The sequence below is a fragment of the Kribbella capetownensis genome (genome assembly GCF_004331485.1).
Lineage (GTDB): Bacteria > Actinomycetota > Actinomycetes > Propionibacteriales > Kribbellaceae > Kribbella > Kribbella capetownensis.
This window is the reverse complement of record NZ_SJKD01000015.1, coordinates 1-55,701: the sequence shown is the minus strand read 5'-3', so window position 1 is coordinate 55,701 and position 55,701 is coordinate 1. Positions and strand designations below refer to the sequence as shown.

56 protein-coding genes, 6 pseudogenes and 1 riboswitch (1 of these 63 only partly in view) are annotated in these 55,701 nt (G+C 66.4%); of the genes and pseudogenes, 36 read left to right on the top strand and 26 right to left on the bottom strand.

Going from position 1 to position 55,701, the window contains the following annotated elements:
- The 3 genes in view from E0H75_RS40470 to E0H75_RS40460 are tightly spaced (at most 39 nt apart) and all read left to right on the top strand, a layout consistent with a single transcriptional unit that may run on beyond the window.
- Nucleotides 1–799, top strand: the 3' portion of a protein-coding gene (locus tag E0H75_RS40470) for a carbohydrate ABC transporter permease (RefSeq protein WP_238163556.1). 83 nt of this gene lie to the left of the window's left edge; the window shows 799 of its 882 coding nt (coding positions 84–882); its start codon lies beyond the left edge, outside the window; it ends in the stop codon at nt 797–799.
- A gap of 39 nt (nt 800–838) precedes the next feature.
- Nucleotides 839–2,800 carry a DUF2264 domain-containing protein gene (locus E0H75_RS40465; RefSeq protein WP_131519029.1) on the top strand — a complete coding sequence of 654 codons (1,962 nt, stop codon included), beginning with the start codon at nt 839–841 and terminating at the stop codon, nt 2,798–2,800.
- Nucleotides 2,801–2,810: 10 nt separating this feature from the next.
- Nucleotides 2,811–3,896: a LacI family DNA-binding transcriptional regulator gene (locus E0H75_RS40460; RefSeq protein WP_131519028.1), complete on the top strand. Its 1,086-nt coding sequence runs from the start codon at nt 2,811–2,813 to the stop codon at nt 3,894–3,896.
- A 27-nt stretch (nt 3,897–3,923) separates the two neighbouring features.
- Here E0H75_RS40460 and E0H75_RS40455 read toward each other — a convergent pair whose 3' ends face one another.
- Together E0H75_RS40455 and E0H75_RS44780 are read right to left on the bottom strand one after the other, a co-directional pair.
- Nucleotides 3,924–6,689, bottom strand: coding sequence for an Ig-like domain-containing protein (locus E0H75_RS40455; protein ID WP_131519027.1), 2,766 nt, complete (start codon nt 6,687–6,689; stop codon nt 3,924–3,926).
- Nucleotides 6,690–7,180: 491 nt separating this feature from the next.
- Nucleotides 7,181–7,306: a hypothetical protein gene (locus tag E0H75_RS44780; RefSeq protein WP_272948982.1), complete on the bottom strand. Its 126-nt coding sequence runs from the start codon at nt 7,304–7,306 to the stop codon at nt 7,181–7,183.
- Nucleotides 7,307–7,620: 314 nt separating this feature from the next.
- Here E0H75_RS44780 and E0H75_RS40450 point away from each other — a divergent pair, with 314 nt between their 5' ends.
- Both E0H75_RS40450 and E0H75_RS40445 read left to right on the top strand, forming a co-directional pair.
- Nucleotides 7,621–8,361, top strand: coding sequence for an ABC transporter ATP-binding protein (locus E0H75_RS40450; protein WP_238163555.1), 741 nt, complete (start codon nt 7,621–7,623; stop codon nt 8,359–8,361).
- Entirely contained in the window at nt 8,355–10,811 is a 2,457-nt protein-coding gene (locus E0H75_RS40445) for an FtsX-like permease family protein (RefSeq protein WP_131519026.1), read from the top strand. The genes E0H75_RS40450 and E0H75_RS40445 overlap by 7 nt, the downstream gene beginning before the upstream one ends.
- Here the strand turns inward: E0H75_RS40445 and pdxR are convergent.
- Nucleotides 10,808–12,139, bottom strand: coding sequence for a MocR-like pyridoxine biosynthesis transcription factor PdxR (gene pdxR, locus E0H75_RS40440; RefSeq protein WP_131519025.1), 1,332 nt, complete (start codon nt 12,137–12,139; stop codon nt 10,808–10,810). The two genes, E0H75_RS40445 and pdxR, sit on opposite strands and share 4 nt — an antisense overlap.
- Before the next feature lie 146 nt (nt 12,140–12,285).
- On the opposite strand from pdxR, the gene E0H75_RS40435 reads away from it, so the two are divergent.
- Nucleotides 12,286–12,651, top strand: a complete 366-nt coding sequence (locus tag E0H75_RS40435; RefSeq protein WP_131519024.1) for a VOC family protein — start codon at nt 12,286–12,288, stop codon at nt 12,649–12,651.
- A gap of 279 nt (nt 12,652–12,930) precedes the next feature.
- Complete coding sequence (locus E0H75_RS40425) at nt 12,931–13,479, top strand: malectin domain-containing carbohydrate-binding protein (protein ID WP_131519022.1); 549 nt, start codon at nt 12,931–12,933, stop codon at nt 13,477–13,479.
- 93 nt (nt 13,480–13,572) lie between these two features.
- Here E0H75_RS40425 and E0H75_RS40420 read toward each other — a convergent pair whose 3' ends face one another.
- Nucleotides 13,573–14,715, bottom strand: a complete 1,143-nt coding sequence (locus tag E0H75_RS40420) for an IS30 family transposase (RefSeq protein ID WP_420323318.1) — start codon at nt 14,713–14,715, stop codon at nt 13,573–13,575.
- A 920-nt stretch (nt 14,716–15,635) separates the two neighbouring features.
- Here E0H75_RS40420 and E0H75_RS44775 point away from each other — a divergent pair.
- A complete protein-coding gene (locus E0H75_RS44775) occupies nt 15,636–15,797 on the top strand; it encodes a hypothetical protein (protein ID WP_272948980.1) in 162 nt (53 codons plus the stop codon).
- On the opposite strand, the gene E0H75_RS40410 is transcribed toward E0H75_RS44775, so the two are convergent.
- Nucleotides 15,783–16,694, bottom strand: a complete 912-nt coding sequence (locus E0H75_RS40410) for a LysR family transcriptional regulator (RefSeq protein ID WP_131519020.1) — start codon at nt 16,692–16,694, stop codon at nt 15,783–15,785. The genes E0H75_RS44775 and E0H75_RS40410 overlap by 15 nt on opposite strands.
- 220 nt (nt 16,695–16,914) lie before the next feature.
- Between E0H75_RS40410 and E0H75_RS40405 the strand changes: the two genes are divergently transcribed.
- From E0H75_RS40405 to E0H75_RS40375, 7 genes are all read left to right on the top strand, one after another.
- Nucleotides 16,915–17,649 (top strand): SDR family NAD(P)-dependent oxidoreductase, encoded by a 735-nt coding sequence (locus E0H75_RS40405; RefSeq protein WP_131519019.1) that lies wholly within the window; start codon nt 16,915–16,917, stop codon nt 17,647–17,649.
- A gap of 66 nt (nt 17,650–17,715) precedes the next feature.
- Complete coding sequence (locus E0H75_RS40400; protein WP_131519018.1) at nt 17,716–18,339, top strand: NADPH-dependent F420 reductase; 624 nt, start codon at nt 17,716–17,718, stop codon at nt 18,337–18,339.
- Between the two features lie 133 nt (nt 18,340–18,472).
- Nucleotides 18,473–19,360, top strand: a complete 888-nt coding sequence (locus E0H75_RS40395) for a TIGR03619 family F420-dependent LLM class oxidoreductase (protein WP_202873421.1) — start codon at nt 18,473–18,475, stop codon at nt 19,358–19,360.
- Between the two features lie 69 nt (nt 19,361–19,429).
- Nucleotides 19,430–20,053 (top strand): NADPH-dependent F420 reductase, encoded by a 624-nt coding sequence (locus E0H75_RS40390; RefSeq protein ID WP_131519016.1) that lies wholly within the window; start codon nt 19,430–19,432, stop codon nt 20,051–20,053.
- Nucleotides 20,054–20,120: 67 nt separating this feature from the next.
- Nucleotides 20,121–21,071: an SDR family oxidoreductase gene (locus tag E0H75_RS40385; RefSeq protein WP_131519015.1), complete on the top strand. Its 951-nt coding sequence runs from the start codon at nt 20,121–20,123 to the stop codon at nt 21,069–21,071.
- Between the two features lie 70 nt (nt 21,072–21,141).
- On the top strand, nt 21,142–21,810 hold the full coding sequence (locus E0H75_RS40380; protein ID WP_202873420.1) for an NADPH-dependent F420 reductase: 669 nt from the start codon (nt 21,142–21,144) through the stop codon (nt 21,808–21,810).
- A gap of 44 nt (nt 21,811–21,854) precedes the next feature.
- A complete protein-coding gene (locus E0H75_RS40375; RefSeq protein ID WP_202873419.1) occupies nt 21,855–22,988 on the top strand; it encodes an epoxide hydrolase family protein in 1,134 nt (377 codons plus the stop codon).
- 87 nt (nt 22,989–23,075) lie between these two features.
- Here the strand turns inward: E0H75_RS40375 and E0H75_RS40370 are convergent, their stop codons facing one another.
- Together E0H75_RS40370 and E0H75_RS40365 are read right to left on the bottom strand one after the other, a co-directional pair.
- A complete protein-coding gene (locus E0H75_RS40370) occupies nt 23,076–23,732 on the bottom strand; it encodes a response regulator (RefSeq protein ID WP_131519014.1) in 657 nt (218 codons plus the stop codon).
- Nucleotides 23,729–24,016, bottom strand: coding sequence for an ATP-binding protein (locus tag E0H75_RS40365; RefSeq protein ID WP_202873418.1), 288 nt, complete (start codon nt 24,014–24,016; stop codon nt 23,729–23,731). Before E0H75_RS40365 ends, E0H75_RS40370 begins: the two co-directional genes overlap by 4 nt.
- Between E0H75_RS40365 and E0H75_RS45180 the strand changes: the two genes are divergently transcribed.
- Together E0H75_RS45180 and E0H75_RS44770 are read left to right on the top strand one after the other, a co-directional pair.
- The gene (locus tag E0H75_RS45180; RefSeq protein WP_420323317.1) at nt 23,985–24,287 is read left to right on the top strand and encodes a peptidoglycan-binding domain-containing protein; all 303 of its coding nucleotides are present in this window, start codon (nt 23,985–23,987) and stop codon (nt 24,285–24,287) included. The genes E0H75_RS40365 and E0H75_RS45180 overlap by 32 nt on opposite strands.
- 91 nt (nt 24,288–24,378) lie before the next feature.
- A complete protein-coding gene (locus E0H75_RS44770) occupies nt 24,379–24,501 on the top strand; it encodes a hypothetical protein (RefSeq protein ID WP_272948979.1) in 123 nt (40 codons plus the stop codon).
- 637 nt (nt 24,502–25,138) lie between these two features.
- Here the strand turns inward: E0H75_RS44770 and E0H75_RS40355 are convergent.
- Nucleotides 25,139–25,852 (bottom strand): carboxymuconolactone decarboxylase family protein, encoded by a 714-nt coding sequence (locus E0H75_RS40355; protein WP_131519012.1) that lies wholly within the window; start codon nt 25,850–25,852, stop codon nt 25,139–25,141.
- Nucleotides 25,853–25,926: 74 nt separating this feature from the next.
- Between E0H75_RS40355 and E0H75_RS40350 the strand changes: the two genes are divergently transcribed.
- The 3 genes from E0H75_RS40350 (at nt 25,927) to E0H75_RS40340 (ending at nt 28,328) form a co-directional block, all read left to right on the top strand.
- On the top strand, nt 25,927–26,565 hold the full coding sequence (locus tag E0H75_RS40350) for a TetR/AcrR family transcriptional regulator (protein WP_131519011.1): 639 nt from the start codon (nt 25,927–25,929) through the stop codon (nt 26,563–26,565).
- Nucleotides 26,566–27,020: 455 nt separating this feature from the next.
- Nucleotides 27,021–27,713 carry a VOC family protein gene (locus tag E0H75_RS40345; protein ID WP_131519010.1) on the top strand — a complete coding sequence of 231 codons (693 nt, stop codon included), beginning with the start codon at nt 27,021–27,023 and terminating at the stop codon, nt 27,711–27,713.
- 138 nt (nt 27,714–27,851) lie between these two features.
- Nucleotides 27,852–28,328: an ATP-binding cassette domain-containing protein gene (locus tag E0H75_RS40340; RefSeq protein ID WP_272948978.1), complete on the top strand. Its 477-nt coding sequence runs from the start codon at nt 27,852–27,854 to the stop codon at nt 28,326–28,328.
- A gap of 208 nt (nt 28,329–28,536) precedes the next feature.
- Here the strand turns inward: E0H75_RS40340 and E0H75_RS44445 are convergent, their stop codons facing one another.
- From E0H75_RS44445 to E0H75_RS40320, 5 genes and pseudogenes are all read right to left on the bottom strand, one after another.
- A complete protein-coding gene (locus tag E0H75_RS44445) occupies nt 28,537–29,265 on the bottom strand; it encodes an MDR family NADP-dependent oxidoreductase (RefSeq protein ID WP_238163554.1) in 729 nt (242 codons plus the stop codon).
- 58 nt (nt 29,266–29,323) lie between these two features.
- Nucleotides 29,324–29,584: pseudogene (locus E0H75_RS45175) on the bottom strand (NADP-dependent oxidoreductase); the annotation flags it as partial.
- Nucleotides 29,581–30,126, bottom strand: coding sequence for a RidA family protein (locus tag E0H75_RS40330; protein WP_131519009.1), 546 nt, complete (start codon nt 30,124–30,126; stop codon nt 29,581–29,583). The pseudogene E0H75_RS45175 and the gene E0H75_RS40330, both read right to left, overlap by 4 nt.
- Nucleotide 30,127: 1 nt before the next feature.
- The gene (locus tag E0H75_RS40325; protein WP_202873416.1) at nt 30,128–31,258 is read right to left on the bottom strand and encodes a trans-sulfuration enzyme family protein; all 1,131 of its coding nucleotides are present in this window, start codon (nt 31,256–31,258) and stop codon (nt 30,128–30,130) included.
- A gap of 23 nt (nt 31,259–31,281) precedes the next feature.
- Nucleotides 31,282–32,220, bottom strand: a complete 939-nt coding sequence (locus E0H75_RS40320) for a carbon-nitrogen hydrolase family protein (protein ID WP_131519007.1) — start codon at nt 32,218–32,220, stop codon at nt 31,282–31,284.
- A gap of 72 nt (nt 32,221–32,292) precedes the next feature.
- On the opposite strand from E0H75_RS40320, the pseudogene E0H75_RS45170 reads away from it, so the two are divergent.
- The 3 genes and pseudogenes from E0H75_RS45170 to E0H75_RS40310 form a co-directional block, all read left to right on the top strand.
- A pseudogene (locus tag E0H75_RS45170) lies at nt 32,293–32,682 on the top strand (LysR family transcriptional regulator); the annotation flags it as partial.
- A 47-nt stretch (nt 32,683–32,729) separates the two neighbouring features.
- Nucleotides 32,730–33,137, top strand: coding sequence for a LysR substrate-binding domain-containing protein (locus E0H75_RS43810; protein ID WP_202873415.1), 408 nt, complete (start codon nt 32,730–32,732; stop codon nt 33,135–33,137).
- 406 nt (nt 33,138–33,543) lie between these two features.
- On the top strand, nt 33,544–33,753 hold the full coding sequence (locus E0H75_RS40310) for a hypothetical protein (protein WP_131519006.1): 210 nt from the start codon (nt 33,544–33,546) through the stop codon (nt 33,751–33,753).
- A gap of 525 nt (nt 33,754–34,278) precedes the next feature.
- Here E0H75_RS40310 and E0H75_RS44440 read toward each other — a convergent pair.
- From E0H75_RS44440 to E0H75_RS40290, 5 genes are read right to left on the bottom strand one after another with little or no spacing between them, the layout of a single operon-like run.
- Nucleotides 34,279–34,593, bottom strand: coding sequence for an amidohydrolase family protein (locus E0H75_RS44440; protein WP_337589530.1), 315 nt, complete (start codon nt 34,591–34,593; stop codon nt 34,279–34,281).
- The gene (locus E0H75_RS44870; RefSeq protein WP_337589529.1) at nt 34,479–35,492 is read right to left on the bottom strand and encodes an amidohydrolase family protein; all 1,014 of its coding nucleotides are present in this window, start codon (nt 35,490–35,492) and stop codon (nt 34,479–34,481) included. The genes E0H75_RS44440 and E0H75_RS44870 overlap by 115 nt, the downstream gene beginning before the upstream one ends.
- Before the next feature lie 4 nt (nt 35,493–35,496).
- A complete protein-coding gene (locus tag E0H75_RS40300; protein ID WP_131519005.1) occupies nt 35,497–35,817 on the bottom strand; it encodes an antibiotic biosynthesis monooxygenase in 321 nt (106 codons plus the stop codon).
- The gene (locus tag E0H75_RS43805; protein ID WP_202873414.1) at nt 35,814–36,131 is read right to left on the bottom strand and encodes a hypothetical protein; all 318 of its coding nucleotides are present in this window, start codon (nt 36,129–36,131) and stop codon (nt 35,814–35,816) included. Before E0H75_RS43805 ends, E0H75_RS40300 begins: the two co-directional genes overlap by 4 nt.
- The gene (locus E0H75_RS40290) at nt 36,128–37,048 is read right to left on the bottom strand and encodes a PhzF family phenazine biosynthesis protein (RefSeq protein WP_131519004.1); all 921 of its coding nucleotides are present in this window, start codon (nt 37,046–37,048) and stop codon (nt 36,128–36,130) included. The genes E0H75_RS43805 and E0H75_RS40290 overlap by 4 nt, the downstream gene beginning before the upstream one ends.
- A 70-nt stretch (nt 37,049–37,118) precedes the next feature.
- Between E0H75_RS40290 and E0H75_RS40285 the strand changes: the two genes are divergently transcribed.
- Both E0H75_RS40285 and E0H75_RS40280 read left to right on the top strand, forming a co-directional pair.
- Nucleotides 37,119–38,000, top strand: coding sequence for a LysR substrate-binding domain-containing protein (locus E0H75_RS40285; protein WP_131519003.1), 882 nt, complete (start codon nt 37,119–37,121; stop codon nt 37,998–38,000).
- Nucleotides 38,001–38,229: 229 nt separating this feature from the next.
- The gene (locus tag E0H75_RS40280) at nt 38,230–39,021 is read left to right on the top strand and encodes an SDR family NAD(P)-dependent oxidoreductase (protein ID WP_202873413.1); all 792 of its coding nucleotides are present in this window, start codon (nt 38,230–38,232) and stop codon (nt 39,019–39,021) included.
- 17 nt (nt 39,022–39,038) lie between these two features.
- On the opposite strand, the pseudogene E0H75_RS45165 reads toward E0H75_RS40280, so the two are convergent.
- Both E0H75_RS45165 and E0H75_RS45160 read right to left on the bottom strand, forming a co-directional pair.
- A pseudogene (locus tag E0H75_RS45165) lies at nt 39,039–39,481 on the bottom strand (transposase); the annotation flags it as partial.
- A 12-nt stretch (nt 39,482–39,493) separates the two neighbouring features.
- A pseudogene (locus E0H75_RS45160) lies at nt 39,494–39,718 on the bottom strand (helix-turn-helix domain-containing protein); the annotation flags it as partial.
- A 311-nt stretch (nt 39,719–40,029) separates the two neighbouring features.
- Nucleotides 40,030–40,106: riboswitch (ZMP/ZTP riboswitch) on the top strand.
- Between the two features lie 23 nt (nt 40,107–40,129).
- Between E0H75_RS45160 and E0H75_RS40270 the strand changes: the two are divergent.
- Complete coding sequence (locus E0H75_RS40270) at nt 40,130–41,083, top strand: metallophosphoesterase (protein ID WP_131519002.1); 954 nt, start codon at nt 40,130–40,132, stop codon at nt 41,081–41,083.
- 247 nt (nt 41,084–41,330) lie between these two features.
- On the opposite strand, the pseudogene E0H75_RS40260 reads toward E0H75_RS40270, so the two are convergent.
- From E0H75_RS40260 to E0H75_RS40250, 3 genes and pseudogenes are all read right to left on the bottom strand, one after another.
- Nucleotides 41,331–41,527, bottom strand: a pseudogene (locus E0H75_RS40260) (Mu transposase domain-containing protein); the annotation flags it as partial.
- Between the two features lie 71 nt (nt 41,528–41,598).
- Nucleotides 41,599–42,339, bottom strand: coding sequence for a maleylpyruvate isomerase family mycothiol-dependent enzyme (locus tag E0H75_RS40255; RefSeq protein WP_202873409.1), 741 nt, complete (start codon nt 42,337–42,339; stop codon nt 41,599–41,601).
- 185 nt (nt 42,340–42,524) lie between these two features.
- On the bottom strand, nt 42,525–43,988 hold the full coding sequence (locus tag E0H75_RS40250) for an MFS transporter (RefSeq protein ID WP_131519001.1): 1,464 nt from the start codon (nt 43,986–43,988) through the stop codon (nt 42,525–42,527).
- A 104-nt stretch (nt 43,989–44,092) separates the two neighbouring features.
- On the opposite strand from E0H75_RS40250, the gene E0H75_RS44435 reads away from it, so the two are divergent.
- Complete coding sequence (locus tag E0H75_RS44435) at nt 44,093–44,443, top strand: ArsR/SmtB family transcription factor (RefSeq protein ID WP_131519000.1); 351 nt, start codon at nt 44,093–44,095, stop codon at nt 44,441–44,443.
- A gap of 524 nt (nt 44,444–44,967) precedes the next feature.
- Here the strand turns inward: E0H75_RS44435 and E0H75_RS45155 are convergent.
- Nucleotides 44,968–45,192, bottom strand: a pseudogene (locus E0H75_RS45155) (EamA family transporter); the annotation flags it as partial.
- Nucleotides 45,193–45,402: 210 nt separating this feature from the next.
- On the opposite strand from E0H75_RS45155, the gene E0H75_RS40235 reads away from it, so the two are divergent.
- The 8 genes from E0H75_RS40235 (at nt 45,403) to E0H75_RS40200 (ending at nt 53,361) form a co-directional block, all read left to right on the top strand.
- A complete protein-coding gene (locus tag E0H75_RS40235; protein ID WP_165554401.1) occupies nt 45,403–46,692 on the top strand; it encodes an MFS transporter in 1,290 nt (429 codons plus the stop codon).
- A gap of 27 nt (nt 46,693–46,719) precedes the next feature.
- Complete coding sequence (locus E0H75_RS40230) at nt 46,720–47,112, top strand: NUDIX hydrolase (RefSeq protein WP_131518997.1); 393 nt, start codon at nt 46,720–46,722, stop codon at nt 47,110–47,112.
- A gap of 339 nt (nt 47,113–47,451) precedes the next feature.
- Nucleotides 47,452–48,612 carry a thiolase C-terminal domain-containing protein gene (locus E0H75_RS40225; protein ID WP_131518996.1) on the top strand — a complete coding sequence of 387 codons (1,161 nt, stop codon included), beginning with the start codon at nt 47,452–47,454 and terminating at the stop codon, nt 48,610–48,612.
- A complete protein-coding gene (locus E0H75_RS40220; RefSeq protein ID WP_131518995.1) occupies nt 48,612–48,818 on the top strand; it encodes an OB-fold domain-containing protein in 207 nt (68 codons plus the stop codon). The genes E0H75_RS40225 and E0H75_RS40220 overlap by 1 nt, the downstream gene beginning before the upstream one ends.
- On the top strand, nt 48,815–50,461 hold the full coding sequence (locus E0H75_RS40215; RefSeq protein ID WP_131518994.1) for an AMP-binding protein: 1,647 nt from the start codon (nt 48,815–48,817) through the stop codon (nt 50,459–50,461). Before E0H75_RS40220 ends, E0H75_RS40215 begins: the two co-directional genes overlap by 4 nt.
- 38 nt (nt 50,462–50,499) lie before the next feature.
- Nucleotides 50,500–51,228 carry an SDR family NAD(P)-dependent oxidoreductase gene (locus E0H75_RS40210; protein ID WP_202873408.1) on the top strand — a complete coding sequence of 243 codons (729 nt, stop codon included), beginning with the start codon at nt 50,500–50,502 and terminating at the stop codon, nt 51,226–51,228.
- Nucleotides 51,229–51,376: 148 nt separating this feature from the next.
- A complete protein-coding gene (locus E0H75_RS40205; RefSeq protein WP_165554399.1) occupies nt 51,377–52,591 on the top strand; it encodes a PucR family transcriptional regulator in 1,215 nt (404 codons plus the stop codon).
- A 125-nt stretch (nt 52,592–52,716) separates the two neighbouring features.
- Nucleotides 52,717–53,361, top strand: a complete 645-nt coding sequence (locus tag E0H75_RS40200) for a maleylpyruvate isomerase N-terminal domain-containing protein (RefSeq protein WP_202873407.1) — start codon at nt 52,717–52,719, stop codon at nt 53,359–53,361.
- A 280-nt stretch (nt 53,362–53,641) separates the two neighbouring features.
- On the opposite strand, the gene E0H75_RS40195 is transcribed toward E0H75_RS40200, so the two are convergent.
- Nucleotides 53,642–54,262: a TetR/AcrR family transcriptional regulator gene (locus tag E0H75_RS40195; RefSeq protein WP_131518991.1), complete on the bottom strand. Its 621-nt coding sequence runs from the start codon at nt 54,260–54,262 to the stop codon at nt 53,642–53,644.
- 105 nt (nt 54,263–54,367) lie between these two features.
- Between E0H75_RS40195 and E0H75_RS40190 the strand changes: the two genes are divergently transcribed.
- Nucleotides 54,368–55,171 (top strand): SDR family NAD(P)-dependent oxidoreductase, encoded by an 804-nt coding sequence (locus tag E0H75_RS40190; protein WP_131518990.1) that lies wholly within the window; start codon nt 54,368–54,370, stop codon nt 55,169–55,171.
- A gap of 103 nt (nt 55,172–55,274) precedes the next feature.
- Here E0H75_RS40190 and E0H75_RS40185 read toward each other — a convergent pair whose 3' ends face one another.
- Nucleotides 55,275–55,526 carry a hypothetical protein gene (locus E0H75_RS40185; protein WP_131518989.1) on the bottom strand — a complete coding sequence of 84 codons (252 nt, stop codon included), beginning with the start codon at nt 55,524–55,526 and terminating at the stop codon, nt 55,275–55,277.
- Nucleotides 55,527–55,701: the final 175 nt, after the last annotated feature.

Genomic DNA, 55,701 nt, shown 5'->3' with positions numbered 1-55,701 from the left:
GGTCCTGCCCTTCGTGTGGATGGTGTTGACTTCGTTCAAGTCGCTGAACGAGGTCAACCACTTCTCCTGGCTGCCGCAGCGGATCGAGTGGCTCAACTACGTGAACGCCCTGAAGGCCGCGCCGTTCGCGACGTACTTCCGCAACAGCCTGATCGTGGTCGTCGGCCAGACCATTCCGGTGCTGCTGCTGTCAACGGCGGCCGGCTATGCGCTCGCTCAGCTGCCGGTCCGCGGCGCGCGTGGGATCCTCAACTACTTCATCATCCTGCTCATCGTGCCGTTCCAGGTGCTGATCGTTCCGCTGTTCCTGGTGGTACGGCGGATTCCGCTCGCCGGTGGCAATGACATCTTCGGCAACGGCGGCACTGGCTGGCTGAACACGTGGGCCGCGCTGATCGTGCCGTTCGTGTCCGCCCCGCTGTTCACTTTTCTCGCCCGCCAGTTCTTCGTCTCGCTACCGGCCGAACTCGCCGATGCGGCCCGCGTCGACGGCGTGTCCGAGATCGGCATCTTCGTCCGCATCATGGCGCCGCTGGCTGCGCCGGCTTTCGTCACGATCGCGTTGTTCAACGTGGAGTCGTCGTGGAACGGGTTCATCTGGCCGCTGGTAGCGACCAGTTCGGAGAGCCTGCGGCCGCTGCAGTTCGGCCTGGCGACGTTCGCGCAGGGACAGGGCGGCGTGCAATGGCCGTTCCTGATGGCGATGTCGGCGTTGGCGACGCTGCCGATGATCTTGTTGTTCGTCTTCGGCCAGCGATACTTCATCGCGGGCATGGCCACCTCGGGGATCAAAGGCTGATCCCGGAACCCGACCGTACTGCCAACGAATAGGTGATCGATGATTCCCGTACTGCCCCAGCTCCAGGTCGCCGGCCGGCTCGCCGCGGTGCTGCCCGACGAGGACCGCGAGCTGAGTCCGTACACCGGCCTGACCAGGCAGCACTGGATCGCGGTCGCGAACCATCTGCTGACCTCGGCGGCCGCGTATCGGTCGCCGAAGGGGGCCCGGATCAACTTCCCGGGCCGTCCGTCGCAACAGGGTCCGGCGACGGATGGTTTGGAGGGCTTCGCGCGTACGTTCCTGCTGGCGGCGTTCCTGCACGCCGGAGACGCGGACCGCAACAACCACCTGGCCGAGTACGTCGACGGCCTGATTGCCGGTACCCGCACGGTCGGTGCCGACGACAACGAGTCGTGGCCGGTCGTCGGTCACGTCGGCCGTGATGGTCAACCGCACGTGGAGGCGGCCGGGATCGCCCTGAGCCTGCACCTGACCAAGGCGGACACGTGGGGCCGACTCGCTCCGGACGAGCAGGACCGGCTCGCCGACTGGTTCCGCGCGACCATCACCCGCGAGCCGTCGCCGAACAACTGGTATCTCTTCCCGGCGACGATCGCGAGTTTCCTGGAAGGCGTGGGCCGGGCCGACGACCAGACCCGCTTCGTGATCGAGCGAGCCCTGGAGCTGATCGAGGTCTGGTATCGCGGCCAGGGCTGGTACTCCGACGGTGCCGGCGAGGCGTACGACCATTACGTCGGCTGGGCGATGCACCTGTACCCGGTGCTGCATGCCAGGTTGCATGGCCTGCCGGAACTGGACACCTTGGGTGGGCGCCTGGAGGAGTTCCTGCAGACCTTCACCCGGACCTTCGACCGGAACGGCTCTCCGCTGTACTACGGTCGGAGTATGACGTACCGCACGGCGACACTGGCGGCCGTCGCGCTGGGCGAGGCGGTCGATCGGACGCCCCTGACCTCCGGCCAGTCCAGGCGGATCCTCTCGGCCGGACTGCGGTACTTCCTCGAGCATGGCTCGATCACGGACAACGGAGTGCTCTCGCTGGGGTGGCACGGTGAACATCTGCCCACCGTGCAGCGGTACTCCGGTCCGGGATCGCCGTATTGGGCGTCGAAGGGCTTCCTCGCTCTCATGCTGCCGGCCGACCATCCGGTGTGGACGGCAACGGAGACAGAACTCCCCGGCGACACTGCGGACTACACGCGGGCACTTGATGTCGGCCTGCTGATCCAGAGCACCGCGGCGGACGGCTTGGTCCGGGTTCACAACCACGGCAGCGACCATCTGAAGACCGACGCGGCCGACAGCGGTGCGCCGGACCCGCTGTACGCCAGGTTCGGCTACTCGACCCGCACCGGTCCGACCTCGCTGCACGATCCGGCCGACAACGACATCCAGGTCGGGATCCGACGTGTGTGGAGCGCACGCCGGCGGATCCATCGCGTCGCGGCCGGGGAGAACTGGGTGGCGTCCTGGCATGCGCCGCGCTTCCCGAGGTTCTCACCCTGGGGTGCCAGCGACACCTCGGACGGAGGGCCGGTGCTGCCGTCCGCGCGCATCGAGAGCCTGACGGTGGTCCGCGGTGCGCTCGAGGTCCGGATCAATCGACTGGTCAGGATCCCGCCTGACTTACCGGTGCGGTTCTCGGGGTGGGCCGTGGCTGCGCCGCATCCGGGAGTGGTCGATGTCCGGGTCGAGCGGGCGACCGGTGTGGTCGCGACCGGTGAGCTGCGATCGGCCGTGGCCGGTTTGCACGGATGGGAGACGGCCGGTACCTCGTCTGCGTCGTACGGAACGGCGTACGGAGAGTGGGCAGTCGTGCCGGAGTTGCTGGGCACGACCTCGCCGGATCGCACTGTGTATGTTGCCATGGCGTCGTTGAGCGGCGTGCCGGTCGAGGATTCGGTCGCAGGCACGGTCGACCGGGGCGTGGTCACGGTCGAGTGGGACGACACGCGACAGGTGTTCGATCTCGATTCGATCTTTGCAGGCATCAGGTAGGAAGGACCCGATGGACGACATCGAGGCGGAGCCGACGCGGCGGAGCGCACCGACGCTGCGGGATGTGGCGCGCCGTGCAGAGGTCTCGGTTGCTACCGCCTCGCGGGCGCTGACCAGTGACTATCCGGTCGCCGAATCAACCCGGGCAAGAGTGCTGCGTGCGGTCGAGGACCTCAACTACGCCGTCACGTCCCGTCCGCCGAAGCGCAACCAGGCCGCGTCGCACATCGCCATGGTGGTTTCGGATGTCGTCTCGCCTCTGCGCAGCCACGTGGCGACCGGTGTCGCGGAGGCCGCGGGTGACGCCGGCCGGCTGTGCTCGGTGTACATCACCGGTGGTGATCTGCAGCGCGAGGAACAGGTTTTCGCTCGCCTGGAGGAGCAGGACGATCTCGATGCCGTCATCCTGGTCGGCGGTGTCGAGCTCACCGACGCTTATGAGCAACGGATGTCCGCGCATGCCCGGGCGCTGCATGCGCGAGGTGCGCAACTCGTCCTCTGCGGGCGTCCGCCGCTGCCGGCCGGAGTGCCGGCACTCGTGGTCGAATACGACAACCGAGGTGGCGCGTACGCCGCGACGAGCCACCTGCTTTCGCTGGGACACCGGCGCATCCTGACCCTGACCGGCCCCGAACGGTCGACGACGACGATCGGCCGGATGGCGGGGTACCGTTCGGCCCACGAGGACTTCGGCGTCGAGCTCGATCCGTCCTTGGTGATCCCGTGCCGCGCGGATCGCAGCGGCGGCTACCAGGGCTGCCGTCAGGCGCTGGCGGATCGTCTCGAGTTCACCGCGATCTTCACCCACAACGACGTGATGGCTTCCGGTGCGCTTGCCGCGCTGCGTGAGAGCGGACTGACTGTTCCGGGTGACATCTCGCTGGTGGGGTACGACAACATCCCGGTCGCGCAGGAGCTCTCCCCGCCGCTCACGACGGTCTACATGCCGCACGAGGAGATGGGCAAAGCCGCGGTTCGGCTCGCGCTCGAACGGCCCGAGCCAGGCTCCGGCCGGGAACGTCAACTGCTCGGCACTCACATCGTGATCCGCGCGTCGGTCCGGCCGCTGCCCGCGTCCCACCATCCTGCTCAGTAGGACGCGGGCAGGCCTTGGTTCGTCCGCTCAGCGCCGTACGTCGAGGGTGAGCACGGCGGTGCGGGAGTTGACCCAGCCGTCGTTGACCTTCCACTTCACGGTGAACTGACCAGCCCGTCCTCTGGCCGGCGTGTAAGTGAACGTCTTGTCGGGCCGGATCTCCAGGCTTCCTTGGGCCGGCTGGTTGACGACGATGACGTCGAGCGCGTCACCGTTGCCGTCCTCGGCCGGCAGCACCCCGGTGATCGGCGTGAACCGATCGGTCGAGTACGCCGTGTCGGCGGCAACTGGCGCGACGTTGTCGCTGGTCAGCCTGATCAGGTCGAGACCGATCTTCGGATTCGACGAGGCCGGGTTGGTGCCAGTGCTGACGAACTTGAACCCGTAGCGTCCGCTCACTGGGAACGTCACCCGGCCGAGATCAGCAGACCTGATCACACCGTTGCCCGGATCGTAGGCATCGATCACTCCGCCGAGTGGTGTCCCGTCGGAGTCGGCCGCCTCGGACGGGCCGAGGAGCGACGATCGGAACATTCCGCGAGCCGCCCGTGCGTCGTAGTCCAGGCCGAGGTCGTAGGTGCCCGCCTCGACCGCTGCGTAGAAGACTGCATAGTCACCGGTCTGCAGGAAGTCGACGATGCTGTAGCGCTTGTTGCTCGCCGTACTACTGGAGCCTCCGGTCTGGTTGACCTTGACGACGCCCGGCCTGCTGGTGACAACGTCTGAGGTGGCGGGATCGGCTTCGTCGTACCGGAGTAGCTCGGCCTCGATGGCCGGGTTCGGCTCGCGGTAAGCAGGAACCGTGCGTGGTGCAGGGGCCGGGGGGCCACCGGGCTTGTACTCGAGCTGCAGCCTGCTGATGACGGCGCTGCCGCTCGCTTCGAGCTTGAAGAACCTGAACCTGGACGATCCCGAGTAGGTGTACTTCGTCCTGGTGGCGTCGGCGTAGGTGGTCCGGGTGGTCGGCAGCTCGTAGTAGGCAACGCCGTCCGTCGAGCCGTACAGCGTCACCTCGGCGGGACTGTTGTAGGCGTAGACCGCGGCGCTGGTCAGGGTGCCGCCCATCGCGTACTGCACGCTGGTGGAGGTACCGTTCCTGCTCTTCAGTACGCCGAGATCCTCCTGCTGGGAAGAGTTCCCGTACGACTTCACCATCACCGCATTCGGTTCCCGATCGTACGTCTTCGAGAAATCGAAGAGATCGTCGACGATCCACTGCCGATTGACGAGCACGCGGGCCGAGATGTTCGACGGTGCGGAGGACCCGCCGCTGTTCTGCGCGATGACTCGGTAATAGTACGAACGGCCCGGCAGTGCTCCTGCGTCGTGGAAGAGACTGCTGTACGTCGGCAGGTTGTCGTACGTCACCCCCGCAGTCGTCCACGGGCCGCGTTTGGACTCGCTGCGCTGGAGGGTGTAGCTCTGGGCCCCGGTCGACCCCTGCCAGGAAATATGGCCGACGTCGGAGATCGGCAGCAGATATGGTGCCGCGGGTGCGTTCAACGCGGGTGGCGCGCTGGTGTTTCCGGCGATCTTCCACGCCTTGTCCACCAGGATCTGCTGGAGTGTGATCTCGGTCTGGATCTCTGGCAGGTAGCCCGCCGATCCGGGGAAGCCGGGCCAGTTGAGATCCTCGTATTGTGAGTCACTGTCGGAGTGTTTGTAGAACCCGCCGTCCCGGCTGTGAAAGCGAGTACCCCACCAGTTGGCACCGCTGGTTCCGTCCGCGATCGCCTCGTCCAGCAGACTGTTGAGCGTGGCCGGTGCTGTGTACATGGCGATCTCGCCAACCACCAGAGCTGTCCTGCTCTTCGTCAGCTCGCGGATGATCTTCAGGGTCGGTGTGCTCCCGATGTCGCCGGTCGTCGGGGTTCGGATGCCGGCCGGCAGCCTGCTGTCGGTCGCAGGGCCGGTGAGACCGACGTAGGTGTGGTACGAGAGCACGTCGATGTTCGGGTCGTCGAGGTATTCGCCGTAGTCGTGGACGATGCTGCCGTTGGCGAACTTGACCACGTCGTCGGGTTTGTTCCGCCCGTCGATGAACAGTTGCTCCGGAGCTGTCGTCTTGACGAACCGGGCGAGATCGTGCAGCCACGCGGCCCGTTCCGGCTCGTTGTCGATGACGATCTCGTTGCCGGACTCCCAGCCCATGATCGCCTTGTCCGCCTTGTAGGGAACGCCGGTGTAAACGTTCGTGCGGTTCAGCAGCCGACCGACCATGTCCTTGAATCGCACGTTGGTGCGGCTGCCCACGGTGAAGAAGTTCTCGCCGTACGTCGACGTACCGCCGCGCAAGGTGGCCTTGTAGTTCACCAGCGGGATGTACAGCCGGATACCTTCCTCGTTGCAGATCTGCAGGAGCTTGTCGAGCACCCGCATCGCGTTCTCGTTGAAGCTGATGTCGTCGCTGCCTGCCGGCGCGTTCACCATTGAGTACGGCGCGGTGACCGGATCGGAGCCGTCGGTCACTGTGACGACGAAGGTACGCAGTACCTGTCCGTGCATCTGCTTGACCGTTGCCACCGCGTCGCGTAGTTCGTACTCGTTCGGCAGGCGCATCGCTGAGTCCGACTCGAACTGCTTGTTCGTGATCGTCTGCAGGATGTCGGGCATGTTGGTCGAGACGAACCGGAACTCGCCCGGCCCTTCCATGAGTTTGTCCCCGGTCCTTGTGATGAAGTGCTGCAGAACACTCCGGCCGCCTGCATGCGCAGCCTGCTGGGTGATGAACAGTGGCACGACTGTCACCAGCAACGTGATCAGGCAGCCCACTCTGACCGCGATCCTCTTCACAACGATTCGTCCCTTCCCTTCCCTTCCGTGACACCGTGGATCCACATCGAGCGGTAAGCGTTTGCCGGTACAGTATGCATTTCTAGTATCGTTTCGCAATAGCCTGAGGTGTTGCTGAAGCAGATCGCTCCCATGGAGCGCAGACTGCTGCCCCGGAAGCGCTCTCAAGGTGGGCAGATGTGCGCGAGATGTGCACCTCATGCCGCTAGTAACAAACAGAAACGTATAAGTGGTGGAAGGCGACGGAGGACGGTCTGACAGGACTCGTCGAACAGCGGGTCCGGGCGCGTCGTAGTGGACGTCTGGTGATGTCTCAGCCCATCGAGGTTCGTGCTTGAGACTGGCGCTCGCACCAGAGGGAAACCACTACTGCGTAAGGGGATTTGCATGCCCGGGGAGACAGCGACCGGACCGCGGCCTGCTCGTCATCGTCCAGTGGCCGGGGTCAAGTCCGTGGAAGTGGTGTAGTGCTGCGTGATCCGCTGTCGGGGTCAGGCGGTGAGTGCGGGCATGTGGTCGGCTCCGATCTCGGGGTCGGTGGTGAGGCGGCATCGGGTGAGGATGTCGAGTCCGAGGTAGCGGCGTTCTTCGGCCCATCGACTCGTGTGGCTGTGCATTGGTTCTCGTTGATTCACGTGTGTAAACGGGTGAACCAACTCAGCCGGGTATCGACGAGTCGGCCTACCGTGACGGTGGTCCGTCAGCGTTAGCTGGCTCGGCGAAGTCGACTTCGGCGCCTGTGATTGGCGGACGCGGGGTGGGACTGTGGCCAAGTCAGGTGATCGCACGCAGTCCCTCGGGTGGGGGAGAAGGGAGCCGCTCTCGGTCGCTTGGCTGAGCCAAGAAATCCCCCGTGACGGCGATGGCGCGCAGCAGGCGGATCACCAGGATGGACGTAGGTACCCCCCTCGGCCCACCGGGAGTCGCACACGTGAACACCAAGGCCATAGTGCAGCTCCGCTCGGTCGGCAAGACGTACGCGTCGGGTGACAATCAGGTTGCCGCTCTGACGAATGTGACACTGGACTTTCTTCCCGGAACGTTCACGGCCGTCATGGGTCCTTCGGGCTCAGGCAAGTCGACCTTGTTGCATTGCGCAGGCGGCCTCGCCTGCGTCGATACCGGAGAGGTCGTGGTCGCCGGTACGGCGCTCAATGGCTTGAGCGAGAACGCGTTGACCCGTCTGCGTCGTGAACGGATCGGGTTTGTCTTCCAGTCATTCAACCTGGTGCCCTCGCTCACCGTCTGGCAGAACGTCGAGCTGCCGATCCGCCTCGCCGGACGCCGCGCTCCGCAAGCCGAGGTCACTGCGGTGCTGGCGGGTTTGGGCTTGACCGATCGAGTCCGGCATCGGCCAGATCAGCTGTCGGGCGGACAGCAGCAACGCGTCGCTATCGCTCGGGCTTTGGTGACACGACCAAAGGTGCTGTTCGCCGACGAACCCACCGGGGCATTGGATTCACGTGCTTCGCGTGACGTCCTCGTTCTGCTGAGGAATATGGCCGAACGCTCCGGGCAGACAATCATCATGGTGACGCACGACCCGGCGGCCGCTGCTTACGCCGGGCGGGTCGTCTTCCTCGGCGACGGCCGTGTGGTCGGCGAACTGCTGGATCCAACGCCCGAGGCGGTCGCCGCGCACCTGACCCAACTGGAACAGGCACCGTGCTGAGTATCGCGGTGGCAACCCTGCGAACCCGCTGGGTGAGCTTTGCCGGAGCCTTTCTTGCCCTGATGCTGGGATCAGCGGTGATCGCAGCGATGGTGACCGCTCTGGCGGCCACCTCAACCACGCCCTTCCCCGGTCCGCAACGGTTCGCGACGGCACCGATCGTAGTGATACCGCGGCAGACGGTTCGACTGACGACGGACGGTCGCCCGGTTGATCTGACGGTACGGCGACCGGGCGGTCTGACCCCAGATGTGGTGGCACCCCTTGCCAGTACAGGCAAGGTCATCGCAGACCGCACGTTTTCTGCGCAAGTAGCTGGAGGGCCGTCCGATCAGGTCGGGCACGCGTGGTCAGCGGCAGCGTTCACGCCGTATCGGCTGGTCGCAGGCCGGGCCCCGTCGACCGCCGGCGAGATCGCGGTAGGGGGCGGCGACTCTGCGCTGGTCAATCGACAGGTCCTCCTGCGGACTGATACCGGCAGGTCCGCCTACACAGTCACAGGTGTTACCGCGCCGGTGTGGTTTGAACACGCGGTCTTCTTCACCGATGAGGAGGCAGCCCGCATCTCCCCGCGGGTCGACGCGGTCGTGGCCTACGGTCCTGTCGACGTCGTCCGCACAAGCGTGAGCGGCGCGGCCCAGGTGCTGACTGGTGACGCTAGGCAGGCCGCGGAGCCTGACGCCAGCGGAGGCGCAGACCAACTGTCGGACGCCGAGGCGATGGCCGGCACCTCAACTGTTCTGGGCGTCGGTGTCGCCATCTTCGTCGTCATCGCCACTTTCACCGTTGTTACCGACCAGCGACGGCGAGAGCTGGCGTTGCTGCGCACCGTGGGGGCGACGCCGTGGCAGATGCGCCAAATGGTCATGACCGAGGCGGCCGTTGTCGGTGCAGTGGCATCGGCGTTCGGATGCGTGCTGGGCTCGCTGTTGTCGCGATCGCTCAACACCTGGATGATCGACCACGGAGTGGCGCCACCGTGGTTCACCATTGATTTCGCTGTTCTGCCGCTTCTGGTCGCTTTCGCCGTAGGGCTGACCTCGGCGCTGTTGGGTGCGTCGGTCGCCTCCTGGCGATCGGCCCGGGTGCGACCTACAGCGGCGCTCCACGATGCAGCGGTGGAGCAGCGGGTCATGACTGTTGCACGCTGGCTGCTCAGCATCGGTCTGCTCGCCGCCGGTGCGTACGCCGCCGGGACGACGATAGTCGGGGAACCCAGCCGGGCATTGAGCGTGAAGCATTACCTGCCGACGTTCGTGCTCATTGCGGGATTCGCCTTGTTGACGCCTGTCATCCTCGGACCGGTCGCCCGCCTGGCAACTTGGCCGCTGGGCCATCTGCGGGCCGGCTCCATGGTAGTGAGAGCAGCGGCGCTCACGGCCGGACGCCGTACCGCAGGGATGGTGGCGCCGATAGTGGTAGGACTCGGACTGGCCGCGTCGATCCTCGCCGTGCAGGCGACCGCGGACGATACGGTCACCGCCGAGCTGCGACGATCCACCCGCGCCGACTTCACCGTCGTACCCAGTGAAACCGCCGTGATCGATCCGCAGACCGTGGCCGCGATCCGTAGCGTTCCAGCGGCCGACGTCATGGTATGGGCCACCACGTTGATCCACCTGGCCACCGTTTCCGACACCTACATCGACACCCTCGACGCGCGAACGGTGGATCTGGCCACGTTGTCCGCGATACAGAAAGTCGCCCTCGTTGCCGGTTCGCTGTCGCAGCTTGCCGACGACTCTCTGATCATCGACCAGGGCCTGGCCCGCAGGAACAGCTTGCGTGTCGGGGATCAGGTGAAGGCCTATCTACCGGATGGCAGCGGCGTCATCCTCCGGATCGCCGCAGAAACGAAGACCGGCGTGGCGGGGGAGACCGTCTATCTGTCTGCTGTTCACGCCGTAGGCGAATCCCCCACGCGGGTCGACGTCATGGCGCATCCAGGAGCCACTCCTGCAGACGTTGGAGCCGCTCTGCGCGCCGCTGTCCGCGGTCACGACGTTCAGGTCGTACCCATTGGGGTATATCTCGACGCTGTTCGCGGCGAACAGCAGCAGGAGACCCGACAAGCCATTGCCGTCATCCTGGGTATCGCGCTCGTCTACTCCTTCATCGCGGTGGCCAACACAGTAGTGATTGCGGCTTCGGGCCGCCGGCATGAGATCGTCGCTCTCAGTCTCGCCGGTGCCACCCGCCGCCAGATAACGCGGTTCATCGCAGCCGAATCTCTCCTGGTTGTGCTGATCGGGGCGATGCTGGCCGCTGGCGCGGCAGCCACGGTGATCGCCTGCCAGCGCGCAGCCCTGTCTCGGCTCGCCGCGAATGTTCCGCTGAGCATCCCTTGGCTTCTGCTCGGCGAGATCTTCGCCGTCTGCACGGCAATCGCGACCACCGCGGCCATCCTGTCGGCGCTGCGCATGCTGCGCGGCGGTGCGACGGGGCCCTAGACTCCGGCCTTTGTCAGCAGGGATGCGAGCGCTCCTGTTGCCTCGTCGATCTTGGCCTCGGGCAGGCGGCCGTATCCGAGTACGAGTCCGCGTTCGAGGCTCGGAGCGCGCTGGAGCGGCGAGAGTGCCTTGACGCCGATGCCCACCGCTGCGGCCGCGGCGGCGATGGCGATGTCGTCGGTGCCATCGGGTAGCCGGAGCAGGATGTGCATGCCGGCTGCGGAACCCTGGATGGGCAGTTCGGGCAACGCTGTCGCGAGGGCCTGGACGAGACGGTCGCGGCGGCGACGGTAGGTCTGGCGAGCCCGCGCTATGTGCCGGTCGTAGTCGCCACTGGTCAGGAATTCGGCGAACGCGATCTGGTCGAAGGTGGGTGAGCCGGAGTCGGCCAGCCCTTTGCGGATGCGTACTTCGTCGACCAGGCCGGCGGGCAGACTCATCCATCCGAGACGAACCCCCGGCGCGAGGGTCTTGGACGCGGTACCGACGTGGACGACCCGGCCGGGGTCGAGTCCTTGGACGGCGCCGAGCGGCGTACGGTCGTAGCGGAACTCCGCGTCGTAGTCGTCCTCGAGGATCACACTGTCGTGGCTGGCAGCCCACCCCAGCAGCGCTACCCGGCGGCGGGACGACATGACCGCGCCGGTCGGGAACTGATGGGCCGGTGCCACCATGATCGCGTCGGCCCGACCTGGCGACAGGTCGTCGGAGCGCAGGCCTTCGGAGTCGACCGCGCAGCCCACCACGGTCAGACCCGACTGCTCGATCACCGCGGACAGGGCGGGATGCGTCGGGCTCTCCACTGCGACGCATCGGGCGCCGCGAGCGACCAGGACCCGGCACATCAGATCCAGGGCTTGGGTGAAGCCCTGGGTCACGACGATGCGACGCGGATCGACCCGGACTCCGCGCACCCTTGCCAGATAGGAGCTCAAAGCCGTGCGCAGTTCGATCCGCCCCCGGTGGTCGCCGTAGTCCAGCGCGGCGTCCGGAGTGTTACGCAGAGCCTTGCCGACGGCGCGGGTCCACTCCCTGCGTGGGAAGAGCCGAACGTCGGGGGTGATCGCGGTCAGATCGAACCGCCATGCCGGAACGTGCGGATCCGGAGCGGCCGGCGCGGCGGTGAGGACCGCTGCCACCACCGGTGCTGCCCGCGCCGTGACATCGAGGTAGCCCTCACTGGCCAATTGCTCGTACGCATCGGTGGTCACTCCTCGCGACACACCGAGATCGGCGGCAAGTCGCCGCGAGGACGGCAGCACCGTTCCGGCCGTCAGCCTGCCCTCCTGGATGGCGATCCGCAGCGACTCCCGGAGCGACTGACGCATGCGACCCCGCCGTAGGACGAGATCCACAAAGAGATCCCGCCCGCCGCTGGCCTCGTCGGAGGCTGATTCCGTGGCTCTGTTCACGATGCCGACCACGGTAGACCCTCGAAGTGGCGGTCAACCGCCACTTCACCCAGGAGGAGAAAATGACTGTACAGAGCGTCGCCGTGGTGTCCGTACCGGTCTCGGATCAGGACCGTGCCAAGGCCTTTTACGTCGACAAGCTGGGCCTGAAACTCGTTCGTGAGGACGACTCGATTCCCGGCCTGCGCTGGATCCAGGTCGCCCCCGACGGCGGCGGCACCGCGTTGACACTCGTCGACTGGTTCGAACAGATGCCACCGGGCAGCGTGCAAGGCCTGGTGCTCAGAACGGACGACCTGGACGCGGACTACAAGACCTTCAGCGCGAACGGCGTACCGTTCGACGGCCCACCCGAGCAACAGCCATGGGCCACCGAAGCCGTCCTGCACGACCCCGACGGCAACATGATCGTCTTGCAGCAGGCCTGACGCGGACCGCCGACGGCAGGTGACAGAGCGCGCTGGAAGACGAGACCGCTCAGATCCAAGGTCCATTACCTCCGGGCCTCAAGCGAGTTCGCCTGGCCGTGTCGTCGAGGTGGTCAGGGCTATCGCTGTGGAGCGCGGACTCTCGCCGGCGCAACTCGCTCTGGCGTGGCTGCTCGGGAAGCGCGCTCATACCTCGACAGAAGATAGATGGTTCCCTTGAGCTCGGAACCGGTATGGGGCCGTGATGGGCGTCTGTGGTGTGGACGGTGTCCGTGACTCGTGTCGTCGAACGACGGACGGAAGCCGGCTCAGCTAGTGCCGGTCACGCTGGCGGCCTCGGCCTACTGGGTGGGGGTCAACGTCGCGGGCGCGGCGTTCACCGACGCCGCAGGCTTTGCCTGGTCCGCGGATCAGCGGTCCCATGGCTCGTGGGGTTATGTCGGTGGTGCCACCAAGTCCACCAGAGCCGGCATCGCTAGCACACAGGACGACAAGCTGTTCCAGACCCAGCGGACCGGCAAGACGTTCTCGTACGTGTTCAAGAACGCACCTGCGGGAAGCTACGTCATCGGGCTCGGCTTCGCCGAGATCGACCACGTCAAGGCCGGAAAGCGCCAGTTCGATGTGCTGGTCGACGGCGCGCCGGTGCTCTACGACCACGATGTTCAGGCAGAGGTGGGCAGGCTCACCGCCGATACGCACACCGTCACGGTCCAGCACGCCGGCGGTGACCTGACGGTCAAGCTGGCCGGCAACACCGGCCAATCCGACCCGATACTCAGCACGCTGAAGGTTCTGGAGGACCCGCACCCGATCGCGAAGGGGTGAGCGGACGGCCTAGCTGACGCAGTTCGTCCTCCCGCAACGCGATCGGCCCCAACCGTGGTGGCGGTTTCAAGGGGTCGTGGCAACACAGGTGAGTTAGCTGGCGGTTGTTAGGAGTTTAGCGAGGCGCTCGGCTGGGGTTTCCCAGTCGAGCGTTTTGCGTGGTCGGCCGTTGAGGCGGGCGGCGATGGCGGCGAGGTGGTCGGCGGTGTGGATGGACAGGTCGGTGCCTTTGGGGAAGTACTGGCGCAGCAGGCCGTTGGTGTTCTCGTTGGTGCCGCGTTGCCAGGGGGAGTGGGGGTCGCAGAAGTAGACCGGGAGGTCGGCGGCCAGGGTGAACTGGTGGTGCAGGCTCATCTCTGCGCCTTGGTCCCGGGTCAGGGAGCGTTTCAGGTGGGCCGGCAAGGTGGCCATGGTGGTGGTGAGGGCATCGCGGACGGTCTCGGCGTCACGCCCGTTGGGTAGGTGGACCAGCAGCACGTAGCGGGTGGTGCGCTCGACCAGGGTGGCGATCTGGGATTTTTGGTCCTTGCCGATGATCAGGTCGCCTTCCCAGTGGCCGCCGACCGCGCGGTCGGCGGCCTCGGCCGGGCGGTCGCTGATCATCACCATCGCAGTGGTGAACCTTGACTGGCGCTGGTCGGGACGCCGGTGGGGTTTGCGATACGTGCGGCCGGTGCGCAGCGCCCGGGTGAGCTCGCGGCGCAGCTCGCCGCGGCCCTGGACGTAGAGGGCCTGGTAGATCGTCTCGTGCGACACCTGCAGCTCCGGCCGGTCGGCGTACTTGCGGCGCCGGCTACGGCTGATCTGTTCCGGGCTCCATTCCAGGCTCAGCCAGCCCTGCACCACGGCACCCAGTTCGGGGTTGTCAGCGAGTTTGGCGGTCTTCGGTCGTGGCCGCCGAGCATCCGCGCGGGCCTGGGCCGCGTGCAGACGATACTGGCCATTGACCGGATGCCGGTTGCGGCGGATCTCCCGGCCGACCGTCGACGGACTCCTGCCGAGCTCGGCAGCGATCGCCCGGACCGACGCCTTCTCCCGCAACCGGTCAGCGATCACGATCTTGTCGTCCTCGCACAGATACCGGCAAACCCCCGAGGGCGGCTCCTCCCGGTTGATGGGAGGAACCGCCCTCGGATTGCCTTTGTGAGCATGGCTGCCGTTGCGCCACTTCTTCCCGGTCCGCACATCGATACCAACGATCGCGCAGGCCTGCCGGCTGCTATACCCCCGCCGCAGGAGTTCGAAATACGCCGCCGCTCACGCGTCAGCTTCTTCGGCCCCTGCGGCCTACGGTCCTCCCGAATCTCGAAGTCCATCGCACCCCTCGAACTGAGGTGTTGCGACGACCACTAGAACCTAAGTGAGGGTGGCGGGGCCGATCGCGGCGGTCTCAGCACGCCAGGTGCCCGGCGAGCTAATCGACACCTCGGTAAGTCACCGCCGTCATCTCGATATTGAGACCGAAGGGCAGACTCCGACAGTGGTGTGCACCGGCCGCGCGTTTTCGCCGAGCACCTGGGCATACGGGGTACTGCGGCTTGGCTCGACGCTCTGCGCTTCGACGCCGACTGGGCCGAGTTCCATCGACGCGACGCCGCCCGTCCATTTGGCACCCGAATGAGCCTGCTACCAACCCGATGGAATCCGGTATGATGTACTCGGCGAGCAGCCGTTCGCCCTAGTGATTCAGGCTTCCGCCCGAATCCCACCGACTTCTCGTAGCGTTGATTTCTCGGCCGATTAGGTCCAGAGGTCGCAGATTCAAATCCTGCCCGCTACGAAATCAGGCCCGGAGATCTGCGGATCTCCGGGCCTGAGAGGTTTGTAGAACTTGAGCACCGCTACAGAAACGCAACAGATTGAATCCAGACGTGCCACTCTGACCCCAAGCCTTACCACCGTGGGTGCGGTAGCGTCGTCGCTGTCAGTTGGTCTATCTCCCAAGAAACAAAGGTAGATCCCGCCGGCTCCAGTCCTTTCCGTAGTGGGATAACTGGGGCACGTCGAGTTCCAGAAGGTTGCGTGCGGCCCTGGCCCGACGAGGCGAATACGTATCCCCGTCAGGTGTCGCCGGACATTTTGCGAGCCTTGCGGACGGTGCCACGGCACCTGTTCTGCCCGCCCGACACGCCCTTGGGAAGGCGTGCGCGAACTCTGTGGTCCGCACTCGGAGTGACGAGACCAGGCGCACCACGTCGTCGATCAGCGCGCCGTGGCTGCAAGCCAGAATGTTGCATCAGGCCAGGATCGAACAGGGCATGCGGGTACTGGAGGTCGGGTCCGGCTGTTGTCAGCCGAGCTGCTCAACCGCGCTTTGAGGCGGCGTCGTTCGCAAGCTGCCACATTTCATAGTTCCCGCACTCTGCCGTGATCTCAGCCGTCGCCCGGGCCGCGCCGAAGAAGGCGTCGGCCAGCGGCGAGGTGCGCGACGCCGCCATCGCGACGAATACCTGGCCGGGCGCTAGGTCTGGGACGGGCACGTAGCTGATGTCCGGACGCGAGTAGAACACGGTCTCCGAACGCCCCACGAACGAGATGCCCCGGCCGGCCGCGACGTGCTCGAGCTTCTCCTCCACCCCGCGCACCCGGAGCCCGGAGTCGGGGTGCGGGCGCCTGGTGGGCTGCGTGCTCGGGTCGGCATGCCAGACCAGCGGCTCACCGGCCAGGTCGGCCTCGGTGACCTCCTCCTTGCCGGCCAGCCGGTGGCCTGCGGGCAGCGCCACCATGAGCGGCTCGGTGTACAGCGGCGTCAGGCGCAGGCCGGCCTCGTCGATGGGCAGCCGCACATAGCCGACGTCGACGCGGCCGTCGAGCAGCATCGGGGCCTGGTCGTCCCATTCCATCCGCTGCACGTCCACGACCACGTCCGGGTGCTGGGCCTCGAACGCCCGCGTCGCCGGGATGACCGGGATGCCGGCCCGAAAGCCGACCACCAGCCGCTGGCCGCCGCGTTCTGCCACGGACACCCGGCGCCGGACCGCGTGCGCGGAGGCGAGCAGCGGACCGGCGTCCTCCAGCAGCTGTCGGCCCGCGTCGGTCAGCGTTACGCCGTGGCTGTCCCTGGTGAACAGCGAGGCGCCGAGATCCTGTTCCAGCGCGCGGATCTGCCGGCTGAGCGCCGGCTGCGCGATGTGCAACTCATCGGCGGCGCGGCCGAAATGCAGCCTGTCGGCGACGGCGACGAAATAGCGCAGCTTCCGCAGGTCCAGATCCATGGGGCCTCCCGGTCCGGCAATGCCTCGAGGGTATCACCACGGCTGAAACAGGTCTTGGACACCCGCTCAGGCCGGTGGCATCGTTCATGGGGCCGAGAGAACTCGGTACAAGAATTCCGGATCGGTATTTGATAGCAGGCCCAAAAACCACGATGAGCACATCAAGAATTGGGCCTCTTCCGTTCCTGTTTCGGAGACCCTCAAATTCAACGGAGTGATCGTGGGAAAGCTCGATGGCAAGGTCGCAGTGATCACCGGTGGATCCACCGGCCTGGCGCTGGCCGGCGCCAAACTGTTCGTCGAGGAAGGTGCGTATGTCTTCATCCAGGCCCGGCGGCAGGAAGCGCTGGACGACGCCGTGAAGCTGATCGGCCGCAACGTCACCGCCGTCCAGGGTGACGCGTCCGATCTGGACGACCTGGAGCGGTTGTACGACACCGTCAAGCGGGAAAGGGGTTCGATCGACGTGCTGTGGGCCAGCGCCGGGATGGGCGAACCCGGTGTCCTCGGCGAGATCACCGAGGAACAGTTCGAACGCACCTTCTCGCTCAACGCGCGCGGCACCCTGTTCACCGTGCAGAAGGCATTGCCGCTGATCAACGACAACGGCTCGATCCTCATGACCGGTTCCAACGCCTCACTCGGCGCCTTCCCGGGCTGGAGCCTCTACGCGGGAAGCAAAGCCGTCCAGCAGGCCTGGGCCCGTGTCTGGCTCAACGAGCTGCGCGACCGCAAGATCCGGGTGAACGTCCTGACCCCCGGCCAGGTCGGCACCGCCAAGCAGGAAGAGCTGTTCGACGAGGCAACAAGGGCCGCATTCGAGTCCCTCATCCCCCGCGGAACGATGGGTCGTCCCGAAGAGATCGCCACCGTCGCCCTGTTCCTCGCCTCCAACGACTCCAGCTACGTCAACGGCCTGGAACTAGTCGCCGACGGCGGCACAACCGCCATTTGAGCCACACACGAACGAGTCAGAGCGGCGCCTGAAACAGGTGCTCGAGAACAGAAAGAGGCACAACTCATGAGCAGCATCACCTTCATTGGTGCGGGGAACATGGCCCGTACCATCGGCGTGCTTGCGGTGGCGGGCGGCAACACCGTCGAGATCATGGCACGCGATCAGTCGAAGGCCGATGCCCTGGCCAAGGTTCTGGGCGGCGGCACCACGTCGGGCAAGTGGGGCGCCGTCCCGGCCGGGGACATCGTCATCACGGCCATGTTGTACGCCGGTGTCGTTTCGACCGTCGCCGAGTACGGAGAGGCCCTCGCGGGCAAGATCATCGTCGACATCAGCAACCCCTTCAACTCCACGTTCGACGGACTGGCCCACAGCGACGAGACCTCGATCGCGCAGGAGGTCGCCAAGATCGCCCCACCCAGCGCCATGGTGTTCAAGGCCTTCAACACCATCTTCCGTAGCGTCCTGGAGGAGGGCCGGCCCGACGTCTTCTTCGCTGGTGACAACCCGCAGGCCAAGGCGGACGTGGCGGCTTTCATCGAGAGCCTCGGACTGCGCCCGCTGGACGTCGGCGGCCTGAAGATGGCGCACTGGCTGGAAGGAGCGGGTGTGCTCACGGTAGGCCTCGCGGGCAACGGGATCGGCCACGGGAACTTCGCCATCGGCGTCAACGAATTTACGGACTGACCCCAGGCTTAGCAGTCGGCGAACAGAACGCCGTGCGCTCTGACGGGTTGCTGGACCACCGACTCGCAGATGTCGGAAATCAACAATGGCGAAATTTCGCCTGAGGAGGCTCATCGCAATGCAGCTCGGTTTCATGATTCCCCTTGTCGGGCCCTCCGTCAGCGACGCCTCCGCCCTGAGCGCTTTCGTCCGCGGACTCGAGGACCTTGGCTACGACGCCCTGTGGGTCGGCGATCGACTGGTCACGCCGGTTGATGTCGGCAGCAACTATCTCGCCCGAGGGCCGCAGATGGCCCGCTCCTTCGATCCGGTGCTGCTGTTGACGGTCGCCGCGGCGGCGTCCAGCCGGATGCGCCTGAACACCAGCACGCTGAGCACGTTCTACTACGAACCGCCGCACCTGGCGCGGTCGCTGACGACGCTCGACGTGCTCAGTGAGGGTCGCCTCGGCGTTGGTGTGGGGTTGGGGTGGATGAAGCAGGAGTACGACGTGGCCCGCAACGCGGACTGGCGCCGGCGCGGCAAGATGCTCGATGACATGCTGGCGTTCCTGCACGCGTGGTGGACGACCAATCCCGTGTCCTGGGACAGCGAGTTCTTCACCATGCCACCGGTCCACGCCGACCTGCGTCCGGTCCAGCCAGGCGGCCCGCCCATCTGGGTTGGCGGTGCCAGCGAGGCCGCGATGCGCCGGGTCGGCCGCAGCGGTGTCGGCTGGCTCGGGGTCGAAGGGCCCGCGCCTGCCGCGTCGGCCAGCAGCCAGGACGAGGGCGCCGGCCGTCTGTGGTCGATCGCGCGTCGAGCGGCGCAGGACGCCGGCCGGGATCCCGACGCACTGAAGACGGCCATGCGGATCAACCTCGAGCCGGGCACGTCCGTCGACTCGGTCGCGGACCAGCTGAAGCGATACGCCGAGTCCGGTGTCGACGAGGCGTACTTCGATGCCTTCGCGATGTTCACCAGCCTTGACCAGCTGCTCGACTTCGCCGGCCAGGTGATCGCGCGTACCGGCCGGTTGTGACCACCGAAGAAGCAGCCATCAAAGGCACGACCACCGAAGACACGACCACTTAGGAAGAGAGCACTCACCATGAGCAGCATCAGTTTCATCGGACTGGGTGGCATGGCCCACGCCATCGCCGCACGAGCGGTCACGGGCGGCCACTCGATCGAACTCATCGGCCGCGACCCGGCCAAGGCGAAGGGCCTGGCTGCCGAACTCGGCGTCGGGGCCACGGTGGGGACATTCGGCACCGTACCCGCCGGCGACATCGTCGTCCTGGCCGTGCCGTACGCCAGCGCGGTGCCGGTCGTCACCCAGTACGGCGATGCCCTGGCCGGCAAGGTCATCATCGACATCTCCAACACCTTCAACGCCGACGCCACCGCGCTGGTCGTGCCTGATGGCACGTCCGGTGCGCAGGAGATCGCCAAAGCGGCCCCGGCGAGCGCGCACGTCGTCAAGGCGTTCAACACCGTCTTCGGCCACGTCCTGGTCCAGGATCGTCCGCTGGACGTGTTCTTCGCCGGAGATGACCCGCAGGCCAAGGCGAGCGTGTCGGCGTTCATCGAGAGCCTCGGACTGCGTCCCCTCGATGTCGGCGACCTGGAGATGGCTCGCTGGCTGGAAGGGGTCGGGCCACTGCTGATGGGCCTGGCACGCAACGGCGCGGGGACCTTCGACGTCGCCCTCAGCGTCGACTTCCCCGGCTGAGCGCACCCCGCACCACCGCTTCTTCCGCCACATCACTCACGCCGCATCACTGACAAGGAGCAGCAACGTGCACGTCTTCGTCACTGGCGGGACCGGCCACTCCGGTTCGCACATCATCCCCGAGCTCATCGCCGCCGGGCACGAGGTCACCGGCCTGGCCCGGTCGGACACCGCTGCGGCGGCACTGTCCGCGCTCGGCGCGAAGGTACGCCGCGGCGACCTCCAGGACCTCGACGGGCTCAAGGAGGCGGCCGCGGACTCCGACGGCGTCATCCACGTCGCGCACCGGCAAGACCTGCTCCCGTCCGGCGGGATCGACGCCGTGGCCGCCGCGGAGCTCCCGATCATGCTCGCGTACGGCCAGGCGCTCGCGGGAACCGGGAAGCCGCTGGTCGCGGCGGGGAGCATCGGCTCGCCCGGGCAGTTGGGCCGGCCGGCCACCGAGGACGACCCGGCCCTTCCCGTCGGCGACGAGCACAAGGGCACTCTGCGGGCTCGCAACGTCGTGGAAACTGCCGTCATCGGGCTCGCCGAGCAGGGAGTACGGTCGTCGGTCGTACGGATTGCCAACATCGCGCACGACACGACTGATCGTGCCGGCTTCCTGCCCACACTGATCGCGCTCGCGAAGGACAAGGGCTTCGCCGGCTACCCGGGAGACGGCGCGAACCTGTGGAACGCCGTGCACGCCCGCGATGCCGCCTCGTTGTTCCGCCTGGCGCTGGAGAAGGGCCCGGCCGGCAAGTACTGGCACGCCGTGGGGGACGGGGCCATCCCGGTCCGCGAGATCGCCGAGGCCATCGGCAGCCGCCTGGGCCTGCCCGCCGTGAGCGTACCCCTGGACGAACTGATGCTGCCGGGATACTTCGGGTTCCTCACGAACGTCATCACGCAGAACTACCCGGCGTCCAACCTCATCACCCGCCGGGTCCTGGGCTGGGAGCCCGCTCAGCCCGGCCTGCTCGCCGATCTGGACAACGGTCATTACTTCCCGTCGACCGACGTCCCCGCCATCTGAGGGCAGGGACCTCATGGCAACGGGTCCCGCCTGTGCGGGACAAGGTTCTTCTGAAGGGACGGTCGAGAACATGACAACTGTGGGATTCATCGGAAGCGGAGCCATCGGCAGCACCATCGCGCGGCTCGCCGTCGAGGCCGGCCACCAGGTCGTGCTCAGCAACTCGCGCGGTCCCGAGACGCTCGCGGACACGGTCGCTGAACTGGGGCCGGCGGCGACCGCGGCGACGAGCGGAGAGGCCGCGGCGGCCGGTGACATCGTCGTGGTGACAGTGCCGGTCAAGGCCTTCCCCACCCTGCCCGCCGCGCCACTGGCGGGGAAGACGGTCATCGACACGTGCAACTACGGCCCCGATCGTGACGGGCACATCCCCGAGCTCGACGGCACATCGCTCACCTCGAGCGAGCTGCTGCTGCGGTACATCCCGGACGCCGGGCTCGTGAAGGCGTTCAACACCATCTACTTCAAGCACCTGCTGTCGCTCGGCCGCCCGGCGGGGGCGGCCGACCGCTCGTACCTGCCGATCGCCGGGGACTCTGCGTCGGCGAAGGCGGCGGTGACCGAGTTCATCGACTCCATCGGGTACGGCGTGGTGGACGCGGGACCGCTGGCCGACGGCTGGCGGCAGGCGCCGGGCACGCCGGTGTGGGGAACCCCCTACGGGCCGGCCTCGAACGAGAAGGGCCAGCCGGTCGGTCAGGACGCGATCCGCGCGGCACTGGCCACCGCAACACGGTAACCGCAAGTTGGCGCGGGCCGCGCGAGCACGACCAGGAGAGGCACATGACCGACCACCCGCCGCTGATCGCGGTGACCGATGCAGAACTCGAAGACCTGCGCGCGCGGCTACGCGCCACCCGGTGGCCCACCCGGTGGCCCGTCGATGGCTGGGAGGCGGGCGCCGACACCACTGAGGTGCGCCGCCTGGCGGAGTACTGGGCCACAGGCTATGACTGGCGCACCCACGAGGCGCGGATCAACGCCCTGCCGCACCACACGGCCGCCATCGGCGGCACGCCCGTCCATTACCTCCGGTTCGACGGTGAGCAGCCCGGCGCCCTGCCGATCGTCCTGACCCACGGCTGGCCCAGCACCTTCCTGGAGCTCACCGACCTCGCCCGGCGTCTCGCGGAGCCGTCGAAGTACGGCGGCGACGCGTCCGACGCGTTCACGGTCGTCGTGCCCTCGCTGCCCGGCTACGCGTTCTCGCCGCAACGCCTGGCCCTCCCGCCGACGCTCCAGACTCACCAGGTCTGGCACCGGCTCATGCGGGACGAGCTCGGCTTCGACCGGTACGCCGCCCACGGCGGCGACCTAGGCGCGGGGATCACGTCGCGTCTGGGTGAGGCCTATCCGGAGTCGCTGGCCGGAATCCACCTGCTCGCCGTCGCCGCACCCCCGGAGTACGACGCCGCCAGCCTCACCCTGGACGAACAGACTTACCTCGACCAGGTCGCCACCTGGAGCGCGGAGGAGGGCGGCTACCAGCACCAGCAGAACACCCGCCCGCTCACCCTGGCCCACGCTCTGTCCGACTCTCCGACCGGCCTGCTGGCCTGGATCGTCGAGAAGTACCGCGCCTGGAGCGACTCGGGCGGCGACCTGTCGGTCCGGTTCACCGACGACTTCGTCCTCACCCAGGCGTCCCTGTACTGGTTCACCGGCACGATCTCGACGTCGTTCCGGCCCTACTACGAGTACGCCCGCGGCCTGACCCGGCGCGTCGAAAAGGTCGAAGTGCCCACCGCCGTCGCCGTCTTCCCCGCCGACCTCACCCAGCCCCCGCGCTCCTGGGCCGAACGCACCTACAACATCACCCGGTACACGTCGATGCCACGCGGCGGACACTTCGCCGCCCACGAAGAGCCCGAACTGCTCGCCGCCGACATCACCGAGTTCTTCCGCCAACTGCGCTGAGACCGAGGTGGGCCAGCTCGCCGTCGTTGTCCCGTGGACGGAACTCGCGGCGGTCCTGGCCATCGCCCTCCTCGCCTTGCGCCATCCTCAGGTCACCAGTCCGCTGCGGTAGGCGTGGACCACGGCCTGCACGCGGTCCCGCAGGCCGAGCTTGGCCAGAATGTGTGAAACGTACGTCTTGACGGACTCCTGGCTGATCACCAGCGCCGCGGCGATCTCACTGTTCGACAGGCCATCGGCGATGAGGCGCAGCACCTCCAGCTCGCGCGGCGTCAGCGCGGTGTCGGCCGCGTTCTCGGCGGGGCGGATCCGCGCCGCGTACCTGCCGACGAGCTGCCGGGTCACCTCGGGAGCCAGCAGGGCTGCCCCGGTCGCGACCGTGCGGATGCCATGCAGCCGCTGGGCCGCAGGGGCGTCCTTGAGCAGAAACCCGCCGGCCCCTGCGCGCAGCGCCTCGTAAACGTACTCGTCGAGATTGAACGTCGTCACCACGAGCACCTTGACTGGGTGCGCGACCCCGACGCCGGTGAGCAGGCGGGTCGCCTCCATGCCGTCGAGCACCGGCATCCGGACGTCCATCACCACGACGTCCGGGTCCAGCCGGCGGGTGAGGTCGACGGCGGCCCGCCCGTCCCCGCACTCGCCGACCACCTCGAGGTCGGGCTGGGCGTCGATGATCGTCGCGAACCCGGTGCGGATCAGCGCCTGGTCGTCGCACACCAGGACCCGGATCGGCGCACTCATGCCCGGCTCCCGGTAGGGATGCGCGCGCGGACGACGAATCTGCCGTCGGCCTCGCGGTCCGCGTCGAACTCGCCGCCCAGGGCGTTCGCCCGTTCGCGGAGCCCGACGAGCCCCCGCCCGCTCCCGCCGGGTGAGCGAGGGCCGGCGCCGACGAGGGCCGGCTCAGGTCCGGTCCCGGCAGTGCTGATCTCCAGGGTGATCTCCCTGTCGTCGTAGCGCACGTCGACCGCCGTCGAGCTGCCGTGCGCGTGCTTGAGCGCGTTGGTCAGAGCCTCCTGCACCACCCGGTGGGCGACCAGCTCGGCGCTCCCGGCCGATGGTCAGGTCGGACGGCTTACCTGGGAGCAGCTGGTTGTACCCCTCCAACAGGGCAGTACCGGCAGCGCCGTCAGAGCCATCCAAAGCGAGCTGACCGCACACGGCATCCCCACCGCCATCGACGGCGACTTCGGCCCCGCCACCACGTCCCACGTCCGAATCTTCCAAACCCTCAACGCGCTCCCGACCACCGGCACCGTCGACACCACAAACTGGCTCTATCTAGAAGGCACGTGACGCTGACATGTCGACTCTCCGGGCTGCGGGCGTTGATTCGTTCCGGGCCGGCCGAGGACCTTCGTAGGCGCATCGCGCGGCAAAGATCACCATGGACCGGGCGCTGGATCCGGTCGAGCTGCGCGAGACTACAACGCGGTTGCGGCGGAGCAGCAGGGTGGCCGAGAAGGCGATCGCTTCGCTGCCGACTCAGGTGACCATCACCAGGGCCTAACTGAAGGTCTGGATCGATGGGCTGGACGATATCGGAGCGGCTCTGAACGGGGCGAACGCCTCGACGATACGAGTCCTCGGTGCGGTCGAACTTGGGCGGATCGTCCGGTGTCGGAGAACGCACTTAGATGTGGTCAAGGGGCCACCTGTCCTGCCGGGGGTGCGCACTTCTCAACGAGCACCGAGACGGAGACCGTCTTCATGCCGACCGGCACTGAAAGAGTGCAGCGGTGTCGTTGCTGGACTTCGTCATGCCCACATCAAGTCCTGTTGATGACGCGGTCGAAGCTGCAGCTCGCAGCTCGCAGCTCGCAGCTCGCAGCCGCGGTCTCGGAACGGTGTGCTGCGTCGTTCCGCCGCGGCACGATCCCGGATCACTGCGCTGTAGGCGACGGTCTCGCGCGGCAACTGGGCCGCGGTACCAGGATTGAAGGTCCCCACCAGATCCACCTTCGGCGGGAGGATCATCGTGTCGGTTGACACGTCCAGCCTAGTTGACGCACGATCGCCCACAGCCGCCGCCGACCCGCGGCCTCGGATGACTCGACGAGAGCCTAGCGCCGGGAGCCCTCATCGTGGGCGGGGTTGGTCCAGGCGCTTGCACAGTCGTGTGCCGGGTGCAGGCGACAGGCGTTCGTTCAGGCGTCCCTGGCTGTCTGCTTTCCCTGCAGTTCCTCGTGCTCGGTCAGCAGCGCTTCGAGGACGTTGAGGGCGCGCCAGGTCCGGGTCATCCCGTACGGTGCGGTGGCGCTGACGGCGGCGCGGGCCTCGTCGGGCGTCACTCCCGCCCTCAGCGCACGGCCGACGTGGGCACGGAAGCTCTCGTGGAGGGTCTGATACAGGATGTCCACCGTCATTGTCGCGAAGGCCCGCTCGCGGACACTGATGCGAGACATGTCGGTGCGCATCCGCGACTGCAGGTCCATGTAGTCGGCGAAACCCGGGTCGAGGGCACGCACCTCAGCTCGCATCGCCGGGGGTATGGGGCTGCCGGCGCCGTCGGCGTTCAGTTGGTGGCCTTGGCCAGTCGGCCCGGGCAGGCCGTGTTTGTGCTCGACCTCAGCCAGCCGCTCCAGGGCGGCCAGCGCCGCCGGGTAGCCGCTGTCGTAGGAGATGAAACGCAGCAACTCGCGTAGGTCGTCGGCATCGAGGCCGGTGTCGAGGGCAGCCCGGACATGGAGCTCGAACGGCATACCGAGGACCTGTTCGCACACGTCGGCAACCAGGCTCAGCAGCGTGAGCTCGCGCGGCGTGAGCTGCGTTGCGGACTCGGCGAGTTGGAAGCTTGCGGCGGCCATCTCCGCGAACACCGGGTCCAGTTCCTCGACCGCCTTCTGGGTCGGCAACGTCATGATGGCTCCCCTTAAGTGAATGCTTGTAGGGCTACTACTGTAGCCTTATGTGCGTTCTAATACAATTGCTGAGCATGGATGCGACCACTCCAGCCCGAAGCACCGCCAGCACTGCGCCGCGTGGCCGCAACCCGCGTGGCCAGGGCCAGCGGCTGCGGACCGAGATCGTTGACGCGACGCTGCGACTGCTGGACGAACTCGCCGACGACCAGGCGTTGTCGCTGCGAGCGGTCGCGCGCGAGGTAGGCATCGCCACGACGTCCATCTACATTCATTTCGCCGATCGCGACGCGTTGGTGCTGGCCGCGCTGGAGCACTGCTGTGCGGACCTGCTGCGCGCGGTGGACGACGCGGAGTCGGGCGCCGCCGACCCGGTGGCCGCGCTGCGCGCGCGAACGGTGCTGCTCGGCGTGTGGTCCCGAGAGCACCCGGGGCTGTACAAGGTGCTGCACGAGAGCACGCTCAACCGGCGCAGGGATATGTCCTTCAAGGAGGAAATGGCGAAGCGCACGACCACTGCGATCCGCCGCTGCATGGACGCCGGTCTCGCGACTCGCGGCGACGCGGAGATCGTCTCACTGGATCTGCGCACGGCCGTCCACGGTGCGGTCTCGCTGCGCGTCAACGAACCCGGACTGCCCTGGCCTCCGCTGGAGGAGCAGGTCGACCGTTTCTTGGAGAAATTGGTTGGCGTTCGCCCTACGGAGGGGTGACGCCGGTGTGACGTGCGGCGCTCAGTTTCGCGTCACGGCAGCCGATCTCGGACGGGTGGCCTCCGGACCCGGCGCAGGACTGGGTCGCGGCCTGGGCGAGATGCCGGCGTACGACGGTCGGTGTCAGGGCCAAGGATGCAGTGCGAGGTGAGGTTTCGCGGCCGGTTCGAGCAACTCCAGTGCGACACGGCCTGATCCCACACGTCAATCTCCGAGGAACGTCCGGAATCGATGACCTAGCCTCGATCCGCCGATCGGTGTGAGGGCGGCGGGTGGGTGTCATCGTCGTGGAGTCTGGGGTGACGGGTCGGTCGGCGTCCACTACCCCGTGCGAGGGCGCTGAGTTCGCAGAGGTCACCCCAGGACATGCATGTAGGCAAGGCCACCGGGTGTTGAGTTCAACCCGACTTGAAATATTAGCGTCGGTGTTTCAACACCTAGAGAGGGCGCATGCCATGAAGATCCGCGAGGTCGTGGTCACATCGCACAACCTTGACGCAGCCGCCACCTTCTATCGTGATGTGCTGAAGATGCCAGTCGAGAAGGAACCTGCTCGCGTACTGGTCACGATCGGCCGTAGCCGACTCGTCATCGCTCGCGGTGAGCAGTTTGACGGCGTCCACCACCTAGCTTTCGGTATCTCGCCACATGCCTTCGACCATGCGCATGCCTGGCTGAAGAGTCGTGTAGCTCTCATACGCGCCGGTGGCGATGATGTGATCATCGGACCGGCCGGTTGGGACTCCGAATCGGTGTATTTTCTCGGTCCGGACGACACCCTTCTGGAGTTCATCGCCCGTCAAGCCGACGCCGGAGTCCCAGCAGCAGATGGAGATGTTCCGCGGCCGGTCTCCATCAGCGAGATCGGCATCAGTGTCCCCGATACCTCGGCAGCCGTCGGCGTGGTTACTGCAGCGACGGGACTACCCACCTTCCCGCCACAAGAACGAGACTTCGCCCCCGTGGGCGATCACGACGGTCTGCTGATCATCGTCGACCAGGATCGGGTCTGGTTCCCCACTCAAGTACTCCATCCTGCACATGGCTCCCTGACGGTGAGGATCGAGACGCCGGATCAGCTAGCCGATATCGTCATAACCGAGAAGGTCACCATCTCGACCGCGCCAGCGGACTCGAGAACCCGCTGATCGCTTGAACGCCTATCGGGGAGCCAGCCACGTGGGCCGTGAGGCGCCCGGGTTGGCTCACGGTCCAGACGACTACTACGTCGTGACTGGGGCAAGAAGTACGGGTCGAGTGACAATCAGGTTGCCGCTCTGACGAATGTGACACTGGACTTTCTTCCCGGAACCTTCACTGCCGTCATGGGTCCCTCGGGCTCAGGCAAGTCGACCTTGTTGCATTGCGCGGGCGGCCTCGCCTGCGTCGATACCGGAGAGGTTGTGGTCGGCCACCAGGACCGGCTCCAGACCGGCAGCAGACGACGTACGACAAGCCTAACCAGCAGGGCGAGTAGGACGACCTGGAACAGCTGCGAGATCTGCCGCCAGGAACTGATCGAGGTTGCCCACCTGCTGGGGCTCATGCACAAACTCACGCTGGACGACGTCACCCGCACGTCGTGCGCCGCCCCCAGCTGGTTCGCGGCAGCTCATACCTCGACTAGAACATCGGTGGTTCCCTTGAGCTCGGATCCGGGATGGGGTCGTGACCTGGGCGTCTGTGTTGTGGACGGTGTCCGTGACGGCTCTGGACTCCTGTCTCCGACCGATGGTGCTGCGCCGACGAACCGATCTGCATGAGGCCATGAACAGTGGCATCGACGGCTCACGAGGAGGCCGCTTGGCCGGGCCTGAATCTGCGGACATCAAGATCTCGGTGCTGATAGCACCGTCGTCCGCCGCCATCAGCGCTCGACCGCTGCGGAACTCCACCGCTGAGCGGGCCGGACTGACGTGGGGCGGGCCTCGAGGCGTCGGTCGCGGCGGCGGTCAGGGGGTCACGACTGGGTCATGTCCCTATCGGCTCGGCGACCTTGACAAGCAGCTTGCCTGTGTTGGATCCATCGAAGAGTTGGTTGAGGGCTGCGGGTGCGCGCTCGAGGCCTTGGACGACGGTCTGGTCATACCGGAGCTTCCCGTTGGCAATGAGGGCGCCGAGGTACGCAGTTGCCTCTGGGAATCGATCCGCATGATCGAGGACAAGGAAGCTCTGGATGAGGGCGCGGCTGACCATCAGGCCTTGGCTGATGTTGCTGGACTGGTGGCTCGGGGCCGTCGAACCGAAGCCGTTGTACTCCGCGATCAGTCCGCACAACACGATGCGAGCACCGACGTTGAGCCGAGTGACGATGTGATCGAGAATCTGCCCGCCCGCGTTCTCGAAGTCGACGTCGATGCCGCCGGATGTGGCGCCGTCGAGCTCAGAGCGCCAGTTGCCGCTCTTGTAGTTGATGCAGGCATCGAAGCCGAGTTCCTCGACGACATAGCGGCACTTCTCGGCTGTTCCGGCGAGGCCGACGACTCGAGCACCGCGTGCCTTCCCGATCTGGCCTGCCACCGAACCCACGGCGCCGGCGGCTGCGGAAACGACCATGGTCTCGCCCGGTTGGGGTTTGCCGATGTCGTGGACGCCGAGGTAGGCGGTGACGCCAGTGTGGCCCAGCGCCCCCAGCAGCGCGGTGATCGGCTCTGGCGCCGACTGTACGACTGTGAACGGGGGCGTCTTCGGCGCGGACATCAGCGATGACGTACTCCGACCAGCCGGTCAGTCCCGACACCAGGTCGCCAGTCTTCAGGTCGTCGCGCCCGGACTCGATGACCTGACCAAGACCGATGCCTCGCATCACTCCGTCTACCGCGACTGGCGGCAGGTTGTAGTGGACCTCGCTCATCCATATGCGGTTGGTCGGGTCAAGCGACAGCCACAGTGTGCGGATGAGCGCCTGGCCGGACCGGAGCTCAGGGACAGGCTCCTCGACGAATTCGAGATCATCCGGCGTCACGAGTCCATCAGGACGACGCCGGAGTCGGTAGAGGTGGTTGGTCAGCTGGCTCATTGGCGGAAGCCCTCCTGGATCCGTTCCGTTGTCGGGGTTGTGCCGGCAGTGTTCACGCGACCGAGGGCGCCATGCTGTGCCGACATGGCCACCATCTCGATCTCGACCGCAACTCCACCGGGCAGCGAGGCCACGCCGACCGTGGTACGCGCATGACGTCCCCGCTCACCGAACAGTTCGACGAGGAGCTCCGAGGCGCCGTCCATGACCTCGGGCAGCGGCTCGTACCCGGGAACACAGTGAACGTAGCCATTGACCTTGACGATCCGGGTCAGCGCATCCAGATTACAGATCGCCGTTTCCAGACTCGCCAGGCAACCAAGGACCGCGAGTCGGGCGGCAGCCCGCCCGTCGGACAAGTCGAGGGTGTCGCCGACCCTGCCACGGTACTGCCGATCCCCGCCGGAGAACGGGGCGTGACCGGCGACATAGATGAGATGGTTCTCGGCAACGAACGGCAGGTACTCGTGCCTGTGCGACGGAGGCGGCAAACACAGTCCGAGCTCCGCCAGTCGGCGGCGCACCTCGGAAGTCGTGCTCATGTCACGCCCTCTGAGTAACGACGTCGAGAGCCTGGTCGAGATCCGCGATCAGGTCGTCTGGGTGCTCGAGCCCCACAGACAGCCGCAGGACGTTGTCGGGCAGGTGCCCCGAGCCGTGGGTAGGTGCGCTGGCGACGTGCTGGATCAGGCTCTCCGGCGCACCGAAACTGGTGGCATTGACGAAGTATCGAGTGCGTGCGGCGACCCTCGTCGCGATGTCCGCGCCCCCGCGGATCGTGAACGAGAGAATGCCGCCGAATCCGCTCATGACCTCCTTGGCCAGCTCGTGCTGCGGATGACTGGGGCGTCCCGGGTAGCGGACCCAGTCGATCGCAGGATGTTGCTCCAGGAAGGCGGCGACCTCGGCGGCGTGGTCGGCATGGGCGTGCATGCGGACGGGGAGGGTCTTCAGGCCGCGGGCAGTCAACCAGCAGTCGAACGGACTGGGTGTCGCGCCCTCGATCCACTGCAGGGTTCGAAGCTGGTCAAGCAGGGACGTCTCGGCAACTACCAACACACCGGCCAGTACGTCCGCATGGCCGGCCAGGTACTTCGTCGCGGAATGGAGGACGAAGTCGGCGCCAGCCCGCACCGGCTGCTGGAAGACCGGGGTGACGAACGTGTTGTCGACTGCACACAAGGCGCCATGTTCGTGAGCGATCTCGGCGACCTGCGCGATATCCGTCACCTTCAGCAGCGGGTTGGACAGACCCTCCGCCCAGACCAGCCGGGTGTCAGGCTCGAGGGCCGTGCGGACGGCTGCAGAATCAGTCATGTCCACCGTGCTGAACCGGATGCCCCACCGCGACAGGCTCAGACGCAGCAGCCTGATCGTGCCCTGGAAGACGTCGTCGGGCACGAGGACATGTCCGCCCTGGCCGGCAATGCTCAGCGCCGCCAGGACCGCAGCCGAGCCACTGGCGTAAGCGACTCCGCCGGCACCACGCTCGAGTGTGGCCACCGTCCGCTCGAGGCTGCTCTGGTTGGGATTTCCCGCCTTGCTGTAGAAGTATCCGCGGCTGTGACCGCCGTCGGGATCACGCTCGAAGGTCGTCGACATGATGATGGGCTCGACGACCGCACCAGTCTGCGGATCGACGCCCGCACCGCCATGGACCACGAGTGTCTCCACATGCGGCTCCTCGAGGTCCACGGCTACCCGGCGAATTCGGCTGCGTCGAGACGGCTCCGATCGACGGTCACCCTGAAGACGTCGGGACGACTCGAGTGACCGGTGGAGTCGAGTGCCAGGCGTTCGGCGCGGACCATGTCGAGATCGATGTCGGCGACGATGATTCGCTCCTCATCGAGCACCGGCTCGACGACCCAACTGCCGTCCGGTGCGGCGATCGCGGATCCACCGCGCCTGATAGCGGTGATCCCGGTCTCCTCGAGTGCCGGTCGCAGCGGGAAGTCCGGTGGTACGTCGTCGATCGCGAGCAACCCACATGCGGCCAGCGACCAGACCCGGCCCTCGATCGCGATGAAGCGGGCCAGATCCACGGTGTTGTTGGGATTCCCGGGCCAGACGCTGACGTGGATGTCCTCACCGTCCGCGTACAGAGCATGCCGCGCCTGCGGCATCCAGTTCTCCCAGCAGTTCAGCCCGCCGACGCGTGCGTGCCCGACCTGGTGCGTCCGCAACCCATATCCGTCGCCGTAGCCCCAGATGAGCTTCTCCTCGTACGTCGGCACCAGCTTGCGATGGCGGCCCACGACGCCCTTCCGCGGGTCGATGGCGAACAGGGAGCAATAGATCGTCCCGCGCGCCGGGCCCGACCCGCGCTCCGTCGTCCCGACATACACGAAGATGTCGAGATCGCGGGCTGCCTCAGTGATCTGCGCGATCTCAGGCCCACCGGCCTCGATCCCGGCATCCAAGTAGGCGGCGTACGCCTTCTTCTGCACAGGATCACCGAACGCGGACCCGTTGGTGAACTCCAGCCAGAACGGGTAACCAGACAGGAAGGTCTCAGGGAAGGCGATCAGGTCCACACCGTCGCGGGACGCCGTTTCCAGCCAGGCCGTCACCTTGCTGGTGGTGGCGACTGGGTCCAGCCAGACTGGCCGGGCCTGAGCAGCAGCGATTCGCATGCTGCCGACGCTATCCGCGGGTTGCCGGCTCTGGAACCGGCCGATTGCGAGGATGGGGCATAATGAATCGTTATGCCCCCAGACCTTGAGATCGCGCTGCTCCGGGCCTTCGTCGCCTCTGCCCGAGCGGGCAGCATCAGCCGTGCCGCGGCCGCACTCGGGCAGACGCAACCGGCCGTCAGCCAGAAGCTGCGACGACTGGAACGCACGATAGGTCAGCCGTTGTTGCTCCGGGCAACTTCTGGTGTCTCCCTGACGAACTCCGGTGAGGCCCTGCTTCCGTACGCCGAGCGTATTCTGTCGCTGTCCTCCGAGGCTCTTTCCGACGTCGGCAAAGACCTGTCCGGCCAGTGCGGCGTCGGACTCGCCGAGGACATCGCGGCTGCACACCTGCCACAGTTTCTCGCCCGGTTCGCGATGCTGCACCCGCACGCGAAACTCGAGGTGATGGTGGCCAGTGGCCCAGGGTTGCGGCAGGCGCTCAAGAAGAACCGGATCCAGATCGCGCTATGCGACGTCAGGTACATGCAAGAACCACCGCGCTGGTCCTGCCGTTTCCCCTGGTCTGGGCCGTCGATCCCAGCCTCGACCCTTCCACGGAGCCCCTGCCGCTCATCCTGTTCTCTCGGCCCTGCCTGTGGCGGTCGGCAATCCTCGAGACCCTCGACGCGGCTGGCCGCTCATGGCGGCTCGCCTTCGAGAGCACCAGCCTGGTCGCCGTCCAGGCCGCTTTACGCACCGGACTTGGCGTCGCACCGATGCTGCCCGCCAACGTCGACCCCGAGCTCCGCGCTCCCCGGAACCATCCCGGCCTGCCCGCCCTTCCCACCGTCGAGATCGGACTGATCCGCCGTTCCGGCACCGAGGGCGACCCCCTCCTCGACGCCGTCGACGCCGCTCTCCACCGCATAATCTGAGCCCTGCGCCTTGAAGTGACGCGAGCCGCCAGCCCCTGTAGTCCTCGCAGATGACACGCGGTTGCATACAGGCGCAGGCCGAGATAGGTGAGCGGGACAGAGTCGGGGAACCGGGATCTCATGGAAGCGAGCCGGTCGTAGAACGAGCGTGCACGTGGTGGCAGTTACCATGCCATGGTGCACAGCGTGGACAGGTTGCTCGCGCATCGTGTTGAGCAGCGGGTTCATGGGTGCCCGTCCGTGGCCCTTTCGCTGGTGTTCCGGCAGCAGATCGATGTGCAGATGGGCTGGGTAGTCGGCGATCACGGGATAGATCAGGAGCCGCTCCGGGTGTGCACCAGCCCGGTCATCTCGCCGCTCGGCGTGGCCGGCTCGGCGGGGGTGATCGGTGCCTACCGAGCCCTTCGTGAGGAGCGCAGCACGGGGTGCGCGCGTCCTCGCCGGCGTTCGGGCCACCCCGGACGGCGGGTGCGCACACCACCTACGTCTGTCGTTCGTCGCCGCGCCTGCCGACCTGGCCGTAGCCGTGAACCGATTGCAGGAAGCGTGGACCGAGTACGAGCGCAGCCTGACCACCGACCACCGCGTGCTCGACTCCGCGGTCCAGATGTTGTGACCCGAGTTTCCGCTCGCCGTTGACACACGGTCGACGAAACGTCATCGTGCAACGCGCAAGCGCGACACAGCCAGCGAGGATCGGCGCTCGGGGGAATCCTGCCTGATCACGTTCGATGGTTGCGGCGCTTGCTAACCCAGATCGTTCGTGATCTCGTCGCTCGCTGCCGTTTAGGTCTGCAGACCACCGTCCTGTGTTGATTCTGTCAGGTGGATGGGCCGGTTCGTAGGACGACCCAGCGAGACCGCAGTCGCCGCCAGGCGCACCGCAAGCGCAGTCGAGCGAGTGACAGTCGGCGGCGAGGTTGCCATCCTGCGTGCCGGATGGTTGCTTGAGGCACCAGCTCTGGACTTGCCGGGTTCGGCGGCGACGTACACGTCAATCCGCATGGCTGAAGGAACGCACGGTCCTCACTGTCGAGGTCGCCACCTGGTTCTTCGCGCGCGAGACGCCAACGGCAACTCTCGAAGTCGGTGTCGCCCCGTCACTTTCGAGATCGAAGGGGTCGCCAGAGAATCATCGCCCTCACTGAAACGGGTTAGCTGCTGTGCCGACGCGGCTCTCATTGTCATAGCGGTAGACCTCGCGACCGTTGATGAGGACGCGCAGCGCCCGGCTCATGACGTCGAGCGGGTCTCCGGACCACAGGACCAGGTCTGCGTCGAGGCCGGGCTTCAGAGTGCCCACGCGGTCGTCTACGCCGAGGATCCTGGCCGGATTGACAGTTATCGACCGCAGTGCGATCTCACGGTCAAGGCCTTCCTTGACTGCGAGGGTGACCTGATGGACCAGCAGGTGGACCGGGACGGTGGAGTGGTCCGTGGTGATTGCCAGCTCCACGCCTGCCCGCGCGAGAATGCCGGGGCTGCGCAGGTCCAGCTGTCGTGTCTCCACCTTGGAGCGGGACTGATGAGTGGGCCGCTGACAACCGGAATGCCGCGCTGTGCGATCAGATCCGCGAGCAGGTGGGCCTCGGTCCCGTGATGGATTACGAGCCGGTAGTCGAACTCCTCGGCGAGTCGTATTGCGGTGGCGATGTCGTCGGCTCGGTGGGCGTGCTGGCACCACGGAAGTTCCCCGTCGAGCACCCGGAGGAGCACCTCTTGGGTGGGGTCGCGGTCGAACGACAGGTGGGCTTCGAGCGCGGTATCGCGTTGCCTGCGGTAGTTCTGGGCTGTGACGAAGGTGTCTCTGACCACGGCGGCCGATCCGAATCGGGTGGAGGGCAGCCTGTCGCGACCGCCGTACGACCCGATCGGATTCTCGCCGAGTGCACTCTTCACGCCAGCGGGCTCACGCAACACCATGTCGTCGGCGGTGCGTCCCCAGCACTTGACCACGACGGTCTGGCCGCCGATCGGGTTGGCCGACCCCGGCATGATCGCCGCCGTGGTGACCCCGCCGGACAGCGCGTCGGTGAAGCCGGTGTCGGACGGGTTGATCCCGTCGAGCGCCCGCAATCGGGCGCCGTTCGGGTCGGTGGCCTCGTTGATCGGATCGCCGGCTTCGCCTTCCTCACCGATTCCCAGGTGTGTGTGTGCTTCGACGAAGCCGGGAAGGACCCAGCATCCGGTCGCGTCGACTGTCGCCGTGTGCGGCGGGACCGGGATGTCGGCCATAGGACCGATCGCGGCGAGCTTGCCGTCTCGGATCAGGATCGTCCCTTCATCAATGGGATCTCCGTCGACCGGAACGACATACCCGCCTGTGATGGCGACCGTGTCTGCGTGCTCGAGCATGTGATCAGGGATTCCTGGGTTCTGATGAGAAGGCGACGCGATGGTGATCGACCTTCGTAGATGGTGTGAGTTCGTCCTGCTCGTCACCGCGATAGAGCACTGCAGCGGTGATGTCCTCGCCGGCGAAGCGACGTACAGCGTCCCAGGTCCTCCAGTACGTGATGAAGACGAACTCGGTGTGATCCGCGGTGTCAGTCCAGAGGATCTGGGCCCCGACGTGTCCCGGGACGGCGGCACTCTCCGTGACTCCAGTCGACAGCAGATGCTTCTCGAAGCCGTCGGCATGGCGACGGGGGACATGACCCTTCCAGGTGCGCACGATCATCGGAGATCCTGCGCAGACGGGGGCGGTCGGCGCCCGTAGGGCGGTCCGGCGCGTAACAACCGCAAGGTGACTTCTGCGGCGGCGAGATCCTGAACGCCGAGTCCGACGAGCTTGGCCAGCGTGATCTGGTTGTCGAATGCGGACTTGACGTGTACGTCGCCATCGGATCCGGCTGGTGCGAATACGACGATCGGCGACTCACCGAGTCCCTGGCTGAAGGCCGCGAACGCTCTCTCGACGGGCTCGACAAGATCGGCGAAGCCGACCACGTCCCGAATAGCTGAGGGAGAATAGGTCTCGAATCTTTCGCTCACGAGACGTCCAGAGCTGGTGCCTCGAGCAACAATCCGACCCCGACGACGGCAACGTCCCCGCCGACGGTCACTCGCTCCACCACGTTCGTGGTGCCGTGGGCGGTGACAGCGATCACGCTGGGCCGCTTGACGAATCTGCCCTGCTTCAAGCCGAGCTCGACGCCATCGCGGGCCAGGCGGTGACGGAGCAGGTACGCGGCCACGCAGCCCGCTGCACTTCCGGTAGCCACGTCCTCGACCACGCCGTCGTTGTTCCAGTGCCTGCCCTCGAGAGCCTCGGCGTCCAGCACGTACGCGAACTGGGCACCGAGGTCTCGAAGGAACCGGTCGAAGTCCGAGTGCTGGATATGAGCGCGAGCCAAGGCGTCACCGTCACTCACGGGAACGATCAGGTAGCGCAGCCCGGTCGAGACGACCTCCAGCGGCAGCGTGGGATCGAGATCGCCGCGATCGAGGCCCAGGGCGTGCGCGATCGCGGGGGCTTGTTCAGGCGACAGCGTCCGGATGAATTCGGGGCGGCCCTGGTCCAGCAGCGCGGAAACGTGACCGTCAGGATGTTGATGCGTCTGGGCCCGGACTGTCCTCGCGGGGAGTTGGAACGTCCAGCACGTCTCTATTCCCATCGCCACGTCGGAAGCCAGGTGGAGCACAGCCGCGGCGCCGAGTAGCGGATGCCCGGCGAAATCGAGTTCGCCCTCCAGATCGAACACCCGCGCGTCGAACACACGTGCGTCCGCGGTGTGGGTGACGAAGATCGACTCGAAGTGCCGCAGCTCCTGGGTGACCCGGGACAGCTGCTTCGCGGTCAGCTCGGGCGGGTCGAGGAAGACGGCAAGGCTGTTGCCCGCGTATCCCGTTCTGGAGAAGACATCGACGTGGTGGTACCCCAAACCAGACGCCTGGGGGCTTGTGGACATGAGTTGAGCGTACGTAGGAGCCCAGCTATTGGATATGGGCATGTGGCTATGGCAGACATAAGGTTTCCCTATGGCGTCTGACTTCGACCTCACGGACCTACGCTCCTTCGCGGCGGCGGTGCGCGCCGGCAGCATCACGCGCGGAGCCGTGGCGTTGGGGCTGAGCCAGCCCGTCGTCAGTCAGCGGATCCAGCGCCTGGAACGGGCGGTGGGGGAGCGCATCCTGTTCAGAGAGCAACGCGGAGCGCGGGTTACGCCGCCGGGCGAGACGCTCTTGGCCTACGCGGAGCGGATGCTCGCTCTGCATGACGAAGCGCAGGCCGCGCTGAGCGGCCGGCGAAATCAGTTGACCGGGCAGCGCACCATCGGCCTGCTCGAGGATCTGGCCATCACTACGTTGCCTGAGGCCCTCGCCGACTTCGCGACGTTGCACCCCCAGGTCAGCCTCGAGGTCATCGTGAGCTCCGCGGCCGCACTGCGCAGACTCGCCGACCGTGGCCGCCTCGACCTCGTCTTCGGAGACCCGACAGTGATGCCGGCGGCCTCCGTGCGATGGCAGCGTCACGTTCCGATGGACTGGGCCTTCACACCGTCCTTCGATACGGCGGCCGACCCGTTGCCTCTTGTGCTGTTCTCCCATCCCTGCCGGTGGCGACAGCCGGTCATCGACGCGATCAGCCGGACCGGCCGCCGATGGACGATCGCGTTCCAGAGCACCAGCGTGCACGCCGTACAGGCTGCAATCGCCGCCGGCATCGGGCTGGGTGCCCTGCTGACGAACAACATTCCGCCGTCCGGGCGACGAGCGTCCGAGCGGGGCGGCCTTCCGCCCGCACCGGCGGTCGAGATCGCGATCGCCAGGCGAGCCGGCGCCGACGCTGATGCCGCCGTCAACAGCCTGGAACGGTTGCTGCGCCGATCGGTCGACGACATCGGTCAGAAGGTCCCGTGACCGTGCCAGCGAATTGTGTGGGCGGCAGATTCAGGCGTTCGTGAGATCGTCGAGGACGAGGGCAGGCGCCTGGTGTGGGTCGTCGGTCGCGATGTGGGGCCGATGATCTGGCGGTGGATGTGGATGATGCTGGTGTCCGCCCGCGGGGTTTCGACGCCGCCGGCAGGCGACAGACTGCCGGGCATTTCTGGGTGTCAGACGAGTTCCAATTGACCACTAGGACAAGGAGATGATCGTGCTGCTGGAGAACAAGGTTGCCGTGATCTACGGCGGTGGCGGAGCGGTGGGCGGTGCGGTGGCACGTGCGTTTGCTCGCGACGGTGCGCGGATCTTTCTCGCGGGACGTACGCTGAGTCCGTTGGAAGCCGTGGCCGGTGACGTTTCCATTGCCGGTGGATCGGTCGAGGTGGCCGGCGTTGATGTGCTGGACGCCGATGCGGTCGAGCGGCATACGGCGCGCATCGTCGAACAAGCGGGTCGGCTGGACATCTCGTTCAACTTGATCGGCTACGGCGACACCCAAGGGGCGCCGCTGGTGGAGACAGGGCGGGAGCGGTTCATCGGGCCGGTCAGTACGGCGATGGAGGCGCACTTCAACACCGCGACCGCTGCGGGGCGGCACATGATCGCGGCCGGCTCGGGGGTGCTCCTGGCGCTGACCGCGCAGGCCGGTCGTTTGCCGTACCTCAACACGGGAGGATTCGGCGTGATCTGTGCGGCGATCGAAGGCCTGTGGCGTCAGCTTGCCGCCGAGCTGGGCCCGCACGGCGTCAGAGCTGTCTGCCTGCGCTCGGCCGGTTCGCCGGACACACCCGGCGTCGAAGAATCCTGGGCCCAGCATGCCGAGAATGAGGGCGTGACGAAGCAGGAGTGGTGGGCCAGGATGACCGAGAAGACAGCCCTGCGGCGCCTGCCGATGCTGGCTGACGTGGCCAACGTCGCCGTACTACTGGCCTCCGACCATGCCGCCGCGATCACAGCAGAGATCGCGAACGTAACCTGCGGCGAACTCTACGACTGAGCCCACTGCCGATCATTCACCTTGGGGGTTTTGTGGGTGGCGTAGTTGTCGAGCACCAGGTGCAGGTCGAGGTCTTTGGGGACTGCGGCGTCGATCAGTTTCAGGAAGCGCAGGAATTCCTGGTGGCGGTGGCGGCGGTAGTGCTGGGCGATGACCGAACCGCTGGCCAGGTCGAACGCGGCGAACAGGCTGGTGGTGCCGTGCCGCACGTAGTCGTGGGTCATCCGTGCTGGGGTGGCGGGGGATCGGTCGACAGCTTCCACGTCTCGACCAAGTGCGGCTTCAGCCCGAACGCCCGCCAGATCCGCGACACCGCGCTCTGCGACATCCCCGTCGCCGAAGCCATCGATCTCGTCGACCACTGCGTATCACCCTTGGGTGGTTGGGATTCCAGCGTCTTGGTGATCACCTGCTCGACCTGTTCATCACCAATCAGCCGCGGCCGGCCCGGACGCGGCTCGTCCGACAACCCGTCCAACCGGTCGGCCAGGAACCGCGACCGCCACTTCGACACCATGTTCCGCGATGCCCCGACGTCCGCAGCGACCTCGCCGATCGTGCCGCCGACCGCACACCGCAGCACGATCCGGGACCGCAACGCCAACGCCTGCGACGTTTTCGGCCGCCGAGCCCAGCCGGCCAGCACCGACCGTTCCTCGTCGGACAACACCACCGGATCAACCTTCGGGCCCGGCATCACGCCAGACTACCAACTAACCCCGAATTAATGACTCAAGACACTAGTTGTGGTCATAGCGATTCTCCTTGTTTTCAACGTTGTTCTGCCATGTCAAGCCAGCCTCGAACAACTACTGCCTCGGATCTCCTTCGCGGATCGGACCTGAGGGTATGGATTCGATACCGGTATCTTCAACGAAACTGGTCGTACCCGTCGAGGTTCGCGGCTGGTGCTGGCAGGCCGAGGACGGCCAAATCGCCCGCGAGGCGCTCCCTGACGACCTTCGGCGCGCTCATGCGCCTGGACGGCGGGGACTCCTAGCGCGTAACCTCGCCGCACACGACTGGCGAAGGTGGGACACCACCGGGGAGTGAACGTCAGAGCATCGACCGCCTGGGTGCTCGTCACGACGACTGCCCAGGAGCGTCAATGACCCGGATCCTCCACCTGTCCGACACCCACGTGTCCGCCACCGGTCGTGACGGCGATGGCGTGGACGCCATCGCTGCGCTGGAACGCATGCTGTACGACCTGCGGCATGTCCCCGATCTCGATCTCGTCGTGGTCAGCGGCGACATCGCCGACGACGGCAGCGCTGCTGGATGTGCCGCAGTTCGCGCACGCATCGGCGAGTTCGCGGCCCGGCGGCGGATCCCGCATATCTACAGCACGGGGAATCACGACGACCGCACGGGTTTCCGTGATGCACTCGGAAGCGGCCACATCGGCGCCGACGGCACCGACATCGGCAAGCTCATCGACAACGCAGGTGACCTCCGGGCCGCAGTCACCCCGGTAGGTGGTCTGCGAGTCATCACCCTCGACAGCCTCGTTCCCGGAGAGACTCACGGAGTTGTCGACGAACGCCAGCTCCGGTGGCTGTCAGGTCTCCTCTCCTCGCCGACCGAAGTCGGCACGGTGCTGGTGTTTCACCACCCGCCCCTTCGGTTCCCGGCGATACCCAACGTCAAGCGGGTCGTCCTCCAGAACATCGACGAGCTCGAGGACGTCGTCAGCGGCACGGACGTACGTGCGATCCTCACCGGACACCTACACTTCCAGGCAAGTGGGTTCCTCGGCGGAGTGCCGCTCTGGGTGACCCCGGGTGTGGTCACCCGGATCGACACGACGGCAGAGCGCCATCTGGTGCGCGGTGTGCTAGGCGCTGGCGCCACCGTGGTCGACGTGACCGAGCCGACTGCACCGACGTTCCATCTCCTCCACGCGCGCGACCCGCGGGCCGGCGAGGAGGTCTACGTCTACGACGCCTTGACCGGTGCAGATGTCGCGGAGTCCGAGCCGGCGCCAAGTCAGGCAGCGACGGCCTCGCACAGAGGACTACACGGCAGTCCTGCGGCACATTCTCGAGGCGGATACCGATGATGAAGGCGGTCGTCTTCGACCTGGACGGCACCCTGCTCGACACCATGACCTGTGCTCCACAGGCGGACGCCGACACAATCCGGGCTCTCGGCGGGCCGCGAATCGGATGCTTGTCGCAACCGAACTGGCCGGATTCTTGCCGGAGGTTGTTGGGGGCGCGGAACCAGTCCATCAGCGCGGTGACGCCCGCTCTGGCCAGACCGCGGCGGCGGAAGGTTGGCTCGGTGATGGTGGTTCCTCTGGCTCACACGCGGGGATGTTCGGCCACAACCCGGCCCTCGCAGCGGACCGCACACGTTCGAGGTCCACGTCCACCGTCCGGCCGATCACGGTCGGGTCGACGGTGTAGTCGTTGGTGTCGAGGCGGACGTCGTAGTCGCGTCCCAGGCGGATCTTGTTGCGCCAGCCCAGGTGCAGCGGGATCGGCGGCAATGCCGGCATGGCCGCCAGGACCGTGGCGCCGCACGACCCGCCTGCGCCGCGAGGTTGTAGCGCAGTTGGCGGGTATCAACCGACTACGTGATGCGGATCGACCAGGCGGGCGGCTGTGGCCACGGCGGCGGGACCGGCAATTCGGCGGCCGAGCTGACACTCGGTGCGGCGCTGCGGCCAGCGAGCCAGCCAAGCAGTTCATGCCCGGCGGCAACGACCGCCGGTCCGCCCGGCGTGACGGTCCACGTGCGGCCGAGATCGATTGCCTCGGCCGAGCCCAGCGGGAAGCCTCGCGCCTTCATCGTGACCAGCGTGTCGTCGAGGGCCCAGGCCACGTACGAGGTGGGCCAGTCCCGCATCTGGTAGTCGCAGCACAGGTCGACGTGGTGAGCCTCCACTTCTCGTAGGCATCGCCTCAGGGTGAACCAGGCAGGGTGCGGCCACCCGGCAAGGGCTGTGACCGTGTGGCGCCAGGCATCTGCGGGCATCTCACTCATCGCCGCCGCGAAGTCTTCCAGGCTGACTCGCAAGTCGCTGGTGACCTCCAGAGCGGGGGCTGTGGCGCCGGACGGGGGAGCCGTGGTCGGCCTGCTGCCGAGTTGCGTACTGCCGCGCGCCGAACGCAGCAGCCAGCTGTAGGCATCGGCGCTCCGCGCGACGTGCACAAGTACGTGGCCGCGCGCCCAGCGCGGAAGCATCGACGCGCCGCGAATGTCGGCATCGGTCAGGCCGGCGGCCGTCGTGACGAGACGGCGGGCGGATTGCTTCACCTCGTCAATCAGGTCGCTGATCGACGGTTCATCTGGCCAGGGCGCCAAGGTCATTGAATCACCGGAGCCAGGAGCCCGCGCCGACGATCAGCGCCAGAACGCGCAGTGCCGCGGAGCGGTCAGAGTCCGGCCGATCCAGTTCCCCGAATCGTTGCTGGGTCATCAGGCAGAAGCCTCCAGAGGTGGACGAGTGATCGCCGTACCGGCGGTGTGCCGCGCGGCTGCTGGGCAATGCCGGCTCACATCTTCACACCGTCTTCACTCCTACGCGTCGACGCGTCCGAGGTGGTTGGCACCCCTGGGGTCGCCGACCCACGAAGGAACAGCACGGTGAGGCTCGCCATGATGATCACCAGCCCGAGCCCAATCCAGGTCGCGGTCTCGGCGGCATGCGCGTACTGCGAGGTCGTGGGGGCGGCGCTCAGGACGGCAAAGAAGATGGTGCCGATGACCGCGAGTCCGGCTGAACCCGCGAACTGCTGGACCGTGTTGAGGGTGCCCGACGCGATGCCCGCCTGTGTCGGTCGTATGCCGGCGAGGGTGGCGCCGATGAGTGCGGGCAGGACCAGGGTGTTGCCCAGGCCCATCAGGCCAAGTCCGATCACCAGCCACGGAACCGTGATCGAGGCACCGTGGATATGCAGCGCCAGGGCGAGGAGCACGTCGGCGACGCCGTCGATGACACAGCCGGCGAGGATCACGGTGGGCGCACCATGGGTGAGAATGAGCCGCTTACCGAACATCGGCGCGACGGTGCCCAACAGCGCCATGGGGAGGAAGCTCAGGCCCGCCTGCGAGGCAGTGAGGCCGAGGCCGTTCTGCAGCAGCATGCTGAACACGAAGATGCTGCTGGCGAAGTTCGCCATGAAGGCGATGCTGATGCACAGTCCGGAACTGAATGTCCTGCTGGCGAACAGCGCCAGGTCCAGGAGTGGATTGCCGCCACGCTGAGCCAGCCGCCGCTCGTAGCTGAGAGTCAGGAGCACCGCAGGCACGGACCCCGCGAGCAGCACCCAGGACCACAACGGCCAGCCCTCCTGCCGGCCTAGCACGAGCGGCGCTTGCGCGAGTGCGAGTGAGCCGGTGATGCCGATGAGGCCCAGCAGGTCGAGCGAGCGGTGTCGCTCGGTCGTGGTGCGGGGGAGCAGGCGTGCCGCGAACGCCAGCACGAGCAATCCGATCGGAAGGTTCAGGAAGAAGACGGCCCGCCAGCCAAGCCCGAAGACGTTGACCACCAGCAATATCCCACCAAGTACCTGACCGAACACGCCGCTGACCGCGCCGGTGATGCCGAACCAGGCCAGTGCCCGTGAGCGCTCGTCGGAGGGGAAACCAACTGTGATCAGCGACAAGATCTGCGGGACCATGCCGGCCGCCGTGAGGCCTTGGATCAATCGGGCGCCAACTAGTTGGGACGGCGTCTGAGCCAGGCCGCACAGCGTCGACGCGAGCGTGAATCCCGCCATGCCCAGCAGGAACATCGTCCGATAGCCGACGAGATCACCGAGCCGACCTCCGGTCATCAGACCGGCGGCGTAGGTGAAGGCGTAGCCACCAACGACCAGTTCGAGGGCAGCCTGGCCCGCGTGCAGGTCGTGCTGCAGTGAGGGAACGGCGACGTTGACCACATTGAGGTCGAAGCCGTACATGAACATCCCTGCCAGCACGACCGGCAGCATCGCCCAACGACGAGACTCGTACATGCTCAGAACACCCCAGTTAGTTCGACGAGCATCGATTAGATCGAAAGGTATCGAACTGTACGTCGTTTGTCGAACTATCGATCGATCTGGCCTATGCTCGACGCATGACGGTGATGGTGGACGGCCTGCACCCGGCCGCATCCGAACTTCGGCTGGTCAAGGTCCTGGCCGCACTGGCGGACCCCGCCCGCTTGGCGATGGTGCGGACACTCGCCAGGAACGGTGAGTCGCCATGCACGCAGCTCCAGGACGCTGCGGGTCTGACGATCGGAAAGTCGACGTTCTCCCATCACCAGAAGGTGCTGCGCGAGGCGGGCGTCATCCAGGCACGTATCCAGGGCCAGCAACGCATCCTCACCGTGCGCCGTGACGATCTGGATGCTTGCTTTCCCGGCCTGTTCGAGGTCGTCCTCGATGCCCCTGAGAAGTTGATCGGCACCAAGCGATCCGACTGAGCTATGCCGGGGGAGTCGGATGTTGCACCGTCTGTCCCCGGCACAGCTGCCGCCGTGGCCGTCACGAATCCATCCGGGTTGTTGAGCATGATGTTGTGCCCACAAGTTGGGCACCGTGACGCGCGTTCACGATGGGCAGTGTGTGGCCGTTCGCGACGACGAACCCGCGCTGAGGATCTCGCGGGAAGTCCAGCCGTCGCCGAAGAACTTCGGCTTGTGCCTCCCGCGAAGGCAAGAGGTGCAGGAAGGCGAGGCCTACGAAGTACTTGCTGCGGTCGGTGATGTCCAGTTCGCTGGGTTCGCTCAACCGGCGGTTGAGGTCGGCGCGGCCCGCGTCGGTGAGCTCGAAGACCTGGCGGGGTGGTCCGCTCGATCCGGGTTCGGGGCGGCGTGCAGGTACCTCCCCGGACCGGCTGGGCCGGATCGTCGAGCGGGTCAGGAGGCCAGACGTAGCGATAGATGCCAGTACCATCACCGCGGCCGCCAGCCGCATCGAGCAATACGGTGTTGTCCAACCAGCCCAGCCCTGAGCAGACGACGCCGAGAGTCGCCACCGGCAGCCAGGGACCGGCCTGCCATCGGACGCGCGCAGCGTGAGCCGCGGCGAAAGGCCAGGACACGACAGTCGCGACGCCCATCTGGACGCAGGTCAGCGTGAAGGCGTCGGCTTGACGGATCCGGCTGCGGACCAGCAGGTTCCCGCCCGCGTAACTCACCGCCGCCAAGAGGAGCGCGCCGGCGCCGTTCAACTCCTGGCCTCAGCGATCAACAGGAACGGAACGCCCAGGCTCACTGTCACCCACACCCCGGAGCAAACCACTCCGTCACTGATGAAACACAATGGTCACGCTAACTCGATTAGAGGTAGAGTGTCGATCCTGTTTCTCCTGCGAGGAACCCGCGGCGCTGGACCAGGGCATGAAGGCGCCAGCACCGGCGACCAGAGAGGACTCGATCGTGTGAGCAGCCTGTTCAACCGCGGTATGGACCGCGCTCGCAGTGGACAATGCCGGGTTCCGTCGTACCTGGCGAGTGTGCCGAGTGGGCGCCGCCTGCTGGTCATCGGAGCAATGTCCCGGCTTGGTATGGGAATGACGCCGCTCGCCTTGATCCTCTCCGTGATCAGGACCGGGAACGGGTTCGGTGCAGCCGGAGTGGCGACCGGCGTCTACGGCCTCGCCGGCGCGGGCGTGGGACCCCTGGTCGGGCGTCTGATGGACCGGCTCGGCCCGAGCCTGCTGCTGCGCATCATGGGTCCGCTCAATATGGGATTGACGAGTGGCATCTGGTTGGCATCCAGGTCCGGATTGGCCTGGACGTATGTGGCGTGTGGCCTTGCCGGTGTCACGTACCCACCTCTGACCGCGGCCCTGCGGGGCAGTTGGGCCGGCCTGTTCGGCGAGGAAAGGTCTGCGGTGCCCCTCGCCCGCCTCCGGGCGTCGGCGCTGGCGCTGGATGCCGTGACCTTCGAGTTGGTCTTCCTCCTCGGTCCGGCACTGGTGTCAGCGATCGTCTCGTTCGCTCCGCCCGGGGCAGCCTTGGTCTTCGCGGCCTTCGTCACGGGTGCAGGAAGCTTGCTCGTCGCTGTCAATCCCTTGCTGAGCTCGCGCTCGACACCCCCGAGCCAGAGGACTCATCCGCTGGGCCCGTTGCGGATGCCTGGGTTCGGCGCACTGGTCGCGACATCCGGTGCTCTCGGCATCACCTTTGGTGCCGTCACAGTGGCAGTGACTGCGTTCGCCGACCGAGTCTCAGCCAACTCCGGGACTGCAGGCTTTCTGCTGGCCCTCTGGGGCCTGGGCTCGATCATCGGAGGCGGCTTGTTCGCACGGCGCCCACCGGGGCGTGCGCTCCAGACCGTGCTCGCGGTTCTGCTCTGTCTGATCGCCGTGTCGACGTTGTTGCTGGCCGCAACGTCAGGACCGACAGCGATGGGCGTGGTCCTTGGACTCGGGGGACTTGCGGTCGCACCCGCCGTCGCTGCCTACACCACACTGGCCAACTCAGCCGTTCCCGCCGACGTCCGCGGTGAGGCGAATACATTGCTGGTCGCGATTCCCGCGGCTACGCAAGCGCTGGGTTCATGGATCGCCGGTCTCCTGGTCGCACGCTTTCATGGCCCGCAGGTGGCTTTCGTGGTCGCCGGCGCGGTCACGGCGACCTCGTTGCTCTGGCTCCGCTGGCCTCGACGCGCAGGAGTGCTCAGAAGTCGTGACTTGGAGGAAGTCCGAACGGACAACCCACGGTAAGCCCCAAGCAGCCAACGGAGGTAACTGATGAATAAGCGAGAGGCGATTGTCGCCGTAGTGCGACGATGCGAGCGGGTGCTGGTCATTCAGCGCGGCCCAGCCGCCCGGCTGCCGGGCTACTGGGCACCCCTCAGCGGCAAGCTCGATCCCGGCGAAACGCAGGCGGAAGCCCTGGTCAGGGAAGTACGCGAGGAAGTCGGCCTGAAGGTGACACCCATCGCCAAGGTCTGGGAATCACAGACTGAGGACGCCGCATTCATCCTCCACTGGTGGACCGCCGAACCCGAAGAAGGCGACCTGGTCACCCACCCCGGAGAGGTCAGCGACGCCAGATGGGTCACGGCCTGCGAGTTCTCCCAACTCCAGCCGATCTTCAGCTCCGACCGCGTGTTCTTCGAGCAGGTGCTGCCCAACCTCTGACACCCGGCTCTCGGCGGCACGAGAAGGGGCAGCTGGTACGCCGGGTTGTGCGTATCGCATGGTCGGTGCTGACCAGGATCCTGCTCTGAGGGTGGTACTGCTCATCGATCTGGTCGAGCAGTTTGTCAGCTGAACTTCGGCCTGGTCCTCCGCGTCGTGGACGGCGGTCGCGTCTCTTCGCCGAGCAACTGCACGACGGAGAGAGAAAGACCGGGGCAGGGGTTTGCAACACAGGGCGGTAGGCGCAGTGGATCGCAGCGCGAAGGATGGTTGCCAGCCTCTCCCGGCAGTCTCAGTGCGGCCGGAGCAGGGAATCAGCTCCACGACCAGGGAGTCCACGTGCGCCACACCTACGTCGCCGGCACCGCCACCACAACGTTCGGTCGCCATCCCGACAAGACCCTCATCGACCTCGCCGTGGAGGCGGGGGAGATGGCCATCGCAGATTCAGGCCTTGAGCGGTCTGAGATCGACGCTGTCTACTTCGGCAACTTCCTTGGCCGCGGAATCGACGGCCAGGGCGTCATCGCATCCCTGCTTGCGCTCAGGCTTGGGCTCGCCGGCGTTGCCACCACCAATGTGGAGGGCGCGTGCGGGTCCGCCGGCATCGCGCTTCGTCATGGCGTTCTCTCCGTGGCCGCCGGCGCAGCTACTGCCACTCTGTGCATCGGCGCCGAGCACATGACGCGTCCGGGAACGCAAGCCATCACGAAGCTCCTGACCGAAGCGGGGGAGATGGCCACCGACGGCGCGGCCGGCCTGACATTTCCCGGGTTCTTTGGCTTGGTCGCGAACGCGCACGCCGCCCGATACGGCTCCACGCGCGACGACTTGGCAGCTGTCGTCATGCAGAACCGTGCCTGCGCCGTCGCGAATCCGAACGCGATGTTCCGTGAAACTGTGAGCGCTGATCAGATCGCCTCCGGGAAACTGATCGCGGACCCGTTGCGGTTACTCGACTGCTCACCCATCAGCGACGGTGCCGCCGCGGTCGTTGTCACCGACTGGGCCCACGCAACCAGCTCGCGGAACGGTGCGGTGCGCGTGCTGGCGTGCGAGCAGACGTCCGGACCTGTGGGCATCCGGCACATGGAGACATTGACCAGCTTCCCGGCGACTGTCACCGCGGCTCAGCGTGCCTACAAGAGTGCGGGTCTCGGCCCTCGGGACATCGACGTCGTGGAGCTGCACGACTGCTTCTCCATCACCGAGCTCGTCAACGTCGCGGACCTGGGCTTCTTTGCTCACGGCGAAGCGCATACCGCGATCGCCGAGGGGCTCACCACGAACGGCAGCCCAGGGGTTGTCGTGAATCCCAGCGGTGGGCTTCTCGGGCGCGGCCACCCTGTTGGAGCAACCGGCCTCGCCCAAGTTCACGAGGTGGTTGGCCAGCTCCGCGGAACCGCGGCCAACCAGCTTCCCGCCGCGCATGTCGGGATGGCCCACAACCTCGGCGGCGCTGGTGCCACCGCCACCGTCACCATTCTTGGAGCCGCGTGATGCAGACCCTCGAGTCGTACACGGTCATCCGCGTCGGCGTTCCCGACGCCCCCTACGTCATCGGCGTGATCCGGGACGGTGCCCAACTCATCACCGGGCGGCTCGATGCTGCCGCCGACATCCCGGTACGCATCGGAACGCCTGTCTCAGCTGTGAGCCACGACGGTGACTACACGTTGTACTCCGTCGCGGGAGCAGGCCAGTGAGCGACCTCGCCATCGACAATCTGCGTCGACCGACGCCTCATACGGGGCTCAAGCCGCACCCGGACGAGTGGGTCCTGGGACACGTCTTGCGCAGCCAGGCAGCCGCGCGACCCGATGCCGTGTTCCTGTCCGACGTGACCGGCCAGACCCTCACCTACGCCCAGACGCTGACTGGTGCTGAGCGTGTCGCTGCCGGACTCCGAGCCAGCGGGGTACGGCACGGCGACCGGGTGCTGCTGCTGATGCAGAACTCTGCGGAATTCGTTCTGACCTGGTTCGCAGTCAATTTGCTCGGGGCAGTCGAGGTCCCTGTGAACGTCTCGAATCGAGGACACTCCCTGGTCCACCCGGTCAACTTGTGCCGAGCCAAGGTCGCCGTGGTCGACGCCGCCCTGATGGCACGACTCGAAGAGGTCGCCGATGACCTCAGGTCTTTGGAGACGGTGATCGTGCATGGCCAGTTCTCGGCGCCCACCCGCTGGACGAGCATCGACTTCGCTGACATCGCCGCCGCACCACGACTTGCCGAGGTTGTCCCCGTCACCCATAGCGATCTGGCCTGCATTATGTACACCTCCGGCACGACCGGGCCGGCCAAAGGCGTCCTTGCTCCTCACGGTCTGGCGTACCTCCTCGGACGCCAGGTCGCCGACCGGCTCGCCCTGACCGGCGACGACACCTACTACGTGTGCCTGCCGCTGTTCCACAGCAATGCCCAATGGGCACAGGTGTACGCCTCACTCATCGCCGGCGCCCACGTGCACCTGGCCAATCGGTTCAGCGCGTCAGCCTGGCTCAATGACATCCGTACCAGCGGCGCGACCGTCTCCAGCCTCCTCGGTGTCATGACTGAGTTCCTCGATGCGCAGCCGCCGCAAGTCAGCGACGCCGAGCACTCCCTGCGACGCGTCCTGGCAATCCCGATGCCGGCAAGACTCGCACGGACCTTTCCCCAGCGCTACGGGTTCGATTGCGTCGAGGCATACGGAATGACCGAGATCTCCTTGGTGCTCTGGCGCCCCGACGGCGACTCCGTTCGCGCCGGAAGTTCCGGCAAGCCGTACGGCGACATGTTCGAAATCGCTCTTCTCGACCCGGACACCGACCAGCCGGTGCGCCGCGGGGCGGTGGGTGAGATCGCCGTCCGGCCTCGCCACCCGTGGACAATCGCCGCCGGCTACGACGGCATGCCTGAAGTGACCGCCGAAGCATTCCGCAACCTGTGGTTCCACACCGGGGATGCGGCTCGGGTCGACGACGACGGCTACTACTACTTCGTCGACCGCATCCGAGACCGCATTCGTCGACGAGGTGAGAACATCAGCTCTTTCGAGATCGAGCTTGCCGTTGGCTCCCACCCAGCCGTCATCGAATGTGCCGCCGTCGGCGTTCCCGCAGACGAAGGTGAAGACGACATCAAGGTCGTGGTGGTCACCAACCAGCGCGTCACCGCGCAGGAACTCGTTGATCACTGTCGAGCCCACCTGCCGTACTTCGCCGTTCCGCGCTACGTCGAGTTCGCCCCGGAGCTGCCCAAGACGCCAAGCGGGAAGATCACGAAGGCCGAAATCCGCAAGCGCGGCGTCACCGGTGCCGAATGGGATCGCATCGGTGCCGGTATCCACATCGGACGGGAGTCATGACAGCCGAACCAGTGGGGTCGGCTCTGCGCGGGAACGGCGTGCTGATCTCAGGCGGCGCGTCCGGCCTCGGCGCCGAAGTCGCCGATCTGATGACCAGCTACGGAGGACAAGTCACGATCCTCGACCTGACCTCGAACGGGCATCCCTCCGCTCAGCACGTCGGCGGCGATGTCCGAGACTTCGACGCGTGTCTGGCTGCTGCCAAAACGGCCGCCCAAGCGCCCCGCGGGCTCCGCCTGGTGGTCGCCTGCGCGGGCATCGTGGGGCCTGAACGACTCCTGCCAAAGACCGGGGAGCCGCAAGCTTCGGACTCTTTCGCGCGCGTCTTGGACATCAACATGCTCGGTACCCTCAACCTCCTCCGCGCAGGCGCCGCAGTCATGGCGCTGAACAAGCCCGACATCGATGGTCACCGCGGCGTCTGCGTCCTCACCTCTTCAGTCTCGGCGACCGAAGGCCAGGTGGGACAGGTCGCCTACGCGGCATCCAAGGCCGGCGTCGCAGGTATGACGCTGGCAGCTGCCTGCGACCTCGCCGACCGGGGCATCCGAGTCGTCAGCATCGCACCAGGTGTCTTCGCAACTCCGATGTACAACGAGCAGGTGTCAGGCAAGGCGAGGGCGGGCATCGAAAGCCAACTGCTCTTCCCCAAGCGACCCGGACACCCAGCAGAGTTCGCGTCCATGGTCGCCTACACGGCAACCAACAAGATGCTCAACGGCGTCACCATCCGGCTCGACGGGGGCATCAGGATGAACGCGCGTTGAGCCAAAGCCCGGCCGGCTTCCCGGGCGCGCACAATCGCGGGGCCGGCCGTCACAATTCGCACAAGGTTGCGCGACGGCGGCAGTATGCTGAGACGCACGTGCGTTGCGCGCCAACTCCAGCCGCATGCCTGACGCGGGGATCAATCACATGACTGAGGACATCCGGCACATCGTCGACACCCTTGCCGCCGAAGTCGCACGGTCCATCGTGGTCGTGACACCTGAAATCCGCGTCATCACCCACAGCGCCCACCTCGGCGACGAAGACACCGTCCGTGTCAGAGGCATCTTGCAACGCCAGGCTGAGCCTGCTGCCATCGAGCACATCAAGGCACAGCGCGTCTCCACCTGGAGTGAGTCCGGGTTCATCCCGTCGAACGACGACATCGGTATGAAGCGCCGCTCCTGCACCCCCGTCCGCTGGCAAGGACAACTCCTCGGCTACCTCATGATGATTGACGAAGCATGCACCCTCACCACCAGGGAACTTGAGCGAGCCGAACATGCAGCCGCCGCCATCGCCGTCATTCTCAGCGGCATCGCGCAGAAACAGGCTGGACAGCAAGAAGCGAAAGAGAACTGGCTGGCCGATCTGCTGGCGCCCGAGAAGGAAACCGCACAACGAGCTGCCCGGGCAGCTCCCGACGGTGTCCCAGTTGCCGCGAGCTCTCCCGTTCAGGTCGTGGTCGTGGAAACGGTCGCCGGTCACGCCATGTCCACCCCCGAAGCAGATGCCCTCATGCGCGCCGCGCTCACCGCTGTCGCCGCCATGACTGGGTCAGCGCTCTGTGCCTACCTCAGCCGAGATGGGCAAGGCGTCATGCTGCTCGCTCTGGCACAATCCTCCACAAAAGTGGAACTCACAGCGCAACGTGTCATCGACCGACTCACAGGACATGCTGACGTCAAGCGAGCTGTCGTCGGTTACGCGCACGGCCCTGACGGCCTCACCGACGCAAGCGTCGCCTACGAGCGGGCCGTCACAGCCGCACGCGGAGCCCTGGTCCTCGAGGACCGGGCCGACATCGTGGATTGGGACGACCTCGGTGTCTACAGCGTCCTCCTCGACATGAGCGCCCGGACACTCCAGCGCCTGGTCCCCGGTGGCATACATGCGCTCAAGGCCGCCGACCCTTCCGGGGTACTGCTGCAGACCGCAGAGGTCTATCTCGACGTCGCCGCATCGCCACCCGCGGCGGCAACCACGCTGCATGTCCACCGCACGACCCTCTACTACCGCCTCGGCCGGATTCGCGAGCTGTCCGGACTGAACCTTGCCGACGGCAATGACCGGCTCACCTTCCACCTAGGGCTGCGCGCTCTGCGTGTCCTCGAGGCGTCGGTGGGCCCCACAGCTCTGTGAGGATCGAACGGCCGCTCCCAACAGGCTCTCCTCGTCCGGATGAAGCGGCTCAGCAAATAGCCCTACAAACCGTGTAAACGCTCTGGCTTGGTTGCGATTCCCAGCGATGGTGGCAGACTTGCCACGTGTATTCGACTTCTGACCGCTGGGATGCGGTGTTTCCGATCGCCGGGGAATTTGTTGAGGATTTTGTCCAACAAGCCCAGGTGTCCGATCGATGGCTACGGCCGAGCGTCTTGCCAAAGATGTCCGTCGGAGAACTAGCCTGTCACCTGGGGCGGCAATTGACGCTCGCCGCAGAGCTCCTGCAGGCTACAACCGCCATCCCACCGCTGGATTCGGTTGACGAGCACTACCATCGGGCTGCATGGGTCATGACCAGCTCTCCGGATGACCCGCCCAATGACCGCACCGCAGCCGAGGCCGAGGCTGCGCTTGGCGTAGCCGCACTCAGGACTCGAGTCGACAAGGCACTCGCTACGCTGACGACGCTGCTTGCGAGCCACACCACTGCTGACGTGGTGTTGATTCCTTGGCAAGGCTGGTCCTTGCGCCGAGATGACTTCTTGCTGACCCGCATGCTGGAGATCGTCGTTCATACCGACGACCTCGCGCTGAGTGTCGGAGTCCCGACGCCGCGATTCCCGGAGGAAGTCTTCGCGCCCGTGCGCGACCTGCTGGTCCGCTTAGCCGTGCGCCGTAATGGTCAGTCAGCGGTGATAAGCACTCTTACCCGTAGGGAGCGTTCGCAAGTTATCTCCGCATTCTAGCGGCGCAGGTTCTCGAATTTCCCACACCGCAGGTTTTCTGGAGCCGGCGGCGACATTTGCTAGCCATCTTCCTGGTGTCTGGCTGCCCAACGGAATGTGGACGTCGCTCGGCACATCCCTTGTCCCATTGTTGCCTCCGGCATCAGAAGGGTGACGGCGCTGATTCCGGAGGCCCATGAGGCAACGATCTCCTCCCGCCGCACGTCTGGAGCGTTCAAGAGGCGCGCTCTGCGGCACGAGCGGACGTTGACCGCCAACGCTCGGCCGGTGTGGTCAGATGTCAGGAGCTTCGCACTACCAGGCGTTCGGCAGCGGTCACCATGATGTCGGCGACCGTGGCGAGAGGAAGCCCGCGGCCGGCGTAGAGCTGGTCGAAGAACTCGAAACCGGTGACCGCCCACAACAGATCGACCGCGTCGGCAGGGGCCAGGCCCGAACGCAGGACGCGCTGGTCGGCCAGGCGCTCGGCGTGCCAGGCCAGCCCGGTGGCGCGGTCCTTCGCCATACGATCCACCACTCCGCCGACGGCTTGGGGATCCAGTGCCGCCATCGAGTAGAGAACACGCAGTACCTGACGGTGTTCGGCGAAGGTCGGCACGGCGGCGCGGACCGACTCTTGCAGGGCCTGGAGAGCATCGGAGTCGCCAGAACCGTCGGCCACCCGGTCGAAGCCGCCGCGGTGTCGCAGGTCGTCGCCGAGTGCGTCGAAGAGTCCCGCCCGTGAGCCGAACACCAGGTAGATCGTTGATCGCGACACATGCGCCATGGCCGCGACCCGTTCGACACTAACCGGCTCGGTCGGTGCCTCGCATAGCCGTTGGTAGAGCGCGTCCAAGATGCTGCGGCGCGTCTGCTCAGCCGCGTCCGCACGCAGCCGCTGCTCGTACTTCCGGTTGGCCATGACTCACACCTTACCTTTGGCTTGACAGAGCGTCCATCGGAAGACAGCATGTTCAGCGAAAGACAGAATGTCCGATGAAAATGCAGCAACGACCGAGGAGCACCCATGGATCTGCAGTTGAACGGAAAGCGTGCCCTGGTGACCGGCAGTACCAGCGGGATCGGCCAGGCCATCGCGATCGCCCTGGCTGCCGAGGGCGCCACCGTCGTGGTGCACGGACGTGATGCCGAGCGGGCGAAGGCCACGGCCAACGTCATTGCCGCCATCGGCGGCGCGGCGACGATCGTGCTGGGCGACCTGGCCCATGAAGCTGGTGCGCGAATGGTCGTCGCCGCGGTGGAGGCTTCCGGCGACGTCGACATCTTGGTCAATAACGCCGCCGCGACGGGCGGTGACGAGGGTTGGATGGCGGGCGGCCCGACGGAGTGGCTCGACCTCTACAACACCAACGTGACGTCCGCGGTCCGGCTGATCGGGGCGTTGACCCCGGCGATGCGAACTGCCGGATGGGGTCGGGTCATCCAGATCGGCAGCGCCGCGCACCCGTGCCCGCTACCGATGAGGGCTGCCTACAGCGCGACCAAGGCCGCGCTTTCCAATCTCACCGTGAGCCTGTCAAAGGAACTGGCCGGCACCGGGGTCACCGCCAACACCATCAGCCCAGGCCCCGCCCTGACTGACGGGTTCCGCGACCTCGCCCTCACCTTTGCCCGGCACCACGGAATGGGAGACGATGCCGACGCCGCTACTCGTGCGCTGATCAGCGGCCCACTGGCCAACCCGTCAGGCCGCCTCGCCGAACCCCACGAGATCGCCGCCCTGACCGCGCTGGTCGCGAGTCCACTCAGCGCTTCGATCAACGGAGCCAACCTACGGATCGACGGTGGGTTCACTCCGACTGTCAACTGACCACGCACAGTCCCCACCGGGCCCGACGCTCGTCGGGGACTGCCGCACGGATAGGTGTTATCTGAGGTGGCTTGCCGAGAGCCGGGACCGCACCGGGTTCGGTTCAGCCGGCGCTCGGGCTCCCCTTCGTCATGGCAGCTGAGGCGAGTACGGCGACCGGCACAGCCAGCAGCGCTGCCCATCCCGAACGCTTCGTCTGCCCGGCCGCGCAGGTCTCGATCGCCGTCTTGGTGACCTCGCCATGAATCCGATAAGCCTCCGCACCCAGCACGGAATCACAGGTGGCCGTCGCCGATCCCGAGGCAGGCGGGGAAATCACCAGCCACCCGATGATCAGGAAGCCAACAAACGTCAATATCCACAAGAATGCGCACACCGCGCGAGCATTTGGGTTCATTCGGATTCCTTACGTCGAGATCTCGGATTCTGTTGCGCAGCATCGATCCTGCGCGCCGAGCTCACCTGACTCACTCAGCTGTCGTACTGGATATCAGGTGGATTTGTGGCGGGCGCCGCCTTCGATGTGGACC

Coding starts and splice junctions, on each gene's coding strand:
- E0H75_RS40435 (WP_131519024.1), top strand. CDS start 12,286: ATGACTGTACAGAGCGTCGCCGTGGTGTCCGTACCGGTCTCGGATCAG.
- E0H75_RS40395 (WP_202873421.1), top strand. CDS start 18,473: ATGATTCCCCTTGTCGGGCCCTCCGTCAGCGACGCCTCCGCCCTGAGC.
- E0H75_RS40190 (WP_131518990.1), top strand. CDS start 54,368: ATGGATCTGCAGTTGAACGGAAAGCGTGCCCTGGTGACCGGCAGTACC.
- E0H75_RS40255 (WP_202873409.1), bottom strand. CDS start 42,339: ATGACCTTGGCGCCCTGGCCAGATGAACCGTCGATCAGCGACCTGATT.
- E0H75_RS40460 (WP_131519028.1), top strand. CDS start 2,811: ATGGACGACATCGAGGCGGAGCCGACGCGGCGGAGCGCACCGACGCTG.
- E0H75_RS40355 (WP_131519012.1), bottom strand. CDS start 25,852: ATGACGTTGCCGACCCAGAAGGCGGTCGAGGAACTGGACCCGGTGTTC.
- E0H75_RS40250 (WP_131519001.1), bottom strand. CDS start 43,988: ATGTACGAGTCTCGTCGTTGGGCGATGCTGCCGGTCGTGCTGGCAGGG.
- E0H75_RS44780 (WP_272948982.1), bottom strand. CDS start 7,306: ATGCACAGCCACACGAGTCGATGGGCCGAAGAACGCCGCTACCTCGGA.
- E0H75_RS40350 (WP_131519011.1), top strand. CDS start 25,927: ATGGATGCGACCACTCCAGCCCGAAGCACCGCCAGCACTGCGCCGCGT.
- E0H75_RS44870 (WP_337589529.1), bottom strand. CDS start 35,492: ATGCTCGAGCACGCAGACACGGTCGCCATCACAGGCGGGTATGTCGTT.
- pdxR (WP_131519025.1), bottom strand. CDS start 12,139: ATGCGTCAGTCGCTCCGGGAGTCGCTGCGGATCGCCATCCAGGAGGGC.
- E0H75_RS40380 (WP_202873420.1), top strand. CDS start 21,142: ATGACAACTGTGGGATTCATCGGAAGCGGAGCCATCGGCAGCACCATC.
- E0H75_RS40330 (WP_131519009.1), bottom strand. CDS start 30,126: ATGAGCACGACTTCCGAGGTGCGCCGCCGACTGGCGGAGCTCGGACTG.
- E0H75_RS44445 (WP_238163554.1), bottom strand. CDS start 29,265: ATGTCCGCGCCGAAGACGCCCCCGTTCACAGTCGTACAGTCGGCGCCA.
- E0H75_RS43810 (WP_202873415.1), top strand. CDS start 32,730: ATGCGACGTCAGGTACATGCAAGAACCACCGCGCTGGTCCTGCCGTTT.
- E0H75_RS40345 (WP_131519010.1), top strand. CDS start 27,021: ATGAAGATCCGCGAGGTCGTGGTCACATCGCACAACCTTGACGCAGCC.
- E0H75_RS40465 (WP_131519029.1), top strand. CDS start 839: ATGATTCCCGTACTGCCCCAGCTCCAGGTCGCCGGCCGGCTCGCCGCG.
- E0H75_RS40390 (WP_131519016.1), top strand. CDS start 19,430: ATGAGCAGCATCAGTTTCATCGGACTGGGTGGCATGGCCCACGCCATC.
- E0H75_RS40300 (WP_131519005.1), bottom strand. CDS start 35,817: ATGATCGTGCGCACCTGGAAGGGTCATGTCCCCCGTCGCCATGCCGAC.
- E0H75_RS40230 (WP_131518997.1), top strand. CDS start 46,720: ATGAATAAGCGAGAGGCGATTGTCGCCGTAGTGCGACGATGCGAGCGG.
- E0H75_RS40205 (WP_165554399.1), top strand. CDS start 51,377: ATGACTGAGGACATCCGGCACATCGTCGACACCCTTGCCGCCGAAGTC.
- E0H75_RS40285 (WP_131519003.1), top strand. CDS start 37,119: ATGGCGTCTGACTTCGACCTCACGGACCTACGCTCCTTCGCGGCGGCG.
- E0H75_RS40220 (WP_131518995.1), top strand. CDS start 48,612: ATGCAGACCCTCGAGTCGTACACGGTCATCCGCGTCGGCGTTCCCGAC.
- E0H75_RS44770 (WP_272948979.1), top strand. CDS start 24,379: ATGGACCGGGCGCTGGATCCGGTCGAGCTGCGCGAGACTACAACGCGG.
- E0H75_RS40195 (WP_131518991.1), bottom strand. CDS start 54,262: ATGGCCAACCGGAAGTACGAGCAGCGGCTGCGTGCGGACGCGGCTGAG.
- E0H75_RS40270 (WP_131519002.1), top strand. CDS start 40,130: ATGACCCGGATCCTCCACCTGTCCGACACCCACGTGTCCGCCACCGGT.
- E0H75_RS40320 (WP_131519007.1), bottom strand. CDS start 32,220: ATGCGAATCGCTGCTGCTCAGGCCCGGCCAGTCTGGCTGGACCCAGTC.
- E0H75_RS40375 (WP_202873419.1), top strand. CDS start 21,855: ATGACCGACCACCCGCCGCTGATCGCGGTGACCGATGCAGAACTCGAA.
- E0H75_RS40280 (WP_202873413.1), top strand. CDS start 38,230: ATGATCGTGCTGCTGGAGAACAAGGTTGCCGTGATCTACGGCGGTGGC.
- E0H75_RS40290 (WP_131519004.1), bottom strand. CDS start 37,048: ATGTCCACAAGCCCCCAGGCGTCTGGTTTGGGGTACCACCACGTCGAT.
- E0H75_RS40400 (WP_131519018.1), top strand. CDS start 17,716: ATGAGCAGCATCACCTTCATTGGTGCGGGGAACATGGCCCGTACCATC.
- E0H75_RS44435 (WP_131519000.1), top strand. CDS start 44,093: ATGACGGTGATGGTGGACGGCCTGCACCCGGCCGCATCCGAACTTCGG.
- E0H75_RS40410 (WP_131519020.1), bottom strand. CDS start 16,694: ATGGATCTGGACCTGCGGAAGCTGCGCTATTTCGTCGCCGTCGCCGAC.
- E0H75_RS40370 (WP_131519014.1), bottom strand. CDS start 23,732: ATGAGTGCGCCGATCCGGGTCCTGGTGTGCGACGACCAGGCGCTGATC.